The following is a 57,671-nucleotide window of genomic DNA, read 5'->3' on the forward strand; positions in this document are numbered from 1 at the left end:
CGTTAAAAGGGATGTGAAGTGAAGGCTCTCAGAGTCTGAACTAGTAACGCCCCTCTGGGGCGAAATCAAAGCCGCCTTCTATGAAGGCGGATTTTTACTTGTTAAATGTTCAATATATTAAAAGTTAACATTGAAACCGAGGTTAAAATAGTAATCATGATTCGGTTCATTATCATTTTTTTCATGTGATACGGCGGCAAATGCGTGAAAGTCATTGGTCAGATTGGTGTTAACACCGACTGTATATTGGACATGATTTTTATTCTGTTTCTCTCCCTGTTGGACGAAACTTGTTTTGGTAGAATTTATCGCACTGCGAAGAGTATAGCGTTCGTCATCGAATTGATGATTGAATAGAATAGAGGCGTAAGGATTGAAACGACCCAGTTTAGTATCTACTCGCCAACCCACCGAGCCAACTCTGGAATGATAGTTTTGATCTGCAAAATGCATGGAGGTGCTGTTGTTACCTGTTTCACGATAACCATCAATATCTCCTTTGTCCCAGGCGTATTGGATGATTGGGCTGGTGGTCAGGTAACGAGTAATTGGAATATCCCAGCCTGCTGTAATCCGCCAACCCCACTGTTTGCCCATTGTTGAACCTGATTCTCTGCGAGTGGCTTGACCGAGCTGGATAGAGCGTGACAGGTTATCGTAATTGGTGCGTGAATAATGAACATCGCCGTTCAGCCATCCGCTGCCATAGTAGTTCCATAGTGTGTAAGCTGTTATGACATGACCAGTAGCAGCATAGTTGAAATTAGGTGTTGCATTTTGTTCATCTTTATAACGTGAAATGGTTGCCCCTAATAGCAAATTATCCGTCAGTTGATAATCGCTACCCAATGTAAGGGTATTATTGTGATTCCCTGTATAACCTCCGAAGATGCCAGCTTTCCCTTTGGTCTGATGATTATTGCGAAGTTGTTGCAGATGACCGTCAAGTGAGCTTAGAGCGGTTGTGGTTGGGGTTCGGTTGATGTGGTTCAATGCCATCACTTGTAAAGGGGCGTAGTAGATCGACATAATGTATTGGCCGATGACTTTGTGTGCGTAAGGTGTTGGGTGAAGGTCATCGGAAAATAAGTAGGATTGGTTTTTATCAAAGCCAGATTCGGAAGAAGAACACTGATTAGCCATTTTACCTTGTGGACAAGTATAACCGAGGGTATTAGCAATACCATAGATGGTTGGATTCTCAATAACTTCCCTTAAGAGATGATTGACATCGGCACGAAGGATATTGCCGTTACTGAGTTGATTCTCTTCGTTTTGGTTATATTCGTCGGAAAATTGGGAAGCAATTTTGCTGGTATTATCATAAGCATCAAGCAATTGACGATAAATTTCTTTCGCTGCTTCTGGATCTTGGGGAGAAGCCCCTTCAGCAATCTTTTTAAAAATTCCCTGGATAATTTTATTTCTGATTTCCGTATTCGGTGTGGGATATTTGTTGATAGCCTCATGAGCTTGTTTCAGAATTTGGGCGATTTTGTCATCAGGTATTTTGCTTTTTTTTAAAGCGCCTTTAAGTACTGCTTCCATAATTTTAGGGGTTGTACCAATATCAGGAACATTGGGTACAATAATTAACCCCGCGCCAGCCTTAATGAGTTGATTGATCTGCGATGCTGCGGATGCAGAACTATCATTGATACGATGTTGCGCTGCTTTTTCATCGCCTTTTTCTAAATCACCCAGAGCGTCCTTTACATCATTGCCTCCTACCCAATGTATGTACACTCCATTCGGATCAGCACGTCCAGAGTGTGCTTGCAAATAATCATTGAGCTGTTTCTTTGTTGGGGGAGCAATATAATCCCAGATAGGATCCCCTGAACCGTTAGCTGTTGCCCCTCCATATGCATAATTGGTTCCGTCTTTTTTAGAGGGCAATAGTTTTTTGCCAGTGAAGTATCGGGCTATATATTCATCATAGAGTTCAGCGTTTTTGCCATCTGTTGTAAATCTTCCGTTATTCCCACCATCACTCAAACTATCCCCAAAAACATATACGTTGTTATAGGCATAAGAATTTGTCGTGAGGTTAACTAATAGTACAGTTGTGGCTGATACTAAGAAGAGTGATTTTTTCATGTAGTTCTCCTGAAAAAACAGCACATTATTTTCATACCAGCCAAAACACCTTGATTTAAAAGGATATTTACTTATTTCTCTTCGGTTAATGGCTGATTCTCTGATTGTTTCAGTTCGATACTACTTCCATCTGCATATACGAAAATTAAACACAATGTTAACGTGCGTATATTAATGCTGAATGATGGTTAAACAAAAACGCAAGACAGTAATTTTGCCTTGCGTTCTTGGGTAAATGTTCCCTCAGAGACGGGTATTTTAGAAACTAGCGTTGATACCCAAACTGAAATTGTAGCTAGGATCTTGGGTATTGCCGTCATTACGGGTTACGGAAGCAAAGCCGCGCAGATTATTGAACAGGTTTGCGTTCACGCCGACAGTATATTGACGCCAGTTAGTGCTCTGCTTGCCACTTTCCTGCACAAAAGAAATTGTGGTGGAGTTAATGGCGCCGCTCAGTTTGTAGCTTGTATCACCAAATTGGTGATTAAACTGAACAGAAGCGTAAGGATTGAAACGGCCTAGTTTAGTATCCACGCGCCAGCCCAGTGTGCCCACTTTAGAGGTGTAGTCTTGATCACCAAAATGCATGGAAGTGCTATTGTTGCCGGCTTCACGGTAACCATCAACTTCACCTTTATCCCAGACATACTGAATGATTGGGCTGGTGGTCAGATAGTGAGTAACTGGAATATCCCAGCCTGCGGTAATGCGTGCTCCCCACTGTTTACCTGTGGTTGAGCCTGTTTCTCTGCGGGTAGCTTCACCAAGCTGGATGGTACGGGTCAGGCTATCATAATTGGTGCGTGAATAATGGACATCGCCACTTAACCAGCCGTTATTATAATAGTTCCACAAAGTATACGCTGTCAGAACATGACCACGGCCGCCATAAGAAAAGTCAGCTATGGGTGAGCGTTCCTCTTTATAGTTAGAGTACATTGCACCCAATAGCAAGTTATCTATTAGCTGATAATCGCTACCCAGTGTAAAGGTTTTATCTTGGTTGCCAGTATAGCCGCCAAAGACGCCGACTTTACCTTGTTCATTGCCGCCGTTACGCAGTTGTTGCAGGTGACCATCAAGGGAAGAAAGGGAACTTTTAACGGCGGCACGGTTGACTTGAGTCAGGGATATTACCTGTAATGGCGCATTATAAATAGAGGTAAGGTATTGGCCCATTATCTTGTGACCCAACGAGGTTGGGTGGAAATGATCAGAGAATAAAAATTCTTTGTCTTTGGTAAATCCTGAGTCGTTGGAGGAACATTTATCAGCGCTTTTACCTTGCTCGCAAGAATAACCTAACGTATTTTGAATGCCATAAATCAGAGGATTGGCGATCACTTCATGCAGCAATCCATTGATATCGGCACGCAAAATATTGCCGTTTCCTTCGCTAATTAGTTTGTCGACTAGCTCATTGTATAGATCAGTGAGTTTTGATGCATCTTCACTTGCCTTATTGTAGGCAGCGAGAAGTTTTTCATATTTTGCTTCTATTTCTTCTTTTGTTTCTTTATCTGAAGATGATTTTTCTATAATTTTTTTCAGTGTACCTTCAATAAGTTGACGGCGGTAATCGCTATTAGGAGTAGGATATGCATTAATACCATCACGAACAGATTTCAACGTGTCATTGATTTTTTGTTCGATGGGTTTTTTTTGATCTTCAGGTAGATTATCATAAACTTCAGGATCTTTAATACCTTTGGATTCTAAGGCTTGGCGAATTATAACTTGACGAAGTAATGTTTCTAAAAATCTAGGAGTAGTGCTCACATCAGGAACGGTTGGAGCAATAACTAAGCCAGCACCTTTTTCGATAAGTTGATTGATTTGATTTGCAGCTGCAGTAGCGCTGGTGATGACAATACCAGCGGCAACTTTTTGACCTTGTAGTGGATCTTTTTCTTTTGAGGCGTCTTCCAAAGCCTTGGCAAGGTCGTTACCACCTACCCAATGAATATAGATGCCGTTAGGATCAGCTTTGCCATTATGGGCATTAAGATATCTATTTACCTGTTCTTGCGTATTAAAACCGTATTTACTGTATTGTTTTAGAGCTGTAGCACCACCTTGGGCATAATTAGTTCCACCATCATTGGATGGAGCTGAATTTGTACCTGTAACCTGTTGGGAAAAAATCTGATGATATAACGGATTTTCTTTTCCATCTGGCATAAATATTCCGTTATTCCCACCATCACTCAAGCTGTCTCCATATTCATAGACTTGACTATAAGCATGAGCATTAGAAATAGCATTGATTGAAAGCGCTAACAGTGCAGGTGTAAATAAAAATGCCTTTTTCATTGGCACTCTCCTTAAAAAGTAGTTTTTGTTATTAATCAACATTTCAACTTTGTAAGGTGTTATTTTTGAACAAAAGAACCCTACAACTCTTCCTCAGTCGAGTTAGAGAAGTCGATATGTTTAATATTGAAATAAACCCATATAGGACAGCTAACTTATTGATAACGGCTGTCTAGCATTAAGTATGGTTCCCTGTTATTGAACTTCCATATGACTTTGCATTTTTTATAGATAATGTGATCTTAAAAGGTTCAGTCCTTAATTGTGTATATAAAATACACAGCCGAAGATTATCTCTTTCATTCCTAAATATTGATAACTTATTCATTAGGATAATTTGTTTTTTTAAAGAAGAAATAATACCTGTTTTCCGATACTGTTGTGTGATGTAAGGAAATAAAACCACCGCCATTAAGCGTGCGACAGGTTAGCAGCAACTATTCAATGACACCAGTATTGTTAGAGTATTTGGAACTGGACGTACCAGATGGATTGGAATGCTTGTGGGACATTAATATTAGATTATATGTCAATTTAGTCGTTTTATTTCATTGGGTGAAATTTACGAAAATTAGGTAACTTTTTGAAAAAATTAATTATTATTAGATTGTTACTATTAATTATATTAATTAAATTAAGATGAAAATATTAGCTAACTATATCAAAAAAACAGAAAACCCCGCTGCTGTAAATACAGCAACGGGGTTTTTCAAGCAATGAGTTATTTAATCATTTGAATAAGTTAGCGCGTAATATTGACGCTAAAACTTAAACATTAATGCTCAAACATCGCAGAGATTGATTCTTCATTGCTGATACGGCGAATAGCTTCAGCAAGCATGCCAGACAGTGTCAAAGTGCGAACTTTATTCAACGCCTTAATCTCATCAGACAGAGGAATTGTGTCACAAACCACAAATTCATCGATCACTGAGTTCTTGATGTTTTCCACTGCATTGCCAGAGAAAATAGGGTGGGTTGCATAAGCAAACACCCGTTTCGCTCCGCGCTCTTTCAATGCCTCAGCCGCTTTGCACAGTGTGCCACCTGTATCGATCATGTCATCTACCAGAACGCAATCACGGCCAGCAACATCACCAATAATATGCATCACTTGAGAAACGTTTGCACGTGGGCGACGTTTATCGATGATAGCCATATCTGTATCGTTTAGCAGCTTGGCAATCGCACGGGCGCGAACAACACCACCGATATCTGGAGAGACAACAATCGGGTTTTCCAGCTCTTTCTGGAGCATATCTTCCAGAAGAATTGGGCTACCAAATACATTATCAACTGGAACATCAAAGAAACCTTGGATCTGCTCGGCGTGTAGGTCAACAGTGAGAACACGGTCTACACCAACGCTGGACAGAAAATCAGCAACAACTTTTGCAGTGATAGGCACACGTGCCGAACGGACACGGCGATCCTGACGGGCATAACCGAAGTAAGGAATAACAGCGGTAATACGACCAGCAGAAGCACGACGTAGCGCATCGACCATAACAACTAATTCCATCAGGTTGTCGTTGGTTGGTGCACAAGTGGACTGGATGATGAAAACATCACCACCGCGGACATTTTCATTGATTTGAACACTGACTTCACCGTCGCTGAAACGACCGACAGCAGCGTCTCCCAAGTTAGTGTACAGGCGGTTGGCAACACGTTGTGCTAGTTCAGGTGTGGCATTACCAGCAAAAAGCTTCATATCGGGCACGAGAAAAACCTCAGGCTTGCGTCCAGAGAGATATTGTTGACCAATTAAACAAATATTGCTCATTGGTTCAATAACATGGGTATCCCAGAGCGGAATGTATGCAATGGAGAAATGTTAACACCACGCGCAACAAATCCCTGCATCCACTCTGGAGTTTCATTTAACACCTTACGGGCCGATGCTTCTGATTCGAACTCGCCGAAAACACATGCACCGGTTCCGGTCAGGCGTGACGGTGCGTATTCTAACAGCCATAAAAGAAGCTGTTCAACCTCACGAAAACGTTTTCTTGCGATTGGTTCACAATCATTTGCAAATGGTGCCTGTAATAATGCGGGTAGAGCGCGAATCGGAGAATTTCTTTTTAATTCAGGATCGGTAAAAATTGTTGGGGTTGATATTTCAATGCCAGGGTGGGCAACCAAAAACCATTTTTCTTCTGGTGAAGCAGGCTGGAGTTTTTCCCCAATGCCTTCGGCAAAAGCAGCATGACCTTTGACAAAGACAGGAACGTCTGCCCCAAGACATACGCCAAGCTGTGCCAATTCATCATCGGACAGATTGGCTTGCCAATGGTGATTGAGGGCAATTAATACCGTTGCAGCATTGGAAGAGCCGCCTCCCAAACCTCCGCCCATCGGCAGACATTTATCAACGCGAATATCGGCTCCCAAGTGTTCGTTGCCGGATTGAGTCACATTGTGATTCTGCAATGTGCGTTTTTGTAATAGATGGTTCTGCAATAATCGGGCTGCCCGCACAATCAAATTGTCATCATGGGCTACGCCTGCAACCGGAGTCAGTAAGTGGATCTGATTATCTTGACGTGGTGCGATGGTGATCTCATCACCATAATCTAAAAATTGGAACAACGTTTGCAGTTTATGGTAGCCATCAGGTCGTTGTCCTGTGATATACAAAAATAAATTCAATTTTGCTGGAGAAGGCCAGGTTAAAATCATTATTGAATCGTCCAATTATCCATCTTTAATTTTATGCGGTTGTTTCCTTGTGTAAGCTCCAGTCGAGTGGGTAAAGCTGGCGTGATCGATGTATCGTATCCTTGATAATTGACTCGCCAAATCTCACCATTTTTTTTGTCACTTACGGATTTAAGCAGGTAATCTGCATCCAACTGAAAATCTTTGGCATTACCAGGCAAACCAATAATCCAACTTCGTAGATTATCCAGAGGAATATTCATATTAGTCAGTTGGTAAATTAAAGATTCAGGCTCATTACTGAGATATTTTTTACCATTATTGTCAGTGAGCTGGATCATATTCGGTTCGACAAATAATTCCAATTCTGTTGTACCCAATGGATTGAGCAGCAATAACTTATAATTGTCAGGCGAATATTGTTGCCAGAAAAATCGGGCGTACACTTTTTTTTCATTTGCCAGATAAGCGAAAGAACCTCGGGTTTGGTAATGCCCTAATTTTTGCAGTTGCTGCTCACGGACATGCCATTGTGGTGTATCCGCTGATCCTGTACCCATAGGGGGTTGCGTGACTGTACAGGCAGTCAGTAAAACACCGGAGAGGGGAAGTAGGCGAAAAAAAACAGACATTTTCATACGGTAACCCTTGGTGATAAGAAAGCTTAGTATTCTGTTGATTATAAAACGCTGTCGGTTATAAATATGGCAATATTTATATGACAACTTAAAGCGTGCTACTCAAGTCTATAATCATAGGGGGTAATTTAGCGAAATTTTGCTGAGAATTCTCAAATAAAATTATCGCAGAACCGCCTGATTGACTTTTATTAAACTGATGCATCAAGTAGAATGCTCGACCAATGAGAGTCCTTATGAAGGGTGTGAGTTTATGAGAATAATTATCGATATCATCATGACTTTACCGCCCGTGATAACTCAATGCAGTTAAGATGACTTTATTAGCACTCGGTATCAACCATAAAACAGCGCCTGTTTCTTTACGTGAGCGGGTGTCTTTTTCTCCTGACACGATAGGATTAGCGCTTGATGACTTGCTCCAGCAGCCACTGGTGCGGGGTGGCGTCGTGTTGTCCACCTGCAACCGTACAGAGCTGTACCTCAGCGTTGAACAGCAGGGTAATTTTAAACAACAGCTAATTCATTGGCTATGTAGATATCATCAGCTTAACCCTGATGATTTGACAGGCAGCCTCTACTGGTATTTAGACAATGAGGCCGTCAGCCATTTGATGCGAGTTGCGAGCGGCTTAGATTCCCTTGTATTGGGAGAACCGCAGATTTTGGGACAGGTGAAAAAGGCTTTCTCTGAGTCGCAAAATTATCAATCTCTGTCGAGTGAATTGGAGCGTTTGTTCCAAAAATCTTTCTCGGTGGCTAAGCGGATCAGAACAGAAACGGAAATTGGCGCAAATGCCGTTTCTGTAGCATTTGCTGCCTGTACACTTGCGCGGCAAATTTTCGAATCCCTTTCCCGACTGAATATCTTGCTGGTGGGAGCAGGGGAAACGATTGAACTGGTTGCCCGTCACTTAAAAGAGCATGGTGTGAATCGCATGATGATCGCCAACCGTACAAAAGAGCGGGCACAGATGCTTGCCAGTGAAGTCAATGCAGAAGTTGTTTCCCTACCCGATATCGATACCCGATTGGCTGAAGCTGATATTGTCATTAGCTCCACCGCCAGTCCATTGCCGATCATTGGCAAAGGTATGGTCGAAAGAGCGTTGAAATTACGTCGCAACCAGCCAATGTTACTGATTGACATTGCCGTTCCTCGTGATATTGAACCGGATGTGGAAAAATTGAGTGATGTTTATCTGTACAGTGTGGATGATTTACAGGCTATCATTCAGCAAAATCTTGCCCAACGTAAAGCAGCGGCAGTTGTTGCGGAAGGTATTGTACAACAAGAAAGCAGCCATTTCATGGATTGGTTGCGTTCTCAAGGCGCTGTTAATACAATTCGCGAATATCGAGAGCAGGCAGAGAAAATTAGGGCTGAGATGACAGCAAAAGCATTGATGTCCATAAGGCAGGGCGCTGATGCTGAACAGATCATTAACCAATTGACCTACCAGTTGACGAATCGTCTGATCCATACACCGACTAAATCTCTCCAACAGGCTGCCAGCGATGGCGATTTGGAACGCCTGAATCTATTACGGGACAGCCTTGGGCTGGATCATAACTAACCTAACCCTATTCTAAATAAGGTCTGATATTACGAATGAAGCCTTCTATTGTCGCTAAATTGGAAGCATTACAAGAACGCCATGAAGAAGTTTTGGCTCACCTCGGTGATGCTGAAGTTATTGCTGATCAAGAGCGTTTTCGCGCGTTATCAAAGGAATATGCTCAACTGACCGATGTGACTAACTGTTTTAAAGCCTGGAAAAGTGTTCAGGATGATATTGAAACAGCCGAGATGATGCTTGATGATCCCGAAATGCGGGAAATGGCGCAGGAAGAACTCAAAAACGCAAAAATTCGTAATGAAGAGCTGGAACAGCAACTGCAATTGCTGTTATTACCAAAAGATCCGGATGATGAGCGCAACTGTTTTCTTGAAGTTCGTGCCGGAACGGGGGGGGATGAAGCTGCGATATTTGCCGGAGATTTATTCCGCATGTATAGCCGTTATGCAGAGTCCCGCCGTTGGAAAGTTGAGATCATGAGTGCCAATGAAGGTGAACATGGTGGATATAAAGAAGTGATTGCCAAAATTTCTGGTGAACAAGTTTATGGTCACCTGAAATTTGAGTCGGGTGGTCACCGTGTTCAGCGTGTACCGGAGACTGAATCTCAAGGGCGTATTCACACTTCTGCTTGCACAGTTGCCATTTTGCCGGAAATCCCAGAAGCGGAATTACCGGAAATCAGTTCAAGTGACCTGAAAATTGATACTTATCGTTCTTCCGGTGCGGGCGGACAGCACGTCAACACCACTGACTCCGCAATTCGCATTACTCACTTGCCAACAGGTATTGTTGTGGAGTGTCAGGATGAGCGTTCTCAGCATAAGAACAAAGCAAAAGCCATGTCTGTGCTTGCTGCACGTATTCGTGCCGCTGAGATGCGAAAGCGTCAGGAAGCCGAGGCCTCTGAACGCCGCAATTTGCTGGGCTCCGGTGACCGTTCAGATCGCAACCGCACCTATAATTTCCCACAGGGACGGGTTACTGATCACCGTATCAACCTAACGTTATACCGCCTTGAGGAGGTAATGGAAGGCAAACTGGATATGCTTATCCAGCCCATCATTACTGAATATCAGGCAGACCAATTATCCGCATTGTCAGAGCAGGATTGATGAATTATCAACATTGGCTCCGACATGCAGCTATGCAGTTGACTGAAAGTGATAGCCCTAAGCGTGATGCAGAAATCCTGTTGCAACACGTCACAGGGCGTTCCCGCACTTATTTAATTGCATTTAATGAAACCCCTATTTCCCCAGAGGAAGCTAGCCAGCTTGATGCCTTGCTGGCTCGTCGTATTCAGGGTGAACCGATTGCTTATATTGTGGGAGAGCGTGAATTTTGGTCGTTATCTCTTACTGTATCACCAGCAACTTTAATCCCACGCCCTGATACGGAATGCTTGGTTGAAAAAGCCCTCGAACTATTGCCTGATTTGTCGGCACAAATTCTGGATCTCGGCACGGGGACAGGGGCAATTGCATTGGCGCTGGCAAGTGAGCGGCATGATTGTCATGTGACTGGGGTGGATATCAATCCTGATGCAGTAGCATTGGCAAAACATAATGCTGCAAGAAACGCGGAAAAACTGTCCGTTCACAATGTGAATTTTCTGCAAAGTGAATGGTTTTCTGCGGTTGGGGAAAGACAATTTGATATGATTGTTAGTAATCCTCCCTATATTGATGAGCTTGACCCTCATTTGCGCGAAGGAGATGTCAGGTTTGAACCAGCCACTGCATTGATCGCTGCACAAAATGGTATAGCAGATTTGCAGACAATTATAGCGCAGGCTCGCCACTTCCTGTTGCCAAACGGATGGCTATTATTGGAACATGGCTGGAAACAGGGAATCGTTGTCAGAAACCTATTTTTGGAAAAAGGTTATCAACAGATAGCCACTTTTCAGGATTATGGTGGTAACGAACGTATCACGGTAGGTCAATGGAATAAAGATGAAAACCATAGTTAATTATGAATTCAATAATGCTTCCCTGATAGATGGTATTATTCTGGTAACACGAGCCATTCGTCCTGATTTCCCCCAAACAACAGTGACTGAGCAATTAACGGCATTGGTTGACGAAGCTCGACAAAAACTTTCCTCTATTACTGACACTAAAGCAAAATTACAAGCGCTATTGACGCTTTTTTATCGAAAATGGAAATTTGGTGGAGCGAATGGGGTGTATTGTTTGTCTGATACCCTGTGGTTGGATGGTGTATTACGTTCGCACCAAGGCGCACCCGTAACATTGGGAACGGTGTTTGCACATATTGCTCAGGTGCTGGCATTGCCTGTACAGCCTGTTATATTCCCGACACAGCTAATTTTGCGGGTTGATTTGGCTGATGAGCCGACATGGTTTATTAACCCGATGAATGGCGATACGCTTAACGAACATATCCTTGATGTCTGGTTGAAAGGCAATATTGGCCCAACGGTTAGTTTGGAAAATAAAGACTTACAGGAAGCTGATAATATCAGTATTGTGCGAAAAATCACCGATATCATCAAAATTTCCTTGATGGAAGAGAAAAAAATGGAGTTGGCGTTAAGAGCCAGCGAAGTCGTGCTGATGTTCGATCCTGATGATCCGTATGAAATTCGCGACCGAGGGCTGATTTATGCGCAGCTCGATTGCAATCACATTGCTGTTTCAGATTTGAGTTATTTCGTGGAACATTGCCCTGAGGACCCGATTTCAGAAATGATAAAAATGCAGATTAACTCCATTGATCAGAGAGCAATCATCCTCCATTAGAGGCGTTATAAAGCGGTATTTCTCTGCTTTTTATTTATTTTTTATGAATACAGCAAATTTATTTGCCCTTAACAAGAGAAGGTATAAACATGCAACAAAAAGTGGTTAATATTGGTGACATCAAGGTCGCAAATGATCTGCCTTTTGTACTGTTTGGTGGTATGAATGTCCTTGAGTCACGGGATTTGGCCATGCGTATTTGTGAACACTATGTGGCTGTAACGCAAAAACTGGGCATTCCTTATGTTTTTAAGGCGTCTTTTGATAAGGCTAACCGTTCTTCGATCCACTCCTATCGCGGGCCTGGTCTGGAAGAAGGAATGAAAATCTTTCAAGAGCTGAAGCAGACTTTTGGCGTGAAGATCATCACTGATGTACATGAACCCGCGCAAGCCCAAGTTGTTGCAGATGTGGTTGATGTCATCCAGCTTCCCGCTTTCCTGGCTCGCCAGACTGATCTGGTTGAAGCGATGGCAAAAACTAACGCAGTTATCAATGTCAAAAAACCTCAGTTTGTTAGCCCAGGGCAGATGGGAAATATCGTTGACAAATTTAAAGAAGGTGGCAACGATCAGGTAATACTGTGTGACCGTGGCAGTAATTTTGGTTACGACAATCTGGTCGTCGATATGTTGGGCTTTGGTGTCATGAAACAGGCAACCAATGGCTCACCAGTGATTTTTGACGTCACTCACTCATTGCAATGCCGTGATCCATTTGGTGCAGCTTCCGGCGGTCGCCGTGCGCAAGTGTCAGAGTTGGCACGTGCTGGTATGGCGGTAGGAATTGCCGGTTTGTTCCTTGAAGCCCATCCTGATCCAGAAAATGCAAAATGTGATGGCCCATCAGCATTACCATTGGCAAAACTGGAGCCATTCCTGATGCAGATGAAAGCCATTGATGATGTAGTGAAAAGTTTCCCAGAGCTGGATACCAGCAAATAATCACGGGATCTATTTGTTTTTTTGATAATACGGTTACAGACATTTTGTCCTGTAACCGCTGATTTACGCATTATCTTTAATAAATAATCTCTTACCAGGAAAGTCAATTAATACTGCATATTGATTGAAGAAGTTATTTCCAATTAATCCATCCGCATTTAAATGATTAAAATCTCCATCAACCAGTAGTGAATTCAGTTTTATTTTTTTAGCGCCTATCTCATTAAGTTGAAATGTCGATACAATGCATTTTTCCTTGTCCAGATCTTTTCTCAAAGCCTTATCTTGAATTTTGCAATAACGATAAGAATTTTAGACCAAAAAAGCATCTAATATTCTTATCTGGAGATTTAGGTTAATCTATTTCTTCCAGTGCCTTGGATAAAGTGGCATAAAAGCTTAATTGCCCTTTAATTGGTTCGACTTTGGCTCGTGCCAGCGTTTTCAAGGGCTGGAAGGAGATATCGCACACAACGATATGTTTCTCTTTTCCCATCTCTCGGACAAATCCTTGAAAAGCATGTAGCCCGCCTGCATCCAGCACCGGAACAGCATCCCACTGCATAATAATGGTGTGATAATTGGTTCCTTGTTCTTTCAGTTCAGCAAAAATACGTTCTGCGGCTGCGAAAAAAAGAGGACCATTAATTCGCACAACCAACAAACCTGTATCATGGTTTGTTGCAGGAGAAATGCTGATTCGGGTCATATTGGCAATTTTGCGCATAAACAGCAGTGAAGCCAGCACAATGCCTATTGTGATTGCCACCACCATATCAAACAGAACGGTTAATGACATACACAGCAACATGACAATGATATCGTCTTTGGGGGCACGGCGGATGAGGTCTATGACCTTATGGGCTTCACTCATATTCCACGCCACAATTAACAAAATGGCTGACATAGCGGCAAGCGGTAAATAAGAAAGCATTGGGGCAAGAACCAGCAGCGCCAACAATACCAGCAGGGAGTGAACGACAGCGGCAATTGGTGAGGTTGCACCTGCCCGCACATTGGCGGCTGAACGAGCGATAGCCGCAGTTGCGGTGATCCCACCAAAGAAAGGAGCGACAATATTACCCATTCCTTGGCCGATCAATTCACTGTTGGAATGATGTTTTTTTCCGGTCATGCCATCCAGAATAACGGCGCACAACAGGGATTCAATTGCTCCTAACATTGCCATAGAAAATGCAGCGGGCAGTAATGCTGATACTGTATTCCAGCTAATATCAAGAGAGTGAGTATCAGGCAATTGCCATGGCAGGATAAATTGGGGAAGAATAGGGGGAATACCTTGGCCTTGTGTACCATCTTCCAGCGTATAGCTAAATGACGAACCAATTGTTGCCACATCATGGCCTAACAGATGTATGATCCCCATGATACCTGTACCAGCCACCAACGCCGGTAAGTGACCGGGTAACTTTAACCCTAGTTTTGGCCAGAGAATCAATACCAGCAGTGTTGTTAAACCGATGAGAGTATCGCTGAGTTGTAATGAAGGAAACGCTTGGGAGAGGGCAATCACCTTATTAATATAATTTTCTGGCACATGGTCTAGTTTCAGGCCGAAAAAATTTTGTACTTGCATGGTCGCGATAGTAATAGCAATACCCGAAGTGAATCCAAGCGTAACAGACAGTGGAATGTACTCAATCAATCGGCCAAATCTCGCTAATCCCATGATAAGCAAAATAATGCCAGACATGAGCGTGGCGATAAGAAGGCCACTGAGGCCAAATTGCTGTGATACAGGATAGAGTATCACCACAAAAGCTGCCGTTGGGCCGGAAACGCTATAGCGTGATCCTCCTGTCACAGCAATAATAATACCAGCAATAGCCGCAGTATACAGGCCATATTGTGGTGCCACACCACTGCCGATTGCCAGAGCCATTGCCAGTGGGATAGCAATGATTCCCACGGTGATCCCGGCAATCATGTCTTTGATAAGACGGTGAAAAGAGTAAGTTTCTTTCCAACAAGCGTCGATAAGCGCACTAAAAGGACGTATTCCCTTAATTTTACGAGTATTCATTTAATTAAGAACCAAAAAATAGGATAGCAAAAGATGAGCTGAAAAAAGTAATGCCAGCATATCGCTTTTATCAGCTCAGAAAAGTGTTACATGTCAAAAAGTTAACTAACTCGTCTCTTTTACCTTGAGTGAGACATCGCAATGTCCAGAATTGGTGCCAGTAATAGATTTACTGCTGTTATACAGTTTAAAAGCAATTATGAAATAATGATAATGCAGTTTAGATGAATCAATTGGTTAACATTAAGGATATGATAAATTGTCTAGAGCACAACGTTTGTTAACTTTGATGGAAATATTACGCAGTTATCACTTTCCCGTGCAGGGCAAGGTATTGGCGCAGAAATTGAACATTAGCTTAAGGACTCTCTATCGGGATATTGCGACCTTACAGGTTCAAGGTGCAAGTATAGAGGGAGAAACGGGTATAGGCTATGTCTTACGGCCAGGATTTGTTTTACCACCGTTGATGTTAACGCAAAATGAAATAGAAGCCTTAGCATTAGGGGTTAGTTGGGTGGCAAAACGCGCTGATTCACAATTAAAAACATCCGCAAATAGTGCGATTAATAAAATTGCAGCAGTTATCCCAACAGAACTCAAACAATATCTTGAGACGAATTCATTATTAATTGGGCCTGCTGCTACGAAAATTGAACCTTCCACTGATATCCCGCAAATACGGCAAGCGATCAGTAATCGGCATAAAATCACTTTCACTTATTTAGATCTGAAAAACAATCAATCGACAAGAACAATATGGCCATTTGCATTGGGATATTTTGAGAATATCAGTATTGTTATTGGTTGGTGTGAATTAAGAAAAACATTTCGCCATTTCAGGTCGGATAGAATGAGCTATTTGAAGATAGAACAACAGTGTTATCCCCGTTCAAGACAGTCGTTACTTAAAGAATGGCGGGAAATGGAAAAAATAGCGCATTAACTAAACTACTGACAAAAACTGTCACACGGGTTTGTTATCTTGAGGATTCTTAATGTACTGAACCTGCTATCTGACTGTTGGAGTTTTTTTATGCTAACCCTAACTTTTTCTACATCGGTAAATGCAAAGCCATCCCAGATTTGGGCCCACTATATTGATTTTAATTTGCGAAAAAAATGGGAAGTTGATCTTGAATATTTTGAATTTGAAGGTGAAGTGAAAACAGGGCAATACGGCAGAATGGTATTGAGTGGTATGCCGGAAATTCGTTTTTATCTTGCAAATATTGAAGTCAATAAAGAATTCACTGATCAAGTCAATTTGTCACAAATGGGAGTGTTAACTTTCTGTCACCAAATTTTGATTGGCGAAAATAATATGGCACATGGCATTCAGGTGAGCGTTTCTTTTGAGCCTGAAAACCAACTTTCTGATGCCCAAGCGGTAAGTTTTTTTAAACAAGTGACGCAGGATCTGGTCGAGACACTCTCAAGGCTTAAAGCTGTGGTTGAAAAAACTGAGACAGAAAAACTTGTTTCTGTTGTTAAGCCTAATCTTCAACTGATTTACGTTTCTGATATAGAGCGCTCTACAGCCTTTTATGCAACTATTTTTAATGCTGAACCAATTTTTTCCAGCCCGCGTTACGTCGCATTTACTGTAGGTAAAGAAATTATTTTTGCTATTTGGAGCGGAGGAACGAAGCCAGACAACACAGTGCCACGGTTTTCAGAAATTGGTATTATGCTACCAACTTGCGAAGAGGTTGATCAGCTCTTTGAGAAATGGCAACAAAATCCAAACATTGAAATTCAGCAGGAACCCTATACTGACGTTTTTGGTCGCACTTTCCTCGTGAAAGATCCTGATGGCCATATGATCCGAGTTTGTCCTTTGGATTAAGAAAAATGAAGGAGATAATGTTCTGATTAAGCTATCCGTAAGATCACTTGTGAATTAATGGCAGTGTGGGATGGATAAGGATAGCTTAGTGTCACGCATTCACTTAACTGAGTTAGCTTGCTCAAGTCACTTATACTTATATATTAAATATTCTTTTTACTGGTCATTCTCCTCATGAAGAAAAACTTGAGTTATTAATGCCATTTTTGAAGGAGTTTTTATCGCATTAGTATCAGATGTGTAAATTTATCATGCCTGAGAGCTATGATTACATTTCCTTGACAAGAAAATTAATTATGTCTCAGGCATGTTTATTTTTTAACTTGTTAATTATTACAGATAGCGCTCTTTTTCGGATAAATCCACTGGCTGGCCTAATTATAAACCAGTAGAAAGTAAATTTTTTCTTGACATTATCATTGGGGAAAAAAATGAATGTTTCGGTCACTAGTGAATGGTAGCCATTAAGATGTTCCCTGACTAAAAAGCGTAGCACCAATTTGGCTGATTTATGATCATCAAAGTTAATAAATGATTCTAGATCAGATTGGTGTATGATACCTAAATCCGCTTGCCAAAACCTGCCAGTTAATCCCATTGATATTTCATGGCTATTTTCATTAAGTGGGGTAAAGGTTTTTAAGCCAAATTCTTGGTTATTGTTTGTTCTTCCTAATTTATTAAGCAAATGGGTTGGCACATTTCTGATTTTGGACAAAGTCTTAATAAAGAAATCATCGGACATTTCAAAGTCTTTTACAGCTTGGATTATTTCTTTCGCTGGTACCTTTATAGATTCTGATTCATGGATTTCATGAAAATGAAAACAAGGGAGAAAGGGGGTTGGATGCTTCCATGTCTTATATTCTTTACTATTGACTATTCCTAAAAATGTCACTGCTTATCCCCTATATTATGATTAAAAATGGGAGGTTAATGAAAATTTGGTGTGAAATAGAATTGTATTTTACCAAATATATGGTTTGTTATTGAACATAATACTATTTCAGTATTATAGGTTTCTAACGAAATAATTTTCCTATCCCAAGTGTTTTTGAGTTTGGTAATAGCTAAATGCAACTTGTTTATCTTTGGTATTATTTCAGATTGTTACTTTTAACTTTGCATGTCATTATCAACTGATACTGACATCATGACTCAGTCCATATCATATTAATAATCGTGAGTTTAATGGTGAATAAATATGAAGGATGGACTATTTTATTTAAAATGTAAAGGGCTTAATGCTCAATGTAAGAAAGGTGAATGATATGTCAATTTTAGCCATTATTAAAGGTACTCCTATCTGGGTTTGGATTTTATTGGCTTTTCTGATTAAACGGGGTATCAATGCGTTATATGACAGGGAAATGCGCATTGATCGACTGTTTTTTATGCCAGTTTTGTTTTTAATATGGGCTGTTTACAGCGTGTTAAATGAAACAACATTTCCAAATTCGGCATTCCTGGCGCTTATTGTAGGTATCCTTGTGGGTGGGGTTATCGGATGGGGCTTATGGCGTAGCCAACCAAGATTAAGAAAGGGTAATGAAAATGGCTTAATCATTCGCTCAGGAACTCCTTTGACTTTAAGTCTTATTCTCACTGTTTTTATAGTGAAGTTTATTATTTCTGCCATCATGAGTATTCACTCTAATTTGTTATATTCGTACAATTTTAATTTACTATTTGGTTTTATTTGTGGCTTATCGGATGGTGTCTTTTGGGGTGGAACGCTTAATTTATTTATTCCTTATTATAAGAATAAAAAGGAATAAAATAGTTTGTGGGTGGAGGAGAGAGAAATATAAGCTGAAGATATCCTCCATTAGATTATTGAAGATTTGTCTGACGATCGAGGCAACGTAAAAACTTGCCAATAACAATTAACAGTGCTCAAGCTTGCTGAGAGCTTGTGCCGCCTGACGCATAGGAGTAGCAAACTGCAATAAAGATTCCAATGAAATACGAATAGAAGGAGCATGAACATAAACACAGGCAATCAATCGATTTTTTTGATCTTTAACGGGAACAGAACAGGCAACCATGCCGTCAATGAACTCTTCATTATCAGTACTGAGCTGTGTTTGTGCTATTTTGTTTAGCTCATAATTTAAATCGAAAAGATCGGTAATCGTATTGCGAGTCATTTTATGGATGGGAAGAGTTTGAAGCAGATTTTCACGTTTTGCCATAGGTAAGTTAGCCAGATAAAGCTTACCGCTGGCCGTACACCAAAGGGGAGTTTGGCTACCTTCTGGTAGGTTAATCTGTAGTGGCCAATTGGCTTGAACACGTTCGTAATAGAGCATTTCCAAACCGTTAGGGACAGAGATACCACAGGTTTCATTCACTTCGTTAGCGAGTGTTTTTAATATCATCTTCCTTCCAGATTTAAAACGGGGGCTGTTCCACACTCCCTGTGAAATACGGAATAGCCGATTACCCGGTTCCCAAAGCCCTCCCAGACTCATCTGTAGATAACCATCTTGTTTCAGTTGGGCTAGCAAGCGGTGCACTGTCGGCTGAGGGATCGCTAAATCACGTGCAATATCTGATGGCGATAAAGGGGCATCTGATTGTGAAATATGTTCGATAATGGTCAGCATTCGCGTCGCAGCGGAGCTTTTATCACGATGGTTACTCAAGGCTCTGTTTATCCATTGCAAAGAAAATGATATTCATGTTGGCATTAACTTTGGAATGAATCAATGCTGATGCTTTCCAATATAACCGGCTGAGTAAAAAACAAAACAGAGTGGAGTAGAAAAAATGCCCTGCATTAACAGAGCATTGTGGGGAAAATCATGATCATTTCATTGTTGGCATTGAAAATTCTGCACCTTCACGCAGGTTAGCGGATGGCCAGCGTTGCGTGATAGTTTTACGACGAGTATAGAACCGCACACCATCAGGGCCATAGGCGTGGAGATCACCAAACAATGAGTTTTTCCAGCCGCCAAAGCTATGGTAAGAAACCGGTACGGGCAACGGGATATTGATCCCAACCATACCAACCTGAATGTGATCGGCAAAATAGTTAGCGGCTTCTCCATCACGTGTATAGATACATGTACCGTTGCCATATTCGTGTTCATCGATAACATCCATTGCTTCCTGCATGGTTTTAACGCGAACAACTTGTAAAACGGGGCCAAAGATTTCTGCTTGGTAGCTATCCATAGTTGTGGTGACATTGTCAATCAATGTGGCACCGACAAAGAAGCCATTTTCGTAGCCAGAAACTTTTATGTTACGACCATCAACTAAAATTTTGGCACCTTGTTGTTCGGCACTTGTAATGTAACCGCATATTTTTTGCTGATGCTCGCGGGTAATGACGGGGCCAAAATCATTATTTTTATCACTATAAACTCCTATGGTCAGAGATTTCATGCGTTCTTGCAGCTTAGTGACTAGCTGATCGGCAATTTCATCACCGATCGCAACTGCAACAGACAGTGCCATACAACGTTCACCTGATGAACCAAATGCAGCTCCTAGAAGTGAATTGACCACATTCTCCATATCGGCATCTGGCATGACGATAGCGTGATTTTTGGCTCCGCCAAGTGCCTGGCAACGTTTGCCGTTGGCTGTAGCAGTCGTGTAGATATACTGCGCGACAGGAGTTGATCCCACAAAACTGACTGCTTTTACCCGTTTGTCAGTTAATAGTGTATCCACGACTTCTTTGTCACCATTGACGATGTTAAATACCCCATCGGGTAACCCTGCTTTTTTTAATAGTTGACCAATATACAGCGTGGCACTTGGATCACGTTCTGATGGTTTCAGTACAAAAGTATTACCACAAACCAATGCGAGAGGGTACATCCACAAAGGAACCATCGCCGGAAAGTTAAATGGAGTGATCCCTGCAACAACCCCCAATGGCTGAAAGTCGCTCCAGGCGTTGATTCCAGGCCCTATATTTTTACTAAATTCTCCCTTTAAAATTTCAGGTGCTCCACAGGCATACTCAACGTTTTCTATACCACGTTGAAGTTCACCTGTTGCATCATGAATAATCTTGCCATGTTCCTGACCAATCAAACGGCAAATTTCATCAGTATGCTCTTCAAGCAGTTGCTTATAACGGAACATAATACGTGCTCGCTTTATTGGTGGAGTGTCACGCCATGCAGGAAAAGCCGCTTGTGCTGCCGCAATTGCTTCTTCAACGATGGCTTTGGGGGCAATAGCAGCCTGACGGATGACTTCGCCAGTTGCAGGATTATAAATGTCCTGTAAACGTGAATGGATATCAATCACCTTACCGTTAATAAAATGTCCTACGATATTCATGACCTTTTCTCCAGTAAATCAGTCAGTAATTCCACAATTGTTTATAAATGGTTATCATGTCCTCAATAGTTGGGATCCGTGGGTTATTACTCGGTGATCCAGATGCTTCCGCTTGCTTTGCCATTGTTTCCACAACCTCAAAAAAGCGCGTTTTGTCAATGCCAAATTGTTCTGGTGTCGGCACGGAAAGATCTTCATTTAAATCAACTAAAGTCGTTAGTAATTTTTTACAAGCTACATTGTCACTGTCTGTTGGTTTTGCAAAGGTTAGTGCGCGTGCACATTCGGCATAACGCTCTTTGGCTGCCTCTAAAGAGAAGTGGGTGACAGCGGGAAGCAACATGGCGTTAGATAACCCATGTGGAACATGGAAGAAGGCACCAATAGGGCGGCTCATGCCGTGCACTAGTGCAACAGATGCGTTAGAGAATGCAATACCTGCAAGGGTTGAACCTAGCATCATCGCTTCACGAGCAACTTTATTATTGCCATCGTGATATACCTTGCGCAAGTTAGGGCCGATGAGTTTCATGGCTGCAATAGCCTGACTATCTGAATAGGGATTAGCCTTCCGGCTCACATAAGCTTCAATAGCATGAGTCATCGCATCAATGCCAGTATCTGCTGTAGTCCGTGCCGGAACACTGATAGTCAGCTCATAGTCGATAATCGCAGCAATTGGCATGAATCCCGCCCCCATGCAAAGTAATTTTTCATCAGTTTTTTCATCAGTAATAATTGTGACGCGAGTACATTCTGATCCTGTTCCCGCAGTAGTGGGAATGGCAATGATAGGAAGTCCTAGTTCATTAAATTGGCGAGGGAAACGGTATTCATTGATTGTACCGCCAAATTTACCAATCACAGCAATGGCTTTTGCGCTGTCAATCGGGCTTCCGCCACCAAGTGCAATAACTGCATCAAACCGATCACTTTTCACTTTCTTAATTCCTGCCTGAATAGAGGCCGCAGTGGGTTCTGGTACTGTGTCAGCATAGACATCACTTTCAATTCTTGCTCTTTGCAGGATAGATTGCAGTTTATCTAAATAACCTAGCTGAACCATCACCTTGTCTGTCACAATCAGGGGTTTTTTACTGTTAACACTTTGCAGAATCTGTGGAAGACTGATGATAGCCCCACCACCTACTTCCATAATGCGAGGCAACATGATAGTGGACATATATAGCTCCTTTAAGTGAAGTATTCGTTTATTAAAATGAGCCGAATAACGAACCGAGAATAATAACCACAACGAGTCCCAGAAGTCCGGCTAATACGGTAACCATGAAAATATCGAGGTAGGAGCGTTTATGGGTTAATCCGCAGATCGCCAGTAATGAAATTACTGCGCCGTTGTGGGGTAATGTATCCAATCCACCTGAAGCCATTGCAGCAACACGATGGAGTAATTCAGGAGAGATCCCTGATGCTTCAGCCAGTTGTAGAAAATGTTGCCCCATCATGCTTAGTGCGATACTCAGACCTCCAGAGGCTGACCCCGTCGATCCTACCAACATGCTGATCACAATAGATTCTGAAATCAAAGCATTACTGGCTGATATGTTAAGCAGAAAATTGCTTATCACTGAAAATGCAGCTAAAGAAGCGATAACAGCCCCATAACCTACCTCTGAGGCAGTATTAAAAATGGGAAGTAAAGAACCCATTGTGCCTTTGTTCAGCGTCTCTTTTAGGTTTTTCCAGCGTGTCCAATTAAGTGTAATGATGCTCAGGCAGGAGATAACTAATGCTCCAATAATTGCCCATAATCCTAAAACGCTATTGAGTTTTGTTTTTCCATATTTGGCTTCTGATAAATATTCGGTATTTATCAGGGGAATCAGTTTGCTAAAAAGATAGTTGCAGACAATGACCAAAATAATTGGCAATAATGCCTTCCATAAAGAAGGTAATTGGTGCTCTTCATGAATATTTTTCTCTGGCATATGATAGTCTTCCCCATAGCTTTCGGCTGCCATTTTGGCTTTGCGTACCCGATAGCTTAACCAGCCATAACCAGTAGCAACCATAACAACAGAGCCAATCAGCCCCAGGCCTGGTGCGGAAAATGCATTAGTACCGAAAAAGGGCATTGGGATCATATTTTGAATTGCCGGTGTGCCAGGCAGAGCGGTCATCGTGAAACTTAATGAACCTAGAGAGATAGCACCGGGAATCAACCTCTTAGGAATATTGGCAGTATAGAAAATAGCGGCTGCGATAGGAAAAACGGCAAAACCAACAACGAAAAGAGAAACACCACCATAAGTGAGAATGCTGCAAGTGATCACAACAGCAAGCAACGCATTATTTCCATTCAATTTTTGCACTAAAGAATGGGCAATAGATTGTGCAGAGCCTGAGTCTTCCATCAATTTGCCAAATACAGCACCGAGTAGAAATAATGGGAAATATTTCACCACATAGTCACCCAAGCCACTCATAAATATCTGTGTATAGACACCAAATAGTTGTGATACCTCCCCATTAAACAATACAGCAAACAAAGCAAGTATGGGGGCGAGTAGCAGTACACTGACTCCTTTATAGGCGAAATACATCATCATTAGTAATGAAAGAATAATCCCGATGATGCTGAACATAACTATTTCTCCGATACAAAATAATGAGAATCGAGAATTGTTTTTGCGGGTATTAAATCAACAATTTATTTATTTTTATCATTAGGTGATAAGATTTGTATTAATAAATGATAATAAACATCAATCGAATGTCGAAGGAAATGAAAGGAAAAAACGAAGTGATCACAAGTTTTTTAAAAAAATGTTAATTAAACGTGATCTCTCTCGCAATTGTCTAATGCAGGATATTTTACGGTCCAGTGGAGTTATCACGAGGAGGAATTTTGCCAAACAGGAATGAATCCTATCCATTAAAATTTAGGGCTAAAGACAGGGATTGGGATACAAAAAAAGCCTGAACAGACATTCAGGCTCTTTTATAGAGTATGGCGGTGAGGGAGGGATTCGAACCCTCGATACGTTTTCACGTATACACACTTTCCAGGCGTGCTCCTTCAGCCTCTCGGACACCTCACCGAATTTTATTTTTTTGCATTCAATAAAAATGCGTTACTGCAATATTAATTAATAAACCTAACTCATTAGGGTTAATTTGTCAGGCATTAAAAAAAGCCTGAGCATTCTGTTCAGGCTCTTTCTTAGAATATGGCGGTGAGGGAGGGATTCGAACCCTCGATACGTTTTCACGTATACACACTTTCCAGGCGTGCTCCTTCAGCCTCTCGGACACCTCACCACATTTTAGTATTGCAGTGATTTCTTTTGAGTTCGTCGCTGCAACGGGGCGCTACTATAGGGAAAAGCAGGGCAGGCGTCAACAAGCTTGTGACGATTTTTTTCAGGCTTTTTGACCGATTAGACAAATAAAAAACAATTTGTGTGGTTGGTAGCCAATTACGGGAATTAATTACGGGAATAGAAAAGTGCTTTTTTGTTGCAACGAATCATGGCAAATTTGTTAACCAGATAACATTATCAATATTTTCATTCCTGTCTTCCTAATTGGAGGCTTGCAACCTTTCAGCAATAAGTTAACCCTATTAGAAAAACAAAAAGGAATGAGATTTTATGAACATCATTTTTTTTCACTCTCCCTCTAATTTTAATTCTGATAAATGGATTCAGGGAATACAATCCAGGCTACCTGAGGCTAATGTCCGACAATGGGTTAGTGGTGATAATGCTCCTGCTGATTATGCTTTAGTTTGGTTGCCTCCTTATGAAATGTTAGCTAATCGTCAGGATATCAAAGGGATATTTTCACTTGGGGCGGGTGTGGATGCTATCCTTAAACAAGAATTAGAAAATCCAGGGACGTTACCTAAAGGGGTTCCGCTAATACGTCTTGAAGATACGGGTATGGCTCGGCAAATGCAGGAATATGCGATTTCCTCGGTTTTATACTATTTCCGCCGTATGGATGAATATAAACAATATCAAGAACAGCGTTTTTGGAACCCCATGCCTGCCCATAATCGAAAAGAGTTTGTTATTGGTGTCTTGGGGGCAGGAGTTTTAGGGCGTAGCGTTATTGAAAAATTGAAAGAATTTGATTTCAATATTCGCTGCTGGAGCCGAACGCCAAAACAAATTGATCATGTTGAGAATTTTTATGGGAAAGCGCAGCTAGGTGATTTTCTTTCTGAATGTAAAGTATTGATTAATATCCTGCCAGATACGCCAGAAACTCGTGGTATTTTAAATCTTTCATTATTCAAACAGTTAAAATCTGGCTCATATGTGATCAACATTGCACGGGGCGCCCAATTGGTAGAGCAAGATTTGCTGATAGCCATTGATAAAGGTTATGTCGCTGGCGCGATCCTTGATGTATTTGTTGAAGAACCACTATCAAATTTTCACCCTTTCTGGACTCACCCACGCATTAATATCACTCCACATATCGCGGCCAAGACTATTCCTGATGAAGCTATGGATATGATTTGTGACAATATCCGGCGAATGGAAAAAGGTGAATCGCCCATCGGGCTTGTTGATATAAGCCTTGGTTATTGACAAGTCGCTTTACAGCAAGGCAAACGATTAGAGACAATAACAGATATACACTATTTAGGTAAGTTATTGGGAGTGGATTAAGTTATGAACGAATTTTCTATTGTTTGCCGCATATTGGGAACATTGTTTAACCGAACACCACAAGATCCTGTTTTGCAACCTGTAATTATCATGATTGCTGAGGGAAAATTGAAACAATTGTGGCCTCTGGATCAGGATGAGTTATTGGATAGGCTACAAAAAAACAGTGAATTATCGGTGATTGAAGCTGATTATCATGCCTTGTTTACTGGAGAATCTGCGGGCGTTGCAGTCTGCCGCTCTGATTATACTGATAAGGATGAAAGTGAAGTGCGCCAATTTTTGGTGGAACGAGGTATGCCTTTGCCTGATACCTCCGCTGATCAATTTGGCTCCTTATTGTTGGCTGCGTCATGGTTGGAAGATCAAGCCGCAGAAGATGAAGTTCAGGCCCAGATTACGCTGTTTGATGAATATTTGTTGCCTTGGTGCGGGCAATTTCTTGGTAAAGTTGAATCTCATGCGACTAGCGGTTTTTATCGAACTTTAGCGATTATTACCCGAGAAGCATTACAAGCGTTACGCGAAGAGCTGGAATTAGAGTGATAATCTATAATTATGTAGACAATTCAATCGGTAAATAGTGAACCATAAGTAATGGTAGCTTATTTAATAAACTGCCATTACTATTTTATCGATAATAAAAGTTATTTATCAACCAAATCAATAACCAATTTACCGGGTTGAATTTTTAATCCTTTGGCTAATTTTAAAGCGATGGCTTCAGGCTTGCTTTTCTCTGGATTTAAAACATAAACCGGATGAGCATCAAAAAACTCACTTAAAGAAGTATTCAAATAAGGGAGCAAGGTTTTAATTGGTGTGGCGATTTTTTCTGGTGTGGTTTGGTAGTCTACGATCTCTAATTCTTTAATGAAAATAGCGCCTTTTCCCACATTAAATATCGGCTTAGCCCTAATAGTCAGTTTCATATCAGATTGAACCGTTCCCAGCAAGGTTACTAATTGAATCTTTGCCAGAGTCGTTAATTCAATTTTTTCTGGATCTTGGCGGCCGATCTGACTGGTTAAATCTCCCAGTGTGATATTGGCTTTAGTCGCACCTGGCAGGCTAATTTGCTTTTGATAATAAACACTTTTTAATAAATAATCATTCAGCAAACCTTCGTTGATACTGACTTCCTTGAATTGATCACAGCCGCTGATTAGTCCTGCCAATACCAATACAGTCCCTAAGAAAAACCTTCTCATTGTTGTCTCCTTTTGTTTTCAATGAGCAGATCTTACACTATTTACTGCTTACTACTTGTTATTTAATTAGCTCATCACATAATTAATGCTTGTTAATAATGATAGGTTCAATTTTCTTCTGGTTGAATTGATGATGCAGGGCATAAATAGTCATTAAACCTACCAATCCCAGCAGTATCCACGGTAATTGCGGTATATTTAAAGCGTGGCCTGCATCATAGAGCCATCCACCACCGGTATAGCCCAATGCGCCTCCTAATGCCAGCCCCAGACGACTGAATCCCATGTAACTACCACGAGCTCGTGGATCAGCCAGTGAAGCACTCAGTGTTTCGCGTGCCGGCTCTGCGGTTACCATGCCCAGATAGAACAAACAAATCAGGCCAAATATGAGATGCAGTTGATTGACCCAACCTATTGGAAACATGCAAAGACTCATTAAAAACAAACCTGCTATCAAGCGTTGCTCCTGCCGAAAATATTTCTCACTCCAGCGTGCGATAGGATAGAGCAGTGTCAGGGAGATCGTAGCTTCAATGGCATACATCCACTTAACGGCGGTAGCTGTACCAGAAATTTCATGGATCACGATTGGAAACATCAACATAACTTGCACTGATAAGACAAAATAACCGGCTAATGTCAGTACGTAGTAAAAGAACCGACGATCTTTAACCACACGTCTCATACCCTCCTTGATTGGTGTACGAACTGTTGAGATACGGTATGCGGGCAGAAACAAAGCGTTAAATAGAGCGGCCAGTACAAAAATTGTTGCACCAATCCAGCAGACAATATTGAAATTATATTGTAGCAACCAGCTTCCTATTAGCGCGCCAATGACGGCACCCGCACTGTCCTGCATCAATAAAAGTGAATAGAAGCGGTTACGTTCATGGGGGCGGGTTAATTTTATGACCAACGCAGCCCTTGGCGGATCAAATAGTGTCCCGCCCAATCCAGATAAAATACAGGAAAGGAGTAATACCCAGGGCTCAAATGCCACCGCCATCAAGGCAAAACCCAGAGCGCGCAGTAACATGCCTGTGACAATCATGGGTTTGGCACCGAATCTATCCGCTATAGCACCACCAAAGATACCCAGTCCTTGTTGTACCAGTTGGCGCAGACCGAGTGCGAAACCGACAATAACGGCTGCCCAGCCAAGTTGTTCGACGAAACGAATTGAAATCAAGGGAAAAACAACAAAAAATCCTAAAACAACTAATAGATTATCAAATAAAAGAAAATATTTACCCAAGCTACGCGCTTGTGAAACTAATGACATTTTGCACCATTGAAATAATATGAAATGATAAATGTGAATATTTTGTTATTTTGGACTTAATTTAAGTATTAAGGTAGAGGAGATATAGATGATATTTTTTTATCGTCGGTTGATGATTAAAAATGTTGTAAGCGCTAAATTACTTAACGAATTTTCCAAGATAAATATCAGGAGAAGACATGTTTGGTTATCGTTCTACATCTCCCAAGATTCGCTTTATTACGAATAGGATGGTTGTTCGTGTGGTGTATGAACGGGATGCCTATAGATTGGCTGAATATTATGCAGAAAATAAAAATTTTCTTAAGCCATGGGAACCGACAAGGGATGGTAGTTTTTATCAACCTTCTGGATGGACAAATAGGCTGAGTTATATTGCAGAATTACAGCGGCAGGGATCTGCATTTAATTTCTTGTTATTAGATCCTAATGAAAATGAAGTGATGGGGGTTGCTAATTTCACTAATGTTGTACGGGGAGCATTTTATTCCTGTTATCTTGGTTATTCTTTGGGCGAAAAATGGCAAGGACAAGGGTTAATGTATGAAGCATTGCAACCAGCAATCCGTTATATGCAACGCCACCAGAAAATGCACCGTATTATGGCTAATTATATGCCACATAATCAGCGTAGTGGAAATTTACTTAAAAAGTTAGGTTTTGAACGAGAAGGTTATGCCAGAAATTATTTAATGATTGACGGAGTTTGGCAGGATCATGTGCTGACATCATTGATTGATAATTCATGGGGTAATGTGAATTCATAAATTTGTTGGGGTTTGCGTCAGAGGTGCAGGTTGTGTAGATGTTGTTGAAAAAATTGCAATGAATTCGGATATAGATAGTGGTCGGCCGGAAGGATTTAGTGCCAGGGCAGAGTCAATCGCATGCAGAAATGGCAAGGAGTATCCTGCTGGACGTAGTTTGACCAGAGGCTGATAATTATCTTCAAGATTGCGCACAATGCTGACCGGAGGTGATTTACCCACAATCAAGGTATAGAGTACTGCCCCCAACGCATAAAGATCTGTCCAGGGCCCTTGTTGGTTCTCTTCATTGGCAGCGTATTGTTCAACAGGGGTAAAGCCAGATCGGATGGTTATTTCTGTATCATCAGACAAACATGTTGTTGTTTGGCGGGTAGAGCCTAAATCCAGCAATATGGGGGATTGATTCTCTTGGATAAAAATATTGTCCAAGGAAATATCGTAATGTAAATAATTTCTTTGATGGAGCGTATCAAGTGCACCTAACAAGGAAAACAATATCTGGTGAAGCCAATTTTCATTGATGAAATGTGGATATTTTATCCTCAATTTATTTAATGTCATCCCCTTATAAAGGGAAGTTGCTATATATGCTGTGCAGTTTTGTTGCCAAAAACGCAGAAAGCGGGGAAGACAAGGGTGTTCGAAACAGGACATCAAATGGGCTTCACGAATAAAGTTTTGTAATCCAGAATAAAATCGTTTTTCTAACTTTTTTCCTCGTAAGTTGAGTTTCATATTTTGACTGCGTGTCGCAAAAGAGTGAGGCGTATATTCTTTGATAGCAATAGATTGCTTGAGATGATGATCCCAAACACGATACACAATACTGCCCTTGCTTTTGCCAATGATTTCTTCGATTTCATATTCATTGAGGCAGTATCCAATTGGAAGAGGGTAGGTAAAGCCAATGTTGTCATTGATATGTGTTCTACGAAAATTTTGCAAATGAATGACCTCTTGGTTATTTCTGGATGGTAAGGAATAACGAGTAATCGTCCCAATAGGACAGCAGGAAACACATTCAATAATGGCTAATGCAACGCAATATTGAGATTCTCTGGCTCTGGGAGAGAGTCCTATAGTTGCATAGTGAGCAGTTCAATATCGACATTGGATGGCAGAATAATATATGAGTTAAGCATAATGTTTATTATTTGTAATCTGTGGATGCAACTCTGTTTATGAAACATATAAGTTTTCTAAGGCATAGGGTGTTGAGGGACGGAATGTACCTGATAGAATATGCTCGAAGATTTTGATTAACATTTTGTGCTTAAAAAAGAAACACCCCATGAAATTATTTGATTGTCTGTAGGTTGTTTAACAATCCTTTCTGGCCTTGAAATGAATGGGACTGATTAATATTCAATAATATTATCTTGATTTCTTTGACCTAATCGCTTTACATCTTTTGTGTTTATTTCATAAAAATTAATCTTAGAAAATACCATGAACTTACTGAAATCGCTGGCAGCGGTCAGCTCAATGACGATGTTCTCCCGTGTTCTGGGCTTTATTCGTGATGCCATCATTGCTCGTATATTTGGTGCGGGTGTGGCGACAGATGCTTTTTTTGTTGCCTTCAAACTCCCTAACTTACTGCGTCGTATTTTTGCTGAGGGCGCTTTTTCACAAGCGTTTGTTCCTATACTTGCTGAGTATAAGAGTCAACAGGGGGATGAAGCGACACGCACTTTTATTGCCTATATATCAGGGATGTTGACGCTGATTTTGGCGATAGTCACAGTAATCGGGGTGATTACCGCCCCTTGGATCATCTATATAACGGCACCGGGTTTTACAGATACACCGGATAAGTTCACCTTAACCCGTGATCTACTCAGAATTACGTTCCCCTACATTTTTTTGATATCTCTGGCTTCCTTAGTAGGAGCAGTTCTCAATACGTGGAATCGTTTTTCTGTACCTGCCTTTGCACCCACATTGCTTAATATCAGTATGATTGTTTTTTCGCTGTTTGTGGCACCTTACTGTAATCCCCCTGTGATGGCATTAGGTTGGGCAGTGATTGCTGGTGGTATTTTGCAATTGGTTTATCAGCTTCCTCACCTGAAAAAAATAGGCATGCTGGTATTGCCACGAATTTCCTTCCGTGACAGTAGCGTATGGCGGGTTATTCGTCAGATGGGACCTGCTATTTTGGGGGTTTCAGTCAGTCAAATTTCTTTGATTATCAACACTATTTTTGCTTCATTTCTCGTTTCTGGCTCGGTTTCGTGGATGTATTATGCCGATCGTTTAATGGAATTACCTTCGGGAGTGTTGGGGGTGGCATTAGGCACAATCCTTCTGCCTTCACTGGCAAAAAGTTTTTCCAATGGGGATCACCAGGAATATAGAAAATTAATGGATTGGGGATTGCGCCTTTGCTTTTTGTTGGCTTTACCTTGTGCGGTAGCGTTGGGCATTCTGGCAGAGCCTTTAACCGTGTCACTCTTTCAATACGGTAATTTTTCTGCCTTTGATGCAGAAATGACACAACGTGCATTAATTGCGTACTGCTTTGGCCTAATGGGATTGATTGTTGTTAAAGTTCTTGCTCCTGGTTTTTACTCTCGTCAGGATATTAAAACTCCCGTCAAAATTGCGATTGCAACTCTGATTTTGACTCAATTAATGAACCTTGCTTTTATTGGCCCATTGAAACATGCGGGGTTGGCGCTTTCTATTGGTTTAGCTGCTTGCTTCAATGCCAGTATGCTTTATTGGCAATTGCGTAAGCGTGAGATTTTTAAGCCGTTGGCAGGATGGGGGCTATTTCTATTGAAGTTGGCGGTGGCAATTGCAGTCATGGTTGGAGTGTTACTGACAATATTGTGGTTTATGCCTGCCTGGGAACAGGGCAATATGGTATTGCGCCTGTCACGGTTGATGGGGGTTGTGATTGCGGGTGCGGGTAGTTATTTTGCTGCACTGGCTTTGATGGGATTCCGATTGAAGGATTTTTCTCATCGAGGATTATAGTAACTGATGAGTTAATTCCGTTTTTATTAAATGACCGCCCAATAAATGATTGGGCGGTCTGAAACTGACAGACCAAATCATGCCAGTTTGGAACAAGCTGATTACATCCGTTCTATTGTTTCGATACCCAAGGTATCAAGGCCTTGTTTCAATGTTTTTGCCGTCAGCAAAGCCAATTTCAGGCGGCTCTGACGCACTTCTTCGCTATCCGCATTCAGGATTGGGCAATGTTCGTAGAAACCAGAGAACAAGCCAGCCAGATCATAAAGGTAAGCACACATCACATGAGGAGTGCCTTCACGGGCAACGGTTGTAATAGTTTCTTCAAATTGCAACAGGCGCGTTGCTAAGGCTTGTTCACGTTCTTCATTCAAAAGAATAGGGTGTGTCAGGCTGCTTTCATCGATTTTTGCACGCTTGAAGATAGAATTGACACGGGTATAGGCATATTGCATATAAGGTGCAGTATTACCTTCGAAGGCGAGCATATTATCCCAGTCAAATACGTAGTCAGTAGTACGGCTTTTGGAAAGATCAGCATATTTCACCGCGCCAATACCTACGGCGTTGACAACCTTTTTCAGTTCGTCTTCCGGCATATCTGGGTTTTTCTCGCGGATCAGGGCATCTGCACGTTCAATGGCCTCGTCCAGCAAATCAGACAACCTTACTGTGCCGCCTGCACGGGTTTTGAATGGCTTGCCATCTTTACCCAACATCATACCGAACATATGGTGTTCAAGTGACATGGATTCAGGAATGTAACCTGCCTTGCGCACTATTGTCCAGGCTTGCATCAGGTGCTGGTGTTGGCGTGAATCGATGTAGTAAAGAACGCGGTCAGCGTGCAAGACTTCATGACGGTATTTGGCACAGGCGATATCTGTGGTGGTATATAGATAGCCCCCATCTTTTTTCTGGATGATAACACCCATTGGCTCGCCTTCTTTGTTCTTATACTCATCAAAGTAAACCACGATAGCACCATCACTCTCAACGGCAAGCCCACGTTGTTTCAGGTCGGCAACAACGCCAGGTAGCATATCGTTATACAGGCTTTCACCCATGACATCTTTTTTCGTCAGCGTCACATTCAGGCGATTATAGGTTTCCTGATTTTGTGACATGGTGATATCAACCAGTTTGCGCCACATGGTACGGCAATATTCATCACCGCCTTGCAGTTTTACTACGTAACTACGGGCACGAACAGCAAACTCTTCATCTTCGTCGTAAGTTTTCTTTGCTTCACGATAGAAGGCTTCCAAATCTGCTAATGCCATGTCACTGGCATCTTCATTTTGGACTTTTTCCAGATAGGCAATCAGCATTCCGAACTGAGTACCCCAGTCACCAACGTGATTGGCTCGGATGACTTTGTGACCCAAAAATTCAAGGGTACGCGCGGTGGCATCACCAATAATCGTGGAACGAATGTGCCCAATATGCATTTGCTTGGCCACATTCGGCGCAGAATAGTCGATCACGATGGTTTGTGGCTCTACCGGAGTAATGCCTAGTTTTTCATCTTTCAGCACAGTTTCAACATTATCTGCAACCCAGGCTTTATCCAGAAAAATATTGATAAAACCAGGGCCTGCAATCTCAATTTTGCTGGCAATTCCTTGCAGATCCAGCAAACTGACGACTTTTTCTGCCAATTGTCGGGGAGGCATGCCCACTTTTTTCGCTGCCGCCATGACACCATTCGCCTGGTAGTCACCAAACTGAACTTTTGCAGATTGACGAACGTGAGCTTCACTGTCAGCCGGAGCACCAGCAGCAATCAGCGCATGGCTGATTTTTTCTGAAAGAATTGCCTGAATATTCACCGTGTTACCTTAAATTACGCACAAAAGCCCCTGCATTTGAATTATGCAAATACTCTTAAGCGTGTGAGTTATGACAAAATAGCAGGTTTTATACCATATTCAGCATCCTGCATGCTACCATCAGCCGCCGCTTGCGGTATGACTTTTTTGTTTTCAGCTCGCCTTTCCGGCAATTCTCCGCCATTCCGACTAATATCAGCCGGATTTTGAGGCAAGGGCAGAAAACGATTTTGATAGCTGATAGCTTTTTGATGGGGAAAAGATGGCACACTTTTCAACAATTCCTGAATTACAGGATTTAGTCGCTGATTTATGCAAATTTGAACAAAAGTTAACGCAGTTTGGTGAACATCTTGGTTTAGCACTTACGCAATATTTAGCGGATCATGTCGAATTTGTTCTGTCTGTACTACCAGAGCAACTGATACACGAAGCTTATAAGTTACTGCCTGCTCCGCTGCCCGCTGTTTTTCGTACAAAAGAGAGCCATCCGCAAGGTAGTAATGAGAGTTTGCCAAACCCAACGTTAGCGGTGACAAATGGTGAAATCACAATCAAATTTCACCCTTTTTCTCTCAAAGATATCATCAAAAATTAGAAATTCAGTGTTTTTTTGTGATCTTTATCGTAGTACTGCAATTCTTTATGTCATGCCTGGCACTCACTGCAAATGGGTATTGGCTGACAGTCAACAACTCCATGATTTCCTTACTATGATGACCGGTGGGCCCCACCATTTACTTTTGTCGGCGGGTTGGGGGGGATCTCTGTGCCGTCTGTTGGCTATTTGGCACAGATTTGTGGTTTTTCTCCAGCAATGGATTACATTTCCGTAGTAACATTGATTGGTGCATTCTCCTATATTTTTTGGGGAAAATGTAGAACGTGTAGGTTAATTGAACTTTTGTTAAACAGAACAGGATAACTAAGGTTTATATCCGAGGGGCTTTGAATGATAAAGCTGGAAATTTGCTGTTATAGCATAAGCTGTGCCTTGGTTGCACAAAAGGCGGGAGCTGATCGCATTGAATTGTGTGCCAGCCCGTCAGAAGGTGGGATAACACCTAGTTTCGGAGCATTGCAGCATGCACTACAGCATTTATCAATTCCTGTGCATCCTATTGTACGACCAAGAGCAGGAGACTTTTGTTACAGCAACACTGATTTCGAAGTGATGAAAAATGATGTCGCTCGTATCCGTGATATGGGATTTCCTGGAGTAGTTTTTGGCGTGTTAAACGAAGAAGGTCATATCGACCGGCTTCGCATGAGGCAATTAATGTCATTATCAGGGAATATGAAAGTCACTTTTCATCGTGCTTTTGATATGTGTTTCAATCCACATGCTGCGTTGGCGCAACTGACAGAGCTTGGTGTGCAGCGTATTTTAACTTCAGGCCAACAACAAAGTGCAGAGTTGGGATTACCCTTGTTAAAAGAATTATTACAAGCTAGCCAAGGGCCAATTATTATGCCTGGAGCTGGTGTTAGAATGAGTAATATCTATAAGTTTCTGGAAATTGGGATAACAGAAGTTCACAGTTCAGCAGGTAAAATTGTACCTTCTTCCATGAAATATCGAAAAGCAGGTGTGACAATGAGTTCTGACGACAGTGATGTAGATGAATATGCTTACCACTGTGTTGATGGGCAGTTAGTTGAATCGATGAAGGGAGTGATTAGTTTGGTTCAACGGAAAAAATAAGATACTTTTTTTCATATAAACCCCAGTTACATAGTCAACTATGTAACTGGGGTAGTCAGCAAAGTACAACCTAAAAGATGAAAAAAAAGATTATGGCTTGCGGGCAATCAGGACAGCTCGCAGTGGTGCTGGATAGCCTTCTATCGTTTTACTGTGATCGTCAGGATCAAGAAAATCGGCCAGCGATTCAGTCTTCATCCATTCTGTCTGGCGTTGTTCATCCAGTGTTGTGATCGCATGATCAACAATTCGAATATCAATAAAACCACATTTTTCTAGCCAAACTTTCAGCATCTCAGCAGACGGAATAAAGTAGACATTTCGCATTTGTGCATAACGTTCACCTGGAATAAGGCATTGATGTTCGTCACCCTCAATAACCAGGCTCTCCAAAATTAATTCACCGCCGGAAACTAACTGGTTTTTCAGTTGCCATAGATGATCGAGGGGTGAGCGGCGATGATAAAGCACGCCCATTGAAAACACTGTATCAAAGGCTTGTAGTTCTGGTAATTGTTCAATACCTAAAGGCAGAAGATGGGCGCGTTGGTCGTTGCCCAGTAATTTTCTGATAGCTTCAAATTGGCACAGGAAAAGCTGGGTTGGGTCAATGCCTACAACTAAATGAGCACCTTCACCCACCATACGCCACATGTGGTAACCACTGCCACAGCCGACATCAAGGACAGTTCTGCCTTCTAAAGGAGAAATATGGGGAAGAACGCGATCCCACTTCCAGTCAGAACGCCATTCTGTATCAATCTTCACGCCATACAGTGAGAAAGGTCCTTTACGCCACGGCATCAATAGCTTCAGGATATTTTGAATACGGGTTTTTTCACCGTTTGGTAGCTCTGGTTCATGGTTCGCAATGACACCATTTTTTAGGTCAAGTTGGGGGGGGTGAATCTCAGGCAGGTTTTCCAGAATTCTTACCCATGAACTGAACTGGCCATGTAGTGAGGCTTGTTGCCAATGGCTTAATTGTGCAGGCAGGCATTCCAACCAATGACTTAAGTGATTTTTGGCGATCAATTGATAAAAGTTACTGAAATCAATCATTGGTCGGCTCCTTTTATTGCCAATAATGAGCCAAAGTTAAAACATTGGAACCAGACTTCAACGTGTTGAAATCCGGCTTGTGTAAGGCGTGATTTGTGAGTTTCAACAGGATCTGTCCGCATGACATTTTCCAGCATACTGCGTTTTTGGCTGATCTCCAGTTCGCTGTAACCATTGGCTCGCTTGAAATCATAGTGCATGTTGAATAGTAACTCGCCAATTTGCTCATCTTCAAAGTTGAATTTTTCAGACAGTACTAAAACGCCTCCAGGCTTTAAACCGGCATAGATTTTATCCAGCATTTTCTGGCGATCATCAGGATTCAAGAACTGTAATGTGAAATTTAACACGACCATTGATGCATTTTGAATGTCGGTATCAAGAATATCCTGTTCGATGACTTCAACGGGAATATTGGCTTTGAAAGAGTCAATATGGCGGCGACAGCGCTCGATCATTGCCGGTGAGTTATCGATGGCAATAATACGGCAACCCTCTGTATGGGGATTGGCACTATTATTTTCGGCGCTAATAGCACGGCGGATTGATAACGTGGCTGCGCCAAGGGAACAACCGAGATCATAAATTTGACTGTTTGGTGTGACAAAACGTTCTGCCAGCATACCTATCATGGAAATGATATTGGAATAACCGGGAATTGAGCGTTTCACCATATCAGGAAAGACTTCGGCAACCCGTTCATCGAAATTCCAGTCACCTAAATTAGCAATTGGGGCAGAGAACAGGCTATCCCGTTGATTATGAGATTCTTGATTTGACATAACAACATTGATTTTGGAAACAATAAGAAGTGGTTATTCTAACAGAATGCAAGAAAAGGCAGAAAGGGGGATAATCAATAGATAGGCCCTCAGGCGGTAATTCACCGCCTTGGATATCACTCTAATTACCCATTTTTATGTATAGAGGGAAAAGATTTGCTCCCACGGTAAATAGTAAATGTTATTGATAATCATTATTATCATGGAAATATAGGTTGCTGCCATGCCCATACGCCGCCAGCGTATTTCTCGATGACGCAAGCCAAAGTAGTGTAGTATTCTGCCTGAAAGTAATACTAATCCACAAATGTGCAACATCCAAACAGGTGCCCCATTCATCTCCATGACAATCAATAGCAGCATTGAAATTGGAATGTATTCAACTGCATTACCATGAACCCGAATGGCTGTTTGCAATTCATAAAAACCGCCATCGCCATAAGCTACCCGATATTGCGTTCTTAATTTGACTACATCCAGAGACAGCTTAATTAACAGTAGTGCGCCCAGTACTATATAAAGCGAGCTAACCATTTCTTAACTCCAATTGCCTAACCAAAAAACGGCCAAATGATGATAAACCCCAAAAAGAAAACTGTCGCTATAAATCATAGTATTTAATAATAAATTCTATGAATGCTATTGGATAGCAAAAAATTGTCTTGCCAAGAACGGCGTTATGACCTTATCTCTGGTCAGAATTTCCAGTATAATAGCAACCTTTTTTGCAATTCTTCCTAAAAGAACAATGCCAAAATTTCCGCAGCAGAAAGCATAACGAGCTGAGTAAAAGGATATTGTATGCGTACTAATTATTGTGGGCAGTTGAGCCTAGCCCATGAAGGCCAGAAAGTGACTCTTTGTGGGTGGGTAAATCGTCGCCGTGATTTAGGTGGTTTGATCTTTATTGATATGAGAGATCGCGAGGGTATCGTTCAGGTATTTTTTGACCCAGATCAGAAAGAGGTCTTTGCTCAGGCTTCTGAACTGCGTAATGAATTTTGTATTCAAATTACGGGGATTGTGCGTGCACGCCCTGATAACCAGATTAATAAAGATATGGCAACTGGCGAAATTGAAGTTTTCGCAGAAAGCCTAATGGTTTTCAACCGTTCGGAGCCATTGCCACTGGATAGCAACCAGATTAACAGCGAAGAGCAGCGCTTGAAATACCGCTATCTTGATTTGCGTCGTTCTGAGATGTCGCAGCGTCTGAAAACCCGTGCGAAGATCACCAGTTTTGTGCGTCGTTTTATGGATGATGCGGGTTTCATTGATGTTGAAACACCAATGTTGACTAAGGCAACGCCAGAAGGTGCGCGTGACTATTTAGTGCCAAGCCGTGTGCATAAAGGTGAATTTTATGCACTGCCGCAGTCTCCGCAACTTTTCAAACAGTTGTTGATGATGTCTGGCTTCGACCGTTATTACCAGATTGTTAAGTGCTTCCGCGATGAAGACTTGCGTGCCGATCGTCAGCCAGAATTTACCCAGATCGACGTTGAAACCTCGTTTATGACCGCTGAACAAGTTCGCGAGATCATGGAAAAAATGATCCGTGAACTGTGGTTGGATGTAAAAGATGTCGATTTGGGCAGCTTCCCAATTATGACATTCGAAGAAGCCATGCGCCGCTTTGGTTCAGATAAACCAGATTTGCGTAACCCTTTGGAATTGGTGGATATTGCCGATCTGGTTAAAGATGTGGAATTCTCTGTTTTTGCAGAACCAGCAAACAATCCAAAAGGCCGTGTTGCGACTATTCGCGTTCCTGGTGGGGCAGAACTGAGCCGCAAGCAAATTGATGAGTACGGTAAATTTGTTGGCATCTATGGAGCGAAGGGTTTGGCATGGATGAAAGTTAACAACCGTGCTGCTGGCCTGGAAGGGGTACAAAGCCCGATTGCTAAGTTCCTGTCTGCGGAGGTAGTTGAGAGCCTGTTGTCCCGTATCAATGCTCAGGATGGTGATATCCTGTTCTTCGGCGCTGATAAGAAAAATATTGTTACTGATGCGATGGGAGCGCTGCGCCTGAAACTGGGTCGCGACTTGAACATTACCGATCTGGCAGGCTGGAAACCGCTTTGGGTTATTGATTTCCCTATGTTCGAAGAAAACGGAGAAGGTGGCTTGACGGCAATGCATCATCCATTTACGTCTCCGCGTGATATGTCGGCGGCTGAGTTGGAAAGTAATCCAGAATCTGCTATCGCGAACGCTTATGACATGGTTATCAATGGCTATGAAGTAGGTGGTGGTTCTGTCCGTATCCATCGCAATGAAATGCAGCAGGTGGTATTCCGCATTCTGGGTATTAATGAGCAGGAACAGCAGGAGAAATTTGGTTTCTTGCTGAACGCCTTGAAATACGGTACACCGCCGCATGCAGGTTTGGCTTTCGGCTTAGATCGTCTCGTCATGTTGCTGACTGATACAGATAATATTCGTGATGTGATTGCTTTCCCGAAAACAACGGCAGCGGCATGTTTGATGACTGATGCACCAAGCCCAGCGAATTCAGCCGCGTTGGAAGAACTGGCTATTTCAGTCGTTAAAAAAGAGAACGAATAATGGCTTATAAGCGCCCTGAATCTGTACTGGTTATGATTTACGCCGTTAACAGCAAAAGGGTGCTGATGCTACAGCGACGGGACGATCCTGAATTTTGGCAATCTGTGACAGGTAGCCTTGAAAAGGACGAAAAACCGCGGGAGGCGGCGTTACGTGAAGTAGAGGAAGAGGTAGGCATTGATATTATCAATGAAAATCTTGAACTGAAAGATTGTCAACGCTGTCTTTATTATGAGATTTTCTCGCACCTACGACATCGATATGCTCCGGGGATAACGCGCAATAAAGAACATTGGTTCTCTTTGGCGTTACCTGAGGAGCGAGAGATTTTGCTGACTGAACATCTGGCTTATCAATGGTTGGCTGCGGAAGAAGCGGCCAAACTGACGAAGTCGTGGAGCAATCGGCAAGCAATTGAAGAATTTGTAATTTAGTCTACAAGACGTTTTATCGGAGATATTTGCATGGCAGGTCATAGTAAATGGGCCAATACGAAACACCGCAAAGCTGCACAGGATGCCAAACGCGGTAAGATTTTTACAAAAATTATCCGTGAATTGGTCACGGCTGCTCGACTGGGTGGTGGTGATCCAGATTCCAACCCACGTTTGCGCGCTGCCGTCGATAAAGCGCTGTCCAACAACATGACTCGTGATACGTTGAATCGGGCAATTGCCCGTGGTGTTGGTAACGACGAATCAGATAACATGGAAACCATTATTTATGAAGGCTATGGCCCTGGCGGTACAGCAGTAATGGTTGAATGCTTAAGTGATAACCGTAACCGTACTGTTTCTGAAGTTCGTCATGCATTCACCAAAGCAGGTGGTAACCTGGGAACTGATGGTTCTGTTTCTTATCTGTTCACCAAGAAAGGGGTTATTTCCTACGCACCAGGCTTGGACGAAGATGCGGTGATGGAAGCCGCATTGGAAGCGGGTGCTGACGATGTTGAAACCTATGATGATGGTGCAATTGACGTCTATACTACTCCAGAGTCTTTCGGAAATGTTAAAGATGCATTGGATGCAGCAGGCTTCAAGGCAGATTCCGCGGAAGTTTCTATGATCCCATCGACGAAAGCGGAACTGGATGCAGAAACTGCGCCTAAATTACTTCGTCTGATCGATATGCTTGAAGATTCTGACGATGTGCAAGAGGTTTATCATAATGGTGAAATCTCTGATGAGGTTGCAGCACTGCTGTAATTAGCATTAGGGTTCACAGCGTAGAGAAAGTGTTCTTTCAATCAGGGCACTTTCTCTAACGTTTTTATCCCATATCACAGGCGAGCCGGTTACGGCGGAATTTAAGTGAATAATTCGATATGGCGATTATTCTTGGTATTGACCCTGGCTCCAGAGTCACGGGATATGGCGTTATTCGCCAGCAGGGACGACAACTTATCTATCTCGGTAGCGGTTGTATTCGAACAAAAGTAGATGACTTACCCAGTCGTTTGCAGAAGATCTACGCCGGAATTACTGAAATCATCACCCAATTCCAACCCAATGTTTTTGCAATAGAACAAGTTTTCATGGCGAAAAATGCGGATTCAGCCTTGAAATTAGGGCAAGCGCGTGGTGTGGCCATTGTCGCGGCCTCTAACCAATCTATACCGGTATTTGAATATGCAGCCCGTCAGGTTAAACAGACAGTGGTCGGTACGGGTGCGGCTGAAAAAAGCCAGATTCAACACATGGTACGTTCGATGCTGAAATTGTCTGCCAATCCGCAGGCCGATGCCGCTGATGCTTTGGCTATTGCTATTACACATTGTCATCTCAGCCAAAACCTGCTTCGGGTAGGTGATGCACGGTTAAATTTAACGCGAGGTCGCCTGAAATAGTTGGTGCTGGATATACGTCCAGTTTTTTTTGTGCTATAAGCTAGCGGAACGATTTATTTTATTTTCAGGGGGTAAACAGTGATAGGGCGTTTGAGAGGAACCGTGTTGGAAAAACAGCCACCGTTGGTTTTATTGGAAACTCATGGTGTCGGTTATGAAGTCCATATGCCAATGACCTGTTTTTATGAACTACCTGAAATTGGTCAGGAAGCTATCTTATTTACACAATTTATTGTACGTGAAGATGCTCAGTTATTATACGGTTTTAATGATAAACAAGAGCGGGCGCTTTTCCGCGAACTGATTAAGGTCAATGGCGTTGGGCCTAAATTAGCGCTGGCAATCCTTTCGGGTATGTCTGCCCAGCAATTCGTTACCGCTATAGAGCAAGAAGCCATTGCTTCATTGGTTAAGTTGCCGGGTGTTGGCAAAAAAACGGCTGAAAGACTAGTTGTAGAGATGAAAGATCGCTTTAAGGGGCTTAACGGCGATCTATTTAATCAAAGTAGTGATGTTAATTTGCCGGCAATCAGCAAACAAGCGAATTCTACGGCCGATATTGAAGCAGAAGCCGCAGCAGCACTGGTTTCTCTGGGATATAAACCGCAGGAAGCCAGCCGGATGGTGAATAAAGTAGCTAAACCAGGTGCAGATTGTGAAACCCTTATTCGAGAAGCACTTCGTGCGGCTCTGTAATCACAGGAGTTAAGTGATGATTGAAGCTGACCGTCTAGTTTCAGCAGGCGTTCTGCAAGATGATGAAGCCATTGATCGTGCTATTCGGCCGAAATTTCTGTCTGAATATGTTGGGCAACCCCATGTTTGTGAGCAGATGGAAATTTTTATCCAGGCGGCACGTCAACGTGGTGATGCACTGGATCACTTATTAATTTTTGGTCCCCCTGGATTAGGTAAGACCACGCTGGCAAATATTGTTGCAAATGAAATGGGAGTTAATCTTCGTACCACATCGGGGCCAGTATTGGAAAAGGCAGGGGATCTTGCTGCTATGCTCACTAATCTGGAGCCGCATGATGTACTGTTTATTGATGAAATCCACCGTTTATCGCCGGTTGTGGAAGAGATCCTTTATCCGGCAATGGAAGATTATCAACTGGATATTATGATTGGCGAAGGGCCAGCCGCCCGCTCTATCAAGATTGATCTTCCCCCATTTACGTTGATTGGTGCGACTACTCGTGCAGGTTCCTTAACTTCACCATTGCGTGATCGATTCGGTATCGTACAGCGCCTTGAATTTTATAATGTTGATGATTTACAGAGCATCGTTTCCCGCAGTGCACGCTATATGGGATTAAATATTTCAGATGATGGTGCAAGGCAGATCGCAATGCGTTCCCGTGGCACTCCCCGTATTACCAATCGATTATTGCGTCGTGTACGTGATTTTGCTCAGGTGAAAGGTAATGGCACGGTTGATAGCAATATTGCATCCCAGGCTCTGGATATGCTGAATGTCGATTCGGCCGGATTTGATTATCTTGATCGTAAATTGCTGATTGCCATTATTGATAAATTTATGGGTGGTCCCGTTGGTTTGGATAACCTGGCCGCGGCGATTGGTGAAGAACGAGAAACTATCGAAGATGTGTTGGAACCTTTCCTTATCCAGCAAGGATTTATTCAACGAACGCCACGCGGGCGTATTGCAACCCATCATGCTTATCGGCATTTTGGATTGAGCAAGGAAGGCGAATAATAACTATCCTGACATACCAGCTCGGGTTAATTACCTGGAGCTGGATGTATCTCTTGTATTACGAGAAATTCAATATATTCTCCTTTTAAAGGGAATGTCATTTTTTAATGGTTATATTCAATATTTTAAATTAATATTTATTTTTGATAAGGATATTTTATTTTAAATTTATCTTTATTTTAAAGGAGCATATTTACCTTTAAAGATTTTATTAATTTTAAAGTGTATCGTTTGTTTTTTAAAATAATACTTATTTTTAATGGGGGTATCTATTTTAAAGGTTACAAGTTTGTATAATTTATTTATATTGTCATCTGTAGCTATTATAAATTCTAGCTGAAAATTGATTAAAAGGTTGCAAAAATACACAGTATCATGCCTTCCTGTAAATCAATGCGCATGTTTTAATTATAAGTTTCTAACCCACATCCAAAAGAGTATTCAAAAGCATATGAGGAAGATGATATGTTCTTAAGTAAAGAATCGTTCAGTCATGAGGAGTGGAATGACCCAAAATTTCAGTTACGTAACTTAATTAAAACATCTGAGGATTTAGGAAAATGGATTGCGTTAACTGAGGGAGAAAAGAAAGCTATTGAAGCTGTGAAAGGAAGATACTTATGGCAGAGCACGCCTTATTATGCTTCGCTTATGGATAAGTATGATGAGAATTGTCCAATTCGGTTGCAAACGATTCCTCATTTAAGAGAAATGAAAATAGAGTACAACTCTGGTAATGATCCGGTAGGAGATACTTCAAACCTTAAAACAGCCAGAGTGATCCATAAATACCCCAATCGAATCGTTTTACTTGTTTCCGATACTTGCCCTGTTTATTGTCGTCATTGTACACGTAAGTTTCATACGACAGATGTTAACGGAACCTATTTTGGGGCAGATATTGCTGCATCATATGAAGAAGATTTTGCTTATATTGAGAGCCATCCCGAAATAGATGATGTTCTTCTGACTGGCGGTGATCCTTTAATACATTATGATAAATTCCTTGAAGCCATTATTAAGAGACTGAGAAGCATCAGCCATATTAACATCATTCGCATTGGAACCCGTTATCCCGTGTTTGCTCCCCAGAGAGTGACAGAAAAATTCTGTCAAATGTTGGAAAAGTATCATCCAATCTGGGTTAACACACATTTCAATCATCCTAAAGAAGTGACCGAAGAGGCGGCGGCTGCCTGTGACCGATTGCTGCGACACGGTATCCCAGTACAAAACCAGTCTGTTTTGTTAAAGGGTATCAATGATGATGTGGAAACGATGCGTTCATTGCTTAAAGCCCTCTTGAGAATTAGGGTTCGTCCTTATTATTTGTACCACTGCGATAACGTATCAGGCGTTTCTCATTTCATGACTACTCTGGAGAAAGGGCAGGAGATTATGGATGCACTGGTAGGGTTCGAAACGGGCTTTAGTGTACCTCAGTATGTAGTCACAACCACATTAGGCAAGTTGGCTGTTAACCGAAAATATATCAACACTCATGAAGATGGTCGCATTATTGCGAGGAATTATAAACAAGAATATTTAGATATTACTGAATATATTCAACCGCCTTCTGTGTTGGATTATGGTTCTGAAGCACACAGTAATGGTGAGATCATTCCTTTTAAGACCATCGATTAATTAATTGAAATGTGGATAAACAGAGATATTTATAATGATGCAAGAGAACAATTTCTCAACCCGCATTGCAAGTAGATCAAAAAATATTAATGCCTCAGTAACAGTAGGGCTGGCAGATATCGTTGCTAAACTGAAAAATGAAGGCCGTGATATTATCGGATTGAATGAGGGTGAGTTAGATTTCAGTACCAGTGCCACTGTTATCAATGAAACTATTCGTGCATTGATAGATGGTAAGACACGTTATAGTTGGCTTGATGGTGAACCTAAATTAAAAGAGAGGATTTGCCAGAAAATATTTGAAGATAATCGAATTAAAGCGACATCTGAAAATATCATAGTGACCAATGGGTCAAAACAAATTATTTATGAAATACTACAGACATTAATTGAGCCTGATGATGAGATCATTATTCCTGTTCCCTGTTGGGCAACATATTTAGAAGCCGTGAAATTAGCTGGTGGTAAGGCAGTTTTAATTGAAAATATTGGTGTGGATCTGGATGTAGAAAAAATTAAACAGGCGATTACTGACAAGACCAAGCTCATCATTATCAATACACCAAATAATCCAACAGGCGCTGTTTATTCAAAATCAACGTTACAGACATTGTGTCAATTTGTTAAAGGGAAACAGATTTTTGTGTTATCTGATGAAGCCTATGAACAAATTGTATTTGATGTTGAACATCATAGTTTAGCTGCAATTGACGACAATGAATACATTATAACAGTACAAACTTTTTCCAAAAGTTTTTCCATGACGGGATATCGTATTGGCTATATGGTTGCCCATCCTGAATTAGTCAGCAGAATTTCGGATCTGCACGGTCATATGACCGACAACGTTTGTACGTTTGCACAATATGGCGCTGTTGCAGCACTTGAGATGCCAAAGGATTTATATCAAGAGCGGTTAGAAATACTTAAGCAGCGACGGGATCTATCATACCGATATGCCCGCGAACTTTTTGAGTGTGAACTGCCTGATGGCGCATTTTATCTGTTCCCAAATGTCAAAAAATACCTCAATGGTCGTCATCGCGACGCAACTCAATTATGTGAATACCTGCTCACGTATGCAGGGGTCGCGCTGATCCCCGCAGAAGCCTGTCTTTATCATGGACATATACGTATTTCTTTTGCTGCGTCGATGAATGCTATTGAACAGGGATTTGAAAGGATAGCAACTGCATTGCGGTAATTTATGACAATAAGGATTAATAACCATGAACCAATCTATATATTCAATTGAATTATCAAATTCAGAAGTTGATGAAATTCAAGCCCTCATCGGGCAATTACAAAAACGTTATCACTCTACTGATGATCAAGATTTTGTTAGCGCCTTGCCAGAATGGGTAGAGTCATTACCAACCCGATTGCGTATTGAATTAAAGAGATTCCGTAACCAGGGTTATCCACTGGCTGTAATAAAGGGATACCCTGATATGTCAGGGACCATAGGGCCAACACCAAATCATTGGAAGGATGTTTACAATACGAATAGCAACTATGACTATTATTGTTGTTTGATGTCGAGCCTGTGTGGCGATGTGGTAGGTTTTTCTGATTTGCAGGAAGGAAAACTGGTTCAAGAGATATTCCCAATCAAAAAGGACGCCGGTAAGCAATTGGGTACAGGATCTGTAAACCTATTACTGCATACTGAAGATACCTCATTGGGCTATCGGGCGGATTATCTTGGTTTTATGTGTATCCGTAACAATTATCGAATCCCAACTTGCGTATCAGTACCGGATTTTTCCAAACTCAGTGAAAAAACTGTCATTATCCTCAAAAGAAATAAATTCCGTATCTTTAATGACCGACCTTGCCTGTCGAAAGAAGAACGTGATGAAAATTATACCATTTGTCCCATTCTGACAGGCAGTGGCAATAATATCCATATGCGCTATGACCCACTGTATCTGGATAAAGAAGCATTGGATGATGAAGAACGTGAAGCCGTGGCCGAACTGGAAAAATTAACTGAATCGGCGGTATTTGATTTGGTTTTAAGCCCGGGTGAAGTCGCTTTTATTGATAATTATCGTTGTGCTCATGGCCGCAAGGCGTACCAACCTAAATACGACGGAACTGACCGTTGGTTGAAGCGTACCCAAATATTAACAAGGTTGCGTGATTTCAAGCACATGATGCTACCCGGACGCATTAACGTATTGCCTTAAATCTAAGCATAGGGATTAGGCTTTTGTTTTCTTTAAGGATATATGTAATTTTTTATTTGGCTTAATGGTATGCATAAACAAAACAAAAATGCAGAGAATGATAGTTTTGTCGAGCAATGGCAAGCCTGCTTACAAGGGCTTGATGTGGATAATATCCTTATCCTGACGTTATTGAAAAAAGCACTCGGCGATGTTGATGCAACACGGTTTAACGACATGCAATCTAAGCGCCAGTTAAGTTGGCGCCAATTACTGTGCAGCATTGTTCGCGTTTATCGCTACTTATGTGAGCTGAAGGTTGCACGTGGTCAACGAGTAGTGGCAATTTCACATAATCGCTGGGAGTTATTGGCTATTGAGTTTGCTTGTCAGATTAAAGGGGCGATTTATACTCCACTGTATGCCAATTATTCTGGAGAAATGATTGTTCATTGCCTGTCACTGGCAGAGCCCGTTTTGGTTATTACTGAAACAGCAGAGTATGCGCAGTCCTTGCCACGGAATTCTTCATGGCATGTCATAACATTGGAACCTTCCAACGTTTTTACCGATTTTTCCACCATTGATAGCGATATTCACCAATTTACCGCGGATAAGACGGTCAGTTATAAAGGCATCGGGGCAGAGTTGCTCAGTTCGCTTATTGCAGATTTGCGGGCAACGCAGGCAGGGCAAGCGTTTTGTTTAATGTTCACTTCCGGCTCCAGTGGAAAACCTAAGGGAGTATTGCTTAGTCAGGCCAATATTCTTTCACAGCAACAAGTGCTGAAAGAGTTATGGCATTTTGATGGCCCGCAATCTTTCCTCAGTTATCTGCCGTGGCACCATAGTTTTGGTGGCTTATTTGAAAAATACACTGCCATTTTTAATCAAGCAGTATTGCATATTGATAATAGTCGGGGGGTAGATATTGCGCGGTTGTGCGCCAACTTAAGCCAATTAAAGCCGACGCGGTTTTTCAGTGTACCGAAAATACTGACCGCGGTTGCCAATAAGATGAAAGAATCAGCGGATTTTTACCGCGAGGTGGCTCCCTCATTGCAAATGATCTTTTCTGCTGCTTCAAAACTGCCTGCGGAAATCGAAGATTATTTCAACCGTTGTAATATTCAGGTCGTTGAGGGCTGGGGGCTGACTGAAACAAGCCCATGCCTGACACTCAAAGGATTAGGCAGTAAAGAGCCGAACAGTGTAGGTCATCCTTTACCCAATGTGATTCTCCGTATTGATGAAGAAACTGGGGAGATTTTGGCTAAAGGTCCAAATATTATGCTGGGTTATTATGCTGATGAAGCTGCCACTCAGCGCTGTTTTAAGCAACAATGGTTCAGAACTGGCGATCTCGGTAAAATGGTCAATGGAGAATTGGTGCTCTTGGGACGGTTGGATTCAATCAAGAAACTGTCCAATGGTGAAAAGGTTTCCAGTGATACTATCGAACAAAGTTTGTTTGCTAAGACCGATATTATCAGCCATGCCATTATTGAGATTGAGCAAAGGCCATACGCCACAGCGTTATTGTTTATCAATCCTGAGCTTCGTCACCGGAAGTTTAGTGAAGATTGTACACTCAAGCATTCATCCCTCTTGCGGGAACATATCTTACAGATTTTGCAACAGCATAATCATCAGGTGACGGAAGTTTCCCACAAGTTGATGGCGGTTGCTCTCACTGAAACATCATTGTCCGTCGCCAAAGGTGAAGTCACGCCATCATTTAAAGTATCCCAGCGTACTGTGCGAGAAAATTACCGTGCTGTGCTTGATGCATTATATGACACTGATAGATCTTTCAATTTAAATCCGGCATGTCATTCATTTTTGAAAGTTTCAGCAAATCACCCTGTTTCGCCCATTATCTTCCAGAATAATCTACTGACAGGATCTATTAATTGGGAAACGTTTATACACATCATTGGCCAAGTCAGGGGACAAAACCTGTCAGGTGATGATACCCAGAGATCCTTGCTTGACCTTGGTTATAATTCATTGACGATAGTTCAATTGGCGGAAAGCTTAAGCCAGGCTAGCGGTCAAGTCGTCACAGAAATAGAGCTGTTCTCCAGTTCGTCAGTCCATCAACTTTGGCAAAGATTAGTGACACGGACGACGGGGGAAGTTTTCCTCCATGCCAATACCACAGAACAAATGCTGTCAGGGCAAGATCATGCCGATGTGGCTATTATCGGCTATGCAGGGCGTTTTCCCGGCGCAGAGGATTGCGGACAGTTATGGGAAAACTTGCTTGCAGGCAAAAGTATGTTTAGTCGTTGCCCTGAAGATCGACCCTTTATGGCTACGTTGCTGGCAGAATTTGAAGCCAAAGGCACCCAATTAAGTGGGGCATTTTGTAACGATATCCGTCAATTTAACCATAGCTTCTTTCAAATCAATCCCAAAGACGCCCGATTGATGGATCCCCAACACAGGTTATTGTTGATGGTGACATGGGAAGCCATTGAACAGGCTAATCTGAGCTTGGGTGACCTGAAGGAGAGCCGAACCGGTGTATTTATCGGTATCAGCCAAAATGGCTATCGGCAATTGTTACATGATTACCAAACTGAGACGGGGGAAGAGGGTTATCCGAGTAGTGCAATTAATAATCAGAATAGTATGTGTGCTAATCGATTGTCATATTTTCTGGATCTAAGGGGACCTTCATTAATTGTCGATACCTTGTGCTCATCATCATTGGTGGCATTGCATCAAGCGCGTCTGAGTATTGAAAGGGGAGAATGTGATACAGCTATTGTCGGAGGCGTGCATCTGCAATTGGATATGGCTCATTTCAGGGAAATGAACCAGTTGGAAGTGTTGTCCAGTGATGGAATATGCCGTCCTTTTGATGCCGAGGCGAACGGAACCGTGCTGGGCGAAGGAGCAGGAGTGGTGATCCTTAAACGCCATGATCTTGCCATGCGTGATAAAAATGATGTCAAGGCAATATTGCTGGCTTCCGAGGTTTATCATGGTGGCCGTAGTAACGGCATCACAGCGCCAGATCCGATTTCACAACAAAGGTTATTGGAGCAGTGTTGGAAGAATGCAGGTGTAAAAGCGAGTGATATCGCTTACTTCGAAACACATGGCACCGGCACGCGCTTGGGTGATCCTATCGAGCTGGCTGGAATTAGCGCCTGTTTTCATGACCAAAAAATGCAGACTCCCTGTTATCTTGGCGCTATCAAAGCCAATATTGGTCACCTTGAAGCCGCAGCAGGTATTACCGGTTTAATCAAATTACTATTGATTGACCAGCACAGAATGGCACCACCAGTGGCAGCATTTAGCCAATTGAACCCTCGAATCTCGTTGTCCGAAGGCCAACTGGAGATCCCTACAACGATACAACCGTTACCCGCTGAAAAAAGTTGTTTGGCTGTCAGTGCGTTTGGTATGGGTGGAACTGGGGCACATGTGGTTATTAAAAGTGTGGACAGAATCCCTCTTTCTGATGCGGAACAAACAAGTACAAAACAGATAAGTGAAACGCTGCCCTGTGTGTTGAGTGGATGTGATCAAGCTCATCTACAGGCTGTTGCCACCAGTTTATTAGCCTCTGTGCAACAGCAGGTGATGCAACAACAATTTGGGTTGATGCATTTTTGCCAGGCGTTGGTTCAACGCACGGTGCTGCCGGTTGTTTGTACTTTGGGGGTAAATAGCACTGAACAATTGATTGACCAGTTATCTGCAATAGCCAGGGGGGAGACGGTTGGTTATCGTGCTAGTGCAACCAGCAGTCAAGATAATACTACAACCTTGGCATTATTTTTTGCTGGACAAGGAACCCAATCGGTGGCGATGGCGGAGCAGTTATATCGTCACAATGCGCAATTTGCACATTGGCTCGATCACATCGATAGATTGTGTTCTGAAATTGCGTATGAAAACGGGCAGCCAAAGGTAGAGGTGAAACACCTGCTGACTGAGCAGGTGGATGAACAGACGATCCATCGTACCGAATTTGCGCAGGTGATTTTGTTTGCTTTCGAGTATGCACTGTACCAATGTCTGCGTCCCGCTATTGGGCATGTCGATATTCTGCTCGGCCATAGTCTCGGTGAATATGTAGCAGCTTGTATAGCCAATGTATTTTCATTGAAAGAGGGGCTGAGGATCATCATTAAGCGCGCTCAACTGATGGAAGCGAGTGATCCCAGTGGAGCCATGATGATGGTGAACTGTTCGGCAGAGCAACTTGGCACATTAATTGAGTCCATTAAAACAGATAATGGAATGGAGTGGTGCACTGGTTTGACTATTGCTGTCGAAAATAGTGAAACCAATACAATTATCAGTGGCTCACGTAGTACGCTTGAGCATTTCCAGCCGCAATTAGAGCGGCATGGTTTTCATTCTCGCTTTATCAATACCAATAGGGCATTCCATTCTCCGATGATGGCGAATGCAGCCCACGAATTTGGAATGTTCCTCGCCAATATTCCCCTGAAGGCAGCAGATGTCCCTATTTTGTCTAATCTGACGGGGCAACCAGAAACAGATTGTTTCGCCAGGGCAGAATATTGGCAACAGCATATGTTAGGTCGCGTACTGTTCCGCAGTAACCTGAATAAATTAACCGCCATGGCAGGGCTGAAGATCATTGAGATTGGCCCCAAAAGCATGATCGGCGCGTTACTCGATGAAGTCCCACAGCATCATCTGGCTTCAGCGTATTGTCCTTCTCAGAAAAACCAGCAGCTCAATTATTGCGATTTAGTGGCGGTGTTGGCCAGTGAGCATTTATCTGGCTCACCGAGGGATTGGCTGGCGATGTATGCGCCATTCATGTCTAAACCCGCCTTATTACCAGCAAGAAAACTATTGACAGAAGACTACTGGTTTACGGGAACTCCTCTTGCTCCGTCCTCGAATGAGGCAAAGCAACAAAAATCTGACGAACATTTCAACCTGACTGATCGTGAGCCTCTCGCCATCATGCAACAGCAAATTGACTGTATGAACGCGATCTTCCAAGCCCAATCAGAAATTATGAAGGGAATGTAACATAATGACTCAATTGCCAAATGAAATTAAACACTCTCTGCAAAGCTGGTTACAGTCAGAATTAGCAAGTGAACATGTGCCTACCGATACTGACTTTCTGGCACTGGGTATTGAATCTCTCACGTTGATTAGACTGAAAAACAACATTAAATCTCAATATGGTGTCGATATCGGTATTGGAAAATTTTTTAAGGGATTGTCGAATATTGATAAGGTCGCTAACTTTGTTGGCAAGCAGGCACAACCGACCTCTATTGATAACCAGAACGATAAGCTACAGGCAGTATCTGTGCCGCCGCCGACAATAGTGGAGCCAGTGGTTAATGCCCAGCATGTTCTAACGCCTCCAACAATATCGTTTTCACCCTCTGTATCTCCTTCGGCGATGATGTCTAACGAACAGGTTGTTACTAGCCGTGAAAATCAGACTGTTATTAATAACAATCCGGGCATAGAGATCAAACACGGTATTATGGCTGCTCAATTAAACGCAATGCAGCAATTGTTCCAACAGCAGTTGGCAGTGTTGCAATACCTTGGAGGAGGAAGCTCTGTTCCGATGACCGGTGACCAGCCACTCGCCGCCGTTCAGCGGCCGGATCCCACTTTAATTTCAACATCAGGCAGTCTTTCACCTACAGTGAGTGTTGTTAGCGAGCCATTAGTGACGTCTGGTGAAAAAGCCAAATTTACCTACAAACCTGTTGATACTTCAGAGCCCGTACAACGTGATGCTGAAACGACTGCGTTCATTCAGCATTACAATGCGAAAACCAGCGCATCAAAAGCTGCTATCCAGAAATATCGGAGGGTGCTCTGTGATAACCGCAGCTCGATTCAATTCAACAGTAAGCTTAAAGAGTTGTGTTATCCGATTGTGGGGAAAACTGCAAAAGGGGCGCATTTTACTGACCTAAACGGCAATGTCTTTATTGATATTGCGATGGGGTTTGGGGTCAACTTTTTTGGGCATAATCCTGATTTTATCCAACAGGCTTTGCAAAAACGGCTGCAACGTGGCTTTCATCTCGGGCCGATTGATGAGTCTGGTATGGTTGTTGCGGACTTGATATCTGAAATCACGGGTGTTGAGCGAGTGGCTTTCACCAATTCAGGCACCGAGGCAATTATGCTTGCCTGCCGCGTAGCCAGAGCCGCTAGCGGGAAAAGAAAGATCGTTATCTTCAATAATGCTTACCATGGTCACTATACGGAGCTCCTCTTTATGGGAGGAATGAGACAGGGAGAGATATTCCCTCAATCCAGCGGCATTCCTGAAGATTTGGGGCGGGATATCGTGATACTCAATTATGGCGAGCAACAAAGCCTGGATTATATTACCGCTCACGGGAATGAAATTGCCATGGTCATGGTTGAACCTGTCCAATCGCGCAATATCAATCTACGGCCTAAATCCTTTATTCAGACGTTACGAAAAATCACGGCACAGCAGAATGTTGTATTGCTATTTGATGAGATCATTACTGGTTTTCGTTATCACCCACAAGGGGCGCAACATTACTATCAGGTCAAGGCCGATTTGGTGACATATGGCAAAGTCATCGGGGGTGGAATGCCTATCGGTGTTTTGGCTGGGGATGCGGCAATAATGGATTACCTTGATGGTGGTTTCTGGCAATTTGGAGATGCGTCTTATCCCCCCAATGAGACCACCTTTTTTGCCGGAACGTTTTGCAAACATCCGCTGGCGATGGCAGCGGCTGAGGCAACGTTGTTACATATGAAAACGATGGGGGCTGCGTTACAAACTGATTTGAATGACAGAACTTCAAGCTTTGTTGAACGACTCAATGGTATGTTCACTGCGGCAAATTGCGGTATAGAAGTTGCAAACTTTGGCTCATTATTCAAGTTTAGCCAGAAGAAAACCCACGAACTGTTCTTCTATAACTTATTAATGAATGGGGTTTATACCTGGGAAGGGCGTACCTGTTTCCTCTCTACGGCTCATGATGATAGCGTATTAAATGAGTGTTTTGATGCTTTTGAAAAAACCGTCGAGGAGATTGCAGCTAAACCCCGCTTACTGAACGTACCCGTAGAATCGAAAGCGTCAGTGGATTCTACCGTACTCGAATTTAAGATGCAGAAGAATTTGGCGATGTCCAGTTGGTATGATCCTGCGGCATCGAAATCTTACAATGAATTCGCCCAGTGTGTGATCACTGACGGATTGCAGCCGCATCGTTTAAACAACACCATTGAGTATTTGTTCAATCGTCATCAACAATTGCGCCAGGTTTTTTGCCCTGAAACCTTTAAAACGGTGACAGGCCAATTTGAGCATCATGCAGCAATACGCACTGAAACTGCTATCATGGGTTCACCAGAACAATTTTTGCAATGGCGGCAAAATTGCCTGGATGAAGAGTTTACGCTTGATCTTGGGCCGATGTTTAGGGTGCATGTAGCACAGGTTGATTTATCTCTGCCATTATGGAGTGAGACACCTTTGGCACCGTATGCACTTAACCATAGCCGTGTGGACATGATTTTTTTGGTTGCCCACCATGCTATTGTTGATGGTGTCTCTTTGGATGTATTAATTGATGAGTTGGTGGCTATTTATCATGGTGCCAGCGATTTGCCACCTGCTTGTCAATATCATGATTATTTAGATCGCTTGGCAGCATTCAAAAAGACTCCGGATTTTATTCACCAGAAATCATTCTGGCACAAGTACCTGTCTGGTTGGCAGAGGGATTTGGCAAATCTACCAGTACCAGATCCTGCCGTGCTGACAGAAGAGGGAGATGAACTTCCTACAGGTGGTTTTTATCTTGAGAAATTACCGGCTGAATTGACGACTAAGATTTTGGCTTATGCCACTGAACAGCGTGCGACCCCTTACATGCTGATGTATACCGTCTATTCTATTTTTCTGGGGGCGATACTCAAACAATCCCAATTTGTTATGTCCACTTCGGTATCCGGGCGTAACTTTGACAATTTCGACAATCTGGTGGGCTTGACGACGGCAATGTTGCCTGTTCGGGTAAATACCTGCAATGGTGAACAACGTTTCAGTGAGTATCTTGGTCTTACTTGTGAACAATTGCTGGATATTTTTTCCAACCAGGATGTCACGGTTGAAGATCTGACGGTGCAGAATTGCAGTCTGGGGCATCGTCCGGAAATGTTAAACCGTTATCTTAATTACGACTTCAATTTCAGTCCCCGTAAACTTAAGCTTAATGAAAGTGGCAGTTGGTCTTTGTTACTGGATAACCCCAAACGCTACATTGTTGGTCAATTGTCTTTGGATGTATTTCAGAGTGAGCATGATCTGTATCTACATTGGGAATATGCAGCACAAGCCTACAGCAAGACGCAAATCAAAACGCTGTCAGGCAAACTGGCTCAGTTATTGGATTATCTCATTAACTCTCCGGAGAGGGATACACTGACTCTGGCCGATATTATCGCTTACCTGAATTCACTGGATACACCCTCCATTGCCATTGGACCATTGCGGAAGGATTTTCTTTACAAGGCACCAATTCATGCCTTATTTGAACAGCGTGCTGCCGATTATCCACAGGCATGTGCATTAGTCGATGCTAGTTTGAAAGAAGGGCAGCACCAGCTTTCATTTGCCGAATTGAACCGACAGGCAAATGCATTGGCACATTATCTGCTGCAACAAGGCTTACAGCCTGAAGAGCCTGTTTTTATCAGTGTACGCCGTGGGATACCCTTAGCAATCTCGGTGTTAGCTGTACTGAAAGCGGGGGGCGTGTACGTTCCTATCGATAAGAAGCTACCGTTTACCCAAGTCGAATTCTTGTTTTCAGAACTTACGCCACGATTTGCCCTGATCGATGGGGATTATGGAGACTTAAATGATGGCAATGAGGTGAGAAACGATGCACATACTTCGTTGCTGAAAACGTTATCTCATGTCCGGTACTTCAACTTTTACGATGAAGGGATATTGCTACGTCAATGTGGGGTTGCCTTGGGGGATACCGCGTTACTGCAAAATCCGCAAAAAGTAATACCTACGGAGCAAACGGCCTATATCACCTGTACCTCAGGGAGCACCCAAAATGTTAACTGTGTGATGAACTCTCATGGAGCCATCGCTCATCATTGTTTGATGATGAAGGAATATCTGGCGATTTGCTCGGAAGATCGGATGATTCAATTTACCGATTTGTGCTGGGATATCGTCCTTGAGGAACTTTTCCCCGTTTGGGTCGCAGGAGGCAGGGTTGTATTTTTCGGTGATACTCCGCCAAATACTTTTGCTGATTTTAACCAATTGTTGATTGAACAACAGATTACGTTAGCCGATTTGCCGTCTACCTATTGGCAAGGATGGGTGGATAGCTTGGAAGATCCTGCCATGGATTATCCATCTCACTTACGGCGTATTTTAGTGGGAACTGAAAAAGTTGATCCACAGACGTTGAAAAAATGGCAGAAGCTCGTACCTGAAGGGAGTATTTTCTCCAATGCTTATGCCCAAACTGAAACCACTATTACTGCTACGGATTCGGTGATTACCAAAGATACACTGGTGGGGGAAACAGTGCCGCTTGGCAAGCCGCTAGCCAATACTGGATTTTATGTGCTGGATGAATCTGGCAAACCAGTGCCGCGTGGTGAGCCTGGTGAACTGTATATCGGTGGCCCGTTGGTATCTAAGGGGTACTACGGCAATAACGCCCTGACTGCGAGTAAATATGTGGCCGATCCTTATATTCCTGTCGAAATTTGCAATCAGACAGCACCACTTATGTATAAAACTGGTGATTTAGTCAGCATGGATGAACAGGGATGTTTGTCATTTCTTGGTCGTACAGATTTTCAGATCAAAGTGCGAGGTTATCGTATTGAGCCAACCCAGTTGGAAAGTGCCATTGGTCAATGGGAAGAAATCGAACAAGTTGTGTTGACGACGAGCAGCGTGATTGATCCGGGTATTCCTGTGGCGGAAACAAAATTGCTTTGTTATGTGAAAACCCAGGCCGATAAAGTTGTACAAAAAGCGTTAAGTGAGCGGATCCGCCAGTTTGTCCGTTGCAATTTTGCCCATTATATGCAGCCACATTTTATTGTATATCTGACTGAATTCCCTAAAACCGCCAACGGTAAAGTTTCTATAAAGCAGTTTCCTTTACCGAAACGAACTGTACCAAATGACCCCTTACAGTATTTTAACAGTTC

The 57,671-nt window shown here is 42.3% G+C and carries 45 protein-coding genes, 2 tRNA genes and 2 pseudogenes (1 of these 49 only partly in view); 27 read left to right on the forward strand and 22 right to left on the reverse strand.

Annotated elements, in window-relative coordinates; translation table 11 throughout:
• Positions 1-117: 117 nt before the first annotated feature.
• The 5 genes from Xentx_RS11810 to lolB form a co-directional block, all read right to left on the reverse strand.
• Positions 118-2,100 carry an autotransporter outer membrane beta-barrel domain-containing protein gene (locus Xentx_RS11810; RefSeq protein WP_074020435.1) on the reverse strand — a complete coding sequence of 661 codons (1,983 nt, stop codon included), beginning with the start codon at positions 2,098-2,100 and terminating at the stop codon, positions 118-120.
• Between the two features lie 258 nt (positions 2,101-2,358).
• Positions 2,359-4,416, reverse strand: a complete 2,058-nt coding sequence (locus Xentx_RS11815; protein ID WP_074020436.1) for an autotransporter domain-containing protein — start codon at positions 4,414-4,416, stop codon at positions 2,359-2,361.
• A 775-nt stretch (positions 4,417-5,191) separates the two neighbouring features.
• Positions 5,192-6,139, reverse strand: a complete 948-nt coding sequence (prs, locus tag Xentx_RS11820) for a ribose-phosphate diphosphokinase (RefSeq protein ID WP_120211349.1) — start codon at positions 6,137-6,139, stop codon at positions 5,192-5,194.
• A 59-nt stretch (positions 6,140-6,198) separates the two neighbouring features.
• On the reverse strand, positions 6,199-7,101 hold the full coding sequence (ispE, locus tag Xentx_RS11825) for a 4-(cytidine 5'-diphospho)-2-C-methyl-D-erythritol kinase (RefSeq protein ID WP_074020438.1): 903 nt from the start codon (positions 7,099-7,101) through the stop codon (positions 6,199-6,201).
• Entirely contained in the window at positions 7,101-7,718 is a 618-nt protein-coding gene (gene lolB / locus Xentx_RS11830; RefSeq protein ID WP_074020439.1) for a lipoprotein insertase outer membrane protein LolB, read from the reverse strand. The genes ispE and lolB overlap by 1 nt, the downstream gene beginning before the upstream one ends.
• A 314-nt stretch (positions 7,719-8,032) precedes the next feature.
• Here lolB and hemA point away from each other — a divergent pair, with 314 nt between their 5' ends.
• The 5 genes from hemA (at position 8,033) to kdsA (ending at position 13,010) form a co-directional block, all read left to right on the forward strand.
• Positions 8,033-9,295: a glutamyl-tRNA reductase gene (gene hemA / locus Xentx_RS11835; RefSeq protein WP_074020440.1), complete on the forward strand. Its 1,263-nt coding sequence runs from the start codon at positions 8,033-8,035 to the stop codon at positions 9,293-9,295.
• Between the two features lie 35 nt (positions 9,296-9,330).
• Positions 9,331-10,413, forward strand: coding sequence for a peptide chain release factor 1 (gene prfA, locus Xentx_RS11840; protein WP_074020441.1), 1,083 nt, complete (start codon positions 9,331-9,333; stop codon positions 10,411-10,413).
• Entirely contained in the window at positions 10,413-11,273 is an 861-nt protein-coding gene (prmC, locus tag Xentx_RS11845; protein ID WP_074020442.1) for a peptide chain release factor N(5)-glutamine methyltransferase, read from the forward strand. Before prfA ends, prmC begins: the two co-directional genes overlap by 1 nt.
• A complete protein-coding gene (sirB1, locus tag Xentx_RS11850; RefSeq protein WP_074020443.1) occupies positions 11,257-12,066 on the forward strand; it encodes an invasion regulator SirB1 in 810 nt (269 codons plus the stop codon). Before prmC ends, sirB1 begins: the two co-directional genes overlap by 17 nt.
• 89 nt (positions 12,067-12,155) lie before the next feature.
• Complete coding sequence (kdsA, locus tag Xentx_RS11855) at positions 12,156-13,010, forward strand: 3-deoxy-8-phosphooctulonate synthase (RefSeq protein WP_074020444.1); 855 nt, start codon at positions 12,156-12,158, stop codon at positions 13,008-13,010.
• Positions 13,011-13,073: 63 nt separating this feature from the next.
• Here the strand turns inward: kdsA and Xentx_RS11860 are convergent, their stop codons facing one another.
• Both Xentx_RS11860 and dauA read right to left on the reverse strand, forming a co-directional pair.
• A complete protein-coding gene (locus tag Xentx_RS11860; RefSeq protein WP_074020445.1) occupies positions 13,074-13,286 on the reverse strand; it encodes a hypothetical protein in 213 nt (70 codons plus the stop codon).
• Positions 13,287-13,365: 79 nt separating this feature from the next.
• Entirely contained in the window at positions 13,366-15,054 is a 1,689-nt protein-coding gene (gene dauA / locus Xentx_RS11865) for a C4-dicarboxylic acid transporter DauA (protein WP_074020446.1), read from the reverse strand.
• 259 nt (positions 15,055-15,313) lie between these two features.
• Here dauA and Xentx_RS11870 point away from each other — a divergent pair, with 259 nt between their 5' ends.
• A complete protein-coding gene (locus tag Xentx_RS11870; protein ID WP_074020447.1) occupies positions 15,314-16,000 on the forward strand; it encodes a helix-turn-helix transcriptional regulator in 687 nt (228 codons plus the stop codon).
• 90 nt (positions 16,001-16,090) lie between these two features.
• The gene (locus Xentx_RS19595; protein WP_244149858.1) at positions 16,091-16,903 is read left to right on the forward strand and encodes a VOC family protein; all 813 of its coding nucleotides are present in this window, start codon (positions 16,091-16,093) and stop codon (positions 16,901-16,903) included.
• 301 nt (positions 16,904-17,204) lie between these two features.
• Here Xentx_RS19595 and Xentx_RS11880 read toward each other — a convergent pair whose 3' ends face one another.
• A complete protein-coding gene (locus Xentx_RS11880; protein WP_074020448.1) occupies positions 17,205-17,801 on the reverse strand; it encodes a hypothetical protein in 597 nt (198 codons plus the stop codon).
• A gap of 373 nt (positions 17,802-18,174) precedes the next feature.
• On the opposite strand from Xentx_RS11880, the gene Xentx_RS11885 reads away from it, so the two are divergent.
• Positions 18,175-18,681, forward strand: coding sequence for a DUF6622 family protein (locus Xentx_RS11885; protein WP_074020449.1), 507 nt, complete (start codon positions 18,175-18,177; stop codon positions 18,679-18,681).
• A 108-nt stretch (positions 18,682-18,789) separates the two neighbouring features.
• Here the strand turns inward: Xentx_RS11885 and Xentx_RS11890 are convergent, their stop codons facing one another.
• From Xentx_RS11890 to Xentx_RS11915, 6 genes are all read right to left on the reverse strand, one after another.
• Positions 18,790-19,551 carry an IclR family transcriptional regulator gene (locus Xentx_RS11890; RefSeq protein WP_139292487.1) on the reverse strand — a complete coding sequence of 254 codons (762 nt, stop codon included), beginning with the start codon at positions 19,549-19,551 and terminating at the stop codon, positions 18,790-18,792.
• Between the two features lie 163 nt (positions 19,552-19,714).
• Positions 19,715-21,211 (reverse strand): CoA-acylating methylmalonate-semialdehyde dehydrogenase, encoded by a 1,497-nt coding sequence (locus Xentx_RS11895; RefSeq protein WP_074020450.1) that lies wholly within the window; start codon positions 21,209-21,211, stop codon positions 19,715-19,717.
• A gap of 22 nt (positions 21,212-21,233) precedes the next feature.
• The gene (locus tag Xentx_RS11900) at positions 21,234-22,394 is read right to left on the reverse strand and encodes an iron-containing alcohol dehydrogenase (RefSeq protein ID WP_074020451.1); all 1,161 of its coding nucleotides are present in this window, start codon (positions 22,392-22,394) and stop codon (positions 21,234-21,236) included.
• A gap of 31 nt (positions 22,395-22,425) precedes the next feature.
• The gene (locus Xentx_RS11905; RefSeq protein WP_074020452.1) at positions 22,426-23,817 is read right to left on the reverse strand and encodes a GntP family permease; all 1,392 of its coding nucleotides are present in this window, start codon (positions 23,815-23,817) and stop codon (positions 22,426-22,428) included.
• 366 nt (positions 23,818-24,183) lie between these two features.
• Positions 24,184-24,273 (reverse strand) — tRNA-Ser (locus Xentx_RS11910).
• A gap of 130 nt (positions 24,274-24,403) precedes the next feature.
• Positions 24,404-24,493: transfer RNA gene (locus tag Xentx_RS11915), tRNA-Ser, on the reverse strand.
• A gap of 332 nt (positions 24,494-24,825) precedes the next feature.
• Here Xentx_RS11915 and ghrA point away from each other — a divergent pair.
• Both ghrA and Xentx_RS11925 read left to right on the forward strand, forming a co-directional pair.
• Entirely contained in the window at positions 24,826-25,773 is a 948-nt protein-coding gene (gene ghrA / locus Xentx_RS11920) for a glyoxylate/hydroxypyruvate reductase GhrA (protein ID WP_074020453.1), read from the forward strand.
• 84 nt (positions 25,774-25,857) lie between these two features.
• Positions 25,858-26,400 carry a TorD/DmsD family molecular chaperone gene (locus Xentx_RS11925; protein WP_074020454.1) on the forward strand — a complete coding sequence of 181 codons (543 nt, stop codon included), beginning with the start codon at positions 25,858-25,860 and terminating at the stop codon, positions 26,398-26,400.
• Positions 26,401-26,501: 101 nt separating this feature from the next.
• On the opposite strand, the gene Xentx_RS11930 is transcribed toward Xentx_RS11925, so the two are convergent.
• On the reverse strand, positions 26,502-27,065 hold the full coding sequence (locus tag Xentx_RS11930; RefSeq protein WP_074020455.1) for a lipoprotein: 564 nt from the start codon (positions 27,063-27,065) through the stop codon (positions 26,502-26,504).
• Between the two features lie 82 nt (positions 27,066-27,147).
• Positions 27,148-28,353, reverse strand: a complete 1,206-nt coding sequence (gene mdtH, locus Xentx_RS11935) for a multidrug efflux MFS transporter MdtH (RefSeq protein WP_074020456.1) — start codon at positions 28,351-28,353, stop codon at positions 27,148-27,150.
• Positions 28,354-28,532: 179 nt separating this feature from the next.
• Here mdtH and rimJ point away from each other — a divergent pair, with 179 nt between their 5' ends.
• Positions 28,533-29,120 (forward strand): ribosomal protein S5-alanine N-acetyltransferase, encoded by a 588-nt coding sequence (gene rimJ, locus Xentx_RS11940; protein ID WP_074020457.1) that lies wholly within the window; start codon positions 28,533-28,535, stop codon positions 29,118-29,120.
• On the opposite strand, the gene Xentx_RS11945 is transcribed toward rimJ, so the two are convergent.
• A complete protein-coding gene (locus Xentx_RS11945) occupies positions 29,115-30,068 on the reverse strand; it encodes a serine/threonine protein kinase (RefSeq protein ID WP_074020458.1) in 954 nt (317 codons plus the stop codon). The two genes, rimJ and Xentx_RS11945, sit on opposite strands and share 6 nt — an antisense overlap.
• Before the next feature lie 504 nt (positions 30,069-30,572).
• On the opposite strand from Xentx_RS11945, the gene murJ reads away from it, so the two are divergent.
• Positions 30,573-32,108, forward strand: a complete 1,536-nt coding sequence (murJ, locus tag Xentx_RS11950) for a murein biosynthesis integral membrane protein MurJ (RefSeq protein WP_074020459.1) — start codon at positions 30,573-30,575, stop codon at positions 32,106-32,108.
• A gap of 101 nt (positions 32,109-32,209) precedes the next feature.
• Here the strand turns inward: murJ and argS are convergent, their stop codons facing one another.
• Positions 32,210-33,940, reverse strand: coding sequence for an arginine--tRNA ligase (gene argS, locus Xentx_RS11955; RefSeq protein WP_074020460.1), 1,731 nt, complete (start codon positions 33,938-33,940; stop codon positions 32,210-32,212).
• Positions 33,941-34,008: 68 nt separating this feature from the next.
• On the reverse strand, positions 34,009-34,209 hold the full coding sequence (locus tag Xentx_RS18865) for a hypothetical protein (protein ID WP_139292488.1): 201 nt from the start codon (positions 34,207-34,209) through the stop codon (positions 34,009-34,011).
• Here Xentx_RS18865 and Xentx_RS11960 point away from each other — a divergent pair.
• From Xentx_RS11960 to cutC, 4 genes and pseudogenes are all read left to right on the forward strand, one after another.
• Positions 34,203-34,538, forward strand: coding sequence for a VOC family protein (locus tag Xentx_RS11960; RefSeq protein ID WP_074020461.1), 336 nt, complete (start codon positions 34,203-34,205; stop codon positions 34,536-34,538). The two genes, Xentx_RS18865 and Xentx_RS11960, sit on opposite strands and share 7 nt — an antisense overlap.
• A 43-nt stretch (positions 34,539-34,581) precedes the next feature.
• Positions 34,582-34,689 (forward strand): annotated as a pseudogene (locus tag Xentx_RS20150) (2-dehydro-3-deoxygalactonokinase); the annotation flags it as partial.
• Positions 34,677-34,865, forward strand: a pseudogene (locus Xentx_RS19995) (hypothetical protein); the annotation flags it as partial. The pseudogenes Xentx_RS20150 and Xentx_RS19995, both read left to right, overlap by 13 nt.
• A 27-nt stretch (positions 34,866-34,892) precedes the next feature.
• Complete coding sequence (gene cutC / locus Xentx_RS11970) at positions 34,893-35,645, forward strand: copper homeostasis protein CutC (protein WP_074020462.1); 753 nt, start codon at positions 34,893-34,895, stop codon at positions 35,643-35,645.
• A gap of 90 nt (positions 35,646-35,735) precedes the next feature.
• Here cutC and cmoB read toward each other — a convergent pair whose 3' ends face one another.
• From cmoB to Xentx_RS11985, 3 genes are all read right to left on the reverse strand, one after another.
• Complete coding sequence (gene cmoB, locus Xentx_RS11975; RefSeq protein WP_074020463.1) at positions 35,736-36,707, reverse strand: tRNA 5-methoxyuridine(34)/uridine 5-oxyacetic acid(34) synthase CmoB; 972 nt, start codon at positions 36,705-36,707, stop codon at positions 35,736-35,738.
• Positions 36,704-37,489, reverse strand: coding sequence for a carboxy-S-adenosyl-L-methionine synthase CmoA (gene cmoA, locus Xentx_RS11980; RefSeq protein WP_074020464.1), 786 nt, complete (start codon positions 37,487-37,489; stop codon positions 36,704-36,706). The genes cmoB and cmoA overlap by 4 nt, the downstream gene beginning before the upstream one ends.
• A gap of 135 nt (positions 37,490-37,624) precedes the next feature.
• Positions 37,625-38,023, reverse strand: a complete 399-nt coding sequence (locus Xentx_RS11985) for an MAPEG family protein (protein WP_074020465.1) — start codon at positions 38,021-38,023, stop codon at positions 37,625-37,627.
• 267 nt (positions 38,024-38,290) lie between these two features.
• Between Xentx_RS11985 and aspS the strand changes: the two genes are divergently transcribed.
• The 11 genes from aspS to Xentx_RS12045 form a co-directional block, all read left to right on the forward strand.
• Positions 38,291-40,060 (forward strand): aspartate--tRNA ligase, encoded by a 1,770-nt coding sequence (gene aspS / locus Xentx_RS11990; protein ID WP_074020466.1) that lies wholly within the window; start codon positions 38,291-38,293, stop codon positions 40,058-40,060.
• On the forward strand, positions 40,060-40,494 hold the full coding sequence (nudB, locus tag Xentx_RS11995) for a dihydroneopterin triphosphate diphosphatase (RefSeq protein WP_074020467.1): 435 nt from the start codon (positions 40,060-40,062) through the stop codon (positions 40,492-40,494). The genes aspS and nudB overlap by 1 nt, the downstream gene beginning before the upstream one ends.
• 30 nt (positions 40,495-40,524) lie before the next feature.
• Positions 40,525-41,268: a YebC/PmpR family DNA-binding transcriptional regulator gene (locus Xentx_RS12000; protein ID WP_074020468.1), complete on the forward strand. Its 744-nt coding sequence runs from the start codon at positions 40,525-40,527 to the stop codon at positions 41,266-41,268.
• A gap of 119 nt (positions 41,269-41,387) precedes the next feature.
• Positions 41,388-41,909 carry a crossover junction endodeoxyribonuclease RuvC gene (gene ruvC, locus Xentx_RS12005; protein ID WP_074020469.1) on the forward strand — a complete coding sequence of 174 codons (522 nt, stop codon included), beginning with the start codon at positions 41,388-41,390 and terminating at the stop codon, positions 41,907-41,909.
• A 78-nt stretch (positions 41,910-41,987) separates the two neighbouring features.
• The gene (ruvA, locus tag Xentx_RS12010; RefSeq protein WP_074020470.1) at positions 41,988-42,605 is read left to right on the forward strand and encodes a Holliday junction branch migration protein RuvA; all 618 of its coding nucleotides are present in this window, start codon (positions 41,988-41,990) and stop codon (positions 42,603-42,605) included.
• A 16-nt stretch (positions 42,606-42,621) separates the two neighbouring features.
• A complete protein-coding gene (gene ruvB, locus Xentx_RS12015) occupies positions 42,622-43,629 on the forward strand; it encodes a Holliday junction branch migration DNA helicase RuvB (protein WP_074020471.1) in 1,008 nt (335 codons plus the stop codon).
• 465 nt (positions 43,630-44,094) lie between these two features.
• A complete protein-coding gene (gene blsG / locus Xentx_RS12025; protein ID WP_074020473.1) occupies positions 44,095-45,273 on the forward strand; it encodes an arginine 2,3-aminomutase in 1,179 nt (392 codons plus the stop codon).
• A gap of 34 nt (positions 45,274-45,307) precedes the next feature.
• Positions 45,308-46,477, forward strand: coding sequence for a pyridoxal phosphate-dependent aminotransferase (locus Xentx_RS12030; protein ID WP_074020474.1), 1,170 nt, complete (start codon positions 45,308-45,310; stop codon positions 46,475-46,477).
• Between the two features lie 25 nt (positions 46,478-46,502).
• Entirely contained in the window at positions 46,503-47,465 is a 963-nt protein-coding gene (locus Xentx_RS12035) for a TauD/TfdA family dioxygenase (protein WP_074020475.1), read from the forward strand.
• A 69-nt stretch (positions 47,466-47,534) separates the two neighbouring features.
• On the forward strand, positions 47,535-52,478 hold the full coding sequence (locus tag Xentx_RS12040; RefSeq protein WP_074020476.1) for a type I polyketide synthase: 4,944 nt from the start codon (positions 47,535-47,537) through the stop codon (positions 52,476-52,478).
• A gap of 4 nt (positions 52,479-52,482) precedes the next feature.
• Positions 52,483-57,671 carry the 5' portion of an aminotransferase class III-fold pyridoxal phosphate-dependent enzyme gene (locus Xentx_RS12045; protein ID WP_074020477.1) on the forward strand. It continues 328 nt past the right edge of the window, so 5,189 of the gene's 5,517 nt are visible here — the first part of the coding sequence; the start codon lies at positions 52,483-52,485; the stop codon falls past the right edge of the window.

The sequence above is a fragment of the Xenorhabdus thuongxuanensis genome (assembly GCF_001908095.1).
Lineage (GTDB): Bacteria > Pseudomonadota > Gammaproteobacteria > Enterobacterales > Enterobacteriaceae > Xenorhabdus > Xenorhabdus thuongxuanensis.

Bases quoted from the DNA above. Each gene is read 5' to 3' on its own strand.
- Xentx_RS11810 (WP_074020435.1), bottom strand. From the start codon at position 2,100: ATGAAAAAATCACTCTTCTTAGTATCAGCCACAACTGTACTATTAGTT.
- Xentx_RS11815 (WP_074020436.1), bottom strand. From the start codon at position 4,416: ATGAAAAAGGCATTTTTATTTACACCTGCACTGTTAGCGCTTTCAATC.
- ispE (WP_074020438.1), bottom strand. From the start codon at position 7,101: ATGATTTTAACCTGGCCTTCTCCAGCAAAATTGAATTTATTTTTGTAT.
- lolB (WP_074020439.1), bottom strand. From the start codon at position 7,718: ATGAAAATGTCTGTTTTTTTTCGCCTACTTCCCCTCTCCGGTGTTTTA.
- hemA (WP_074020440.1), top strand. From the start codon at position 8,033: ATGACTTTATTAGCACTCGGTATCAACCATAAAACAGCGCCTGTTTCT.
- prfA (WP_074020441.1), top strand. From the start codon at position 9,331: ATGAAGCCTTCTATTGTCGCTAAATTGGAAGCATTACAAGAACGCCAT.
- prmC (WP_074020442.1), top strand. From the start codon at position 10,413: ATGAATTATCAACATTGGCTCCGACATGCAGCTATGCAGTTGACTGAA.
- sirB1 (WP_074020443.1), top strand. From the start codon at position 11,257: ATGAAAACCATAGTTAATTATGAATTCAATAATGCTTCCCTGATAGAT.
- kdsA (WP_074020444.1), top strand. From the start codon at position 12,156: ATGCAACAAAAAGTGGTTAATATTGGTGACATCAAGGTCGCAAATGAT.
- dauA (WP_074020446.1), bottom strand. From the start codon at position 15,054: ATGAATACTCGTAAAATTAAGGGAATACGTCCTTTTAGTGCGCTTATC.
- Xentx_RS19595 (WP_244149858.1), top strand. From the start codon at position 16,091: ATGCTAACCCTAACTTTTTCTACATCGGTAAATGCAAAGCCATCCCAG.
- Xentx_RS11885 (WP_074020449.1), top strand. From the start codon at position 18,175: ATGTCAATTTTAGCCATTATTAAAGGTACTCCTATCTGGGTTTGGATT.
- Xentx_RS11895 (WP_074020450.1), bottom strand. From the start codon at position 21,211: ATGAATATCGTAGGACATTTTATTAACGGTAAGGTGATTGATATCCAT.
- Xentx_RS11900 (WP_074020451.1), bottom strand. From the start codon at position 22,394: ATGTCCACTATCATGTTGCCTCGCATTATGGAAGTAGGTGGTGGGGCT.
- Xentx_RS11905 (WP_074020452.1), bottom strand. From the start codon at position 23,817: ATGTTCAGCATCATCGGGATTATTCTTTCATTACTAATGATGATGTAT.
- ghrA (WP_074020453.1), top strand. From the start codon at position 24,826: ATGAACATCATTTTTTTTCACTCTCCCTCTAATTTTAATTCTGATAAA.
- Xentx_RS11925 (WP_074020454.1), top strand. From the start codon at position 25,858: ATGAACGAATTTTCTATTGTTTGCCGCATATTGGGAACATTGTTTAAC.
- Xentx_RS11930 (WP_074020455.1), bottom strand. From the start codon at position 27,065: ATGAGAAGGTTTTTCTTAGGGACTGTATTGGTATTGGCAGGACTAATC.
- mdtH (WP_074020456.1), bottom strand. From the start codon at position 28,353: ATGTCATTAGTTTCACAAGCGCGTAGCTTGGGTAAATATTTTCTTTTA.
- rimJ (WP_074020457.1), top strand. From the start codon at position 28,533: ATGTTTGGTTATCGTTCTACATCTCCCAAGATTCGCTTTATTACGAAT.
- murJ (WP_074020459.1), top strand. From the start codon at position 30,573: ATGAACTTACTGAAATCGCTGGCAGCGGTCAGCTCAATGACGATGTTC.
- Xentx_RS11960 (WP_074020461.1), top strand. From the start codon at position 34,203: ATGGCACACTTTTCAACAATTCCTGAATTACAGGATTTAGTCGCTGAT.
- cutC (WP_074020462.1), top strand. From the start codon at position 34,893: ATGATAAAGCTGGAAATTTGCTGTTATAGCATAAGCTGTGCCTTGGTT.
- cmoB (WP_074020463.1), bottom strand. From the start codon at position 36,707: ATGATTGATTTCAGTAACTTTTATCAATTGATCGCCAAAAATCACTTA.
- cmoA (WP_074020464.1), bottom strand. From the start codon at position 37,489: ATGTCAAATCAAGAATCTCATAATCAACGGGATAGCCTGTTCTCTGCC.
- Xentx_RS11985 (WP_074020465.1), bottom strand. From the start codon at position 38,023: ATGGTTAGCTCGCTTTATATAGTACTGGGCGCACTACTGTTAATTAAG.
- aspS (WP_074020466.1), top strand. From the start codon at position 38,291: ATGCGTACTAATTATTGTGGGCAGTTGAGCCTAGCCCATGAAGGCCAG.
- nudB (WP_074020467.1), top strand. From the start codon at position 40,060: ATGGCTTATAAGCGCCCTGAATCTGTACTGGTTATGATTTACGCCGTT.
- Xentx_RS12000 (WP_074020468.1), top strand. From the start codon at position 40,525: ATGGCAGGTCATAGTAAATGGGCCAATACGAAACACCGCAAAGCTGCA.
- ruvC (WP_074020469.1), top strand. From the start codon at position 41,388: ATGGCGATTATTCTTGGTATTGACCCTGGCTCCAGAGTCACGGGATAT.
- ruvB (WP_074020471.1), top strand. From the start codon at position 42,622: ATGATTGAAGCTGACCGTCTAGTTTCAGCAGGCGTTCTGCAAGATGAT.
- blsG (WP_074020473.1), top strand. From the start codon at position 44,095: ATGTTCTTAAGTAAAGAATCGTTCAGTCATGAGGAGTGGAATGACCCA.
- Xentx_RS12030 (WP_074020474.1), top strand. From the start codon at position 45,308: ATGATGCAAGAGAACAATTTCTCAACCCGCATTGCAAGTAGATCAAAA.
- Xentx_RS12035 (WP_074020475.1), top strand. From the start codon at position 46,503: ATGAACCAATCTATATATTCAATTGAATTATCAAATTCAGAAGTTGAT.
- Xentx_RS12040 (WP_074020476.1), top strand. From the start codon at position 47,535: ATGCATAAACAAAACAAAAATGCAGAGAATGATAGTTTTGTCGAGCAA.